This window comes from Paenibacillus pectinilyticus, assembly GCF_001700435.1.
GTDB classification, from domain to species: Bacteria; Bacillota; Bacilli; order Paenibacillales; family NBRC-103111; genus Paenibacillus_E; species Paenibacillus_E pectinilyticus.
In genome coordinates this window covers 114,725-172,395 of record NZ_LYPC01000010.1, presented here as the reverse complement: position 1 = coordinate 172,395, position 57,671 = coordinate 114,725, and the positions used below count along the sequence as shown (strand labels likewise).

Below are 57,671 nucleotides of genomic sequence, written 5' to 3'. Positions count from 1 at the left end.
TTGCGATTCGCTAACACGAATTATTACACAGGTGGAAGAACGCCGATTGGCAAAGTCGGTATCGGGCAAGATCCAAGCGATCAAAATTTGGGTACCTTCAATAGTTTGAAAAGTGACAACACATTATCCTACAGCCTAACAGGTGGCACAACGCCAACACCAACACCAACACCAACACCAACACCGACACCGACACCAACACCGACACCGACACCGACACCGACACCGACACCAACACCATCATCGCAATCGTATGAAGCGGAGGCCAGTGGTAACACGTTGGCTGGAGCAGCTGCCGTGAGTTCTTGTCCTACATGCTCTGGAGCGAGTAAAGTAGGGTATCTCGGCAATAACAGCGGCACCTTACAATTCAATGGTGTAAATGTGGCAAGTGCTGGCACGTATACTCTGAAAATTGATTATTTGAACGGAGATGCTAGTAGATTAGCAAGTATGAGCGTCAACGGAGGTACAGCCACATCCTTAAATTTCCCGAGCAGCGGCGGATGGACAACGGTTGGAACCCTGCAAACGACAGTAAACTTGCAAGCTGGCAATAATACAATTAAGTTTTCCAATGCGACGGCGTATGCGCCAGACATTGACCGTATTACTGTAGTAGGAGGCGGCACACCAACACCGACACCGACACCGACACCGACACCGACACCGACACCGACACCAACGCCAACGCCAACACCAGGCACTCTGTTAGTTGATAATTATGATAATGCACCATCCTGGCCGAGCAACAATGATCTGGGTAAATGGACGGGTGCGAATAGTTTTGTTAATGGAGCAGGTGTCATCAGTGGCAAAGGACTCACGTTACAGTACAATAACAACGGGTGGTTGGGTACCGATGTTACGCAAGATATTTCCGCCTATACCACAATGATTATTCGTGTTAAAGGAAGTGCTGGCGGCGAACAAAACCATTTCCACCTGACGCTTGGAGGCGTTGAGAAAACGCTTGGCGCGTTTAGTGGAGATACCATTACGACATCCTATAAAGATATTGCGATCAATTTAGTTAGTAATGGCGTTAATCGTGCAGCTCCAGGGCAGTTACAGATGTCGTTCTGGTGGGGCAACAGTGGAACCATCACAATCGATGAGATCAGATTTCAATAAGCATAAGTGAATCCATAACGGCCCATTCGCGATTTTGTCGCAAAATGGGCCGTTACTAACATCTTTGGTTGACACCAAGTTATAAAGAGGAATACAATTAAAACAACAGCAAGAAATTGCGCACTTTTTTTCAAATAAATAATCTTTTCCTACGGGAAGGAAAAAGGAAGATAGACATGCTGAAATTAAAAGATATTGCAGAGATTGCTAATGTTTCCGTAACTACGGTTTCCAGAGTGTTGAACAATAAAGGTAATTTCAGTGAGGAAACCAAACAAAGAGTATTGGATGTTGTGAAGGAATACCTTTACACACCTGGCACGACACTGCAAAAGATGAGCAATATTTCTTACACAATCGGGGTATTCATTCCGAATCAAAACGATTTTATCGATGATGATCCATCCTCCTCAGTTGATTTGAACAACCTAAAAGAAGAGTTAGAGAATCTAGGTCATAAGCTTGTACTAACGACAAATACAGGTGAAATTGATCGATCTTCGATGTCTTATAAAATGATTCAAGATAAATTGATTGATGCCGCCATTATTTTTGCACCGTTTACGAATGATGAGCTGGTCGATGAGTTAATCAATCATCAAATCCCGTACTTTGTTACGAATGGTCGCAACATGGAGAAGGACTGGAACTATATTGATTACAACAATTATAGTGGAGCTAACAACGCCATTCAGTATCTTTATGGACTGGGCCATCGCAACATTGGCATTATTGCCGGTCCGGCAGATCACTTGGTCAATATGAATCGGATGCAAGGCTGTATAGATGCATTTAATAAACTGAATCTGCAGATTCAGGATGAACGGATCAGTTATGGTTCTTTTAGTCTGACGCACGGATACGAGGCAGCGAAAGCTATGCTGAAGGGGAATTCGAAGATAACAGCGTTTTTTTGCTTTGACGATATCATTGCTTTTGGAGCCATGAAGGCCATTTTTGAGTCTAATTTGAAAATACCTGATGACATTTCCATTGTTGGGTTTGACGATCTGAAATTATCGGAGTTTATGATTCCGCCTTTAACGACAGTCAGACGGTTTAAATACGATATTAACCAGCTCATTGTCAAACTGCTGATTGATTTGATAGGGAACAAGTATATTGAAAATATTCATATCAGCTTAAAAACAGAATTGATCGAAAGAAGCTCTTGCAAGAAGATTACGTCTTAGTTTAGTTAGCTGTACAAGGTTTGTGTAAATGGGCAACAGTTCCACAGTCAGAGGAGGGGATCCTCAGAGGCTGTGGATTTTCGTTGTTTGTATGCAAAGCGCAAGGGGGATGAAATACAAATAGGGGGGGCGTTTGTCCCCCAATCGAAGTGAAGCGCTTACCGAGGATGAAGTTGTTGAAGCGGGATGGGAGACTTATTTTAACCCGGTGAAAGCAACACCCTCGATAAAGCGTTTTTGGAATAAGATAAATACGATAAGCATTGGAATGATGGCCATGATTGCGCCTGCCATTAACGTAGGATAATCTGTTTGGAATTGTCCCACTAGACTTCGCAAGCCGGTAGCTAAAGTCAATTTATCAGGAGAGCTGTTGACGATGAATGGCCAGGTGAATTCGTTCCAAGTCCAAAGGGTATGGATGATGGCCACGGCTGCCAGAGCTGGTGTTACCAAAGGAAGTAAGACTAATCGAAGTGTCTGATAATGATTGCATCCATCAAGAATGGCTGCTTCCTCGAGTTCTTTCGGCAATCCTAGAAAAAACTGACGCAATAGGAACACGGCGAATGGACTAACCAAACCTGTAATGAATAGGGCTGGAATCGTGTTGATTAAATGCAATTTGTTGAGAATAAAATATTGAGGCGTATAGAAAACGGGATTGGGCACGAGCATGACCGATAGAATGAGAAAGAATAGAACGTTCTTGCCAGGAAAAACGATTTTGGCAAAGGCGTATGCAGCCATTGAACTGAAGATAAGCGGTCCAACCGTTCTGAAAAAAGCCGCAATAAGGGTATTCATATAGAGATGGGTAAAAGGTAAAGCATGCCATGCATTTGGAAAACTCTTTAGATTAAGATGGGAAGGCAAATATTTAAACGGAATCTGGGTCGTCTCCGTCACGGTTTTGAAGGCGGTTAGAATCATCCAAGCGAATGGCACTAACATGATCAGGGAACCAATAATTAAGATGATCTGAGCGATGTAATTGGTTTTGTACGTGTTATATTGTGAATTCATGCAGCGACCTCCTATTCATAAAACACCCATTTTTTAGATAATCGGAATTGAATGGCCGTCAAAATGAGATTAATAACTAATAAAACATCGATAATCGTTGATCCGTAATTGGGATCGTCCATTGTATATGTATTGATATAATAGGAAAAGACAAGTGAGCGAACATCGCTTAGAACGATGCTGTTTTTACCGACCAAGAACAAAATGCCATCAAAAACTTGCGTTCCTTCAATGACAGAAATGATGGCTACGAAAAATAAGGTAGGGGTCAGCAAGGGAAGTGTAATATTCCAAAACCGTTGGAAAGCATTTGCCCCTTCAAGTGAACCAGCTTCATATAATGAGGTCGGTATTCCTTGTAAACCAGCGAGAATAATGATCATTTTGAGTCCGATGCTGCCCCATACCGAGGTCGTCACGAAGGCGAGCATGACCGTTCTTGAATCAGATAACCAGCCAATATCAGTCCCGAGCAAATGATTAATAAGTCCGTAATCTTTGTTAAATAAAACTACCCAAACCAATGCCGTTGCAGCTGGGAGTGTAATTTGCGGTAGAAAATAAACCGTTCGGAAGAAGGCGATTCCTTTTATTTTTTGATTGAGCAACAAGGCAAGAATCGTTGATATGACTAATACGGCTGGAACGAATAAAATGACGTAATGGAACGTGTTCCACAAATCTCCCCAGAACTGATCGTCTGCCACCAATCTTCTATAATTCTCCAAACCAACCCACTTGTTCGCCATACCAAAGTTTTCGGACTTCACGAAACTGAGCAGCACTGAAATAATAACGGGTATGACGTAAAAAATAGTGACTAATAGGACTGTAGGGGCAACCAAGATATAAGCAGGCAAGTAATGGTTCCTGAATCTTGATGTTTTTTTCTTCTTGTGCTCAAGCTGCTGCAAGTGACTTGGCCAAGGCTCTGCCGAGCTTTTCGAGATATCCAAACACAACACTCCTTACAATAGTTTAAAAAGTAATTGGCTCCATGATAACTCAGAGCCAATTACTTTTAGGTCTGGTCTAATACGTTAGAAAACCTTATTTTTCAGCAGCGATCGCGTCGTTCATTGCTTTCGCAACCGCTTTTGCAGCGTCTTCGATGCTTTGTTTACCACCAAATGCTGGAGCCATGATTTGAGATTCTTTGGTAAACCAAACTGGATAGGATTTGGAGCCTGCTGGATATGGTGTAGCTTCTTTGGCTTGCTGTGGGAAAATTTTGAGATTCAAATCTGGTTTTGATTTAAGCCATGCATCTTGTGTATCTTTAAATGCTGGAATCGCAGCACCTTTTTCAGCGAAAATTTGCGCAGCTTGCTTGGAACCGAGGAATTTCGTTAGCAACCAAGCTTCATCTTGATGCTTGCCAGCAGCAGACATGGAATAACCTAAGCCGTTAATAATGTTACCGCGCGTTTTTGGTCCTTTTGGAAGCACTGCCCAATCCCATTTCCCTTTAATGATATCACTGGAATAAATATCGTTGATTTGCCACGAACCTTCGAACATCATCGCTAGTTTCCCGGATTTGAACATTTCGCGAGGATCTGTATCCGTCATTTGTTGCGCTGTAGGGGACGATTTGTCCACGATCATTTGATATCTTTGTTTCAAAGCGGCTATGGATTCAGGAGAATCGTAACCGGATTTTTTCATGTCTGGGGAAAGAATGGATCCGCCAAATGCCAACATATCATTCCAATAGCCGATTTGTGTATCTGCTTTTGCAGCAAATCCATAAATGCCTTTGCTTGCATCTGTCAGTTTTTTCGCAACTTCAGCTAATTTGTTGTAATCCCACGTGTCATCAGGAAATGGAATATTCGCTTTTTGGAATAGATCTTTGTTATATGCTAAACCGATTGTGTCGAAATCTTTAGGCACTGCGTAAGGGACACCATCTAATGTATATACGTTTCCTAGGTTGGATACATAGTTATTCAGATCGAGATCGCCAGATTTTACTTTGTCTGTGAGTGGTGCGATGAATTTCCCTGTTGCGTATTTCAGGAATTGACCGCTGTGCATCCAGAATACATCAGGTAATGTTCCGGATGTGGCTTCTGCCGATCGTTTGACCCAGTAGTCGTCCCAAGGTGTAACTTCTACTTTTACTGTAATATTAGGGTTCGCTTTTGTGAATTCTGCTGTTATTGCCTCCGTTGCTGCCTGTTGACCTTTATCCCAAATGGCTAAAGTTAATGAAACCGGATCTTTTTTTGCTTTTGGTGCTTCGGTTGCCGTGTTTGCTTTTGCCGGTTCGGATGGTGCGGAGGTTGCGGTACTTGATGTGCTAGAACTACAGCCTGATAAAACAACCGAAGAAACAAAGAAAGCGCTTAACAAAGTGGTAACAATTTTCTTATTACTCATACTTTTTCCCCCTTGAGCATTAATTTTTTGGTTACAGAATGTTTGGTTTATCGAAGGATAAATATTTGCGCAAAATATTTTCCTGTACACACATTGTAATTTAGGCACTGATCTTGTGTCAATAGTTTTTGCTCGCTTTTAAGAGGTGAGGTCTATTTTTACGAATTATTCCTATAGTTGAAAGGAGTTATAGCCCCTGAATTGATGGTATTGAAGTGCGCCGCGCAACGATTTCTCTGTTATTTGAGAGTTTGGAAAGAGTGCGCAAATTTTTGCGCACTCTGGTGGATTTGTTTTTGCGTAGCCATCTCATTGTCTAAAAAAGCCAAGTTGAGAACCACCGCAAACATGTATCGACGTAATGCCTGCTTACCTCCATGCCAGACAAGGCAGGATAGAACATGACAAACAGTAGGAAGACGACGGCGAAATAAGCATAAACGAGCTGTTTATTCCACTTTCGGTATTCAATCCCATATTGGATGACGTAAACGAGACACAGGATCAAGAAAGGGACCATCGCAAAAAAGTGATAGATGAATGTTAATCGTTTTACGAATATCCATGGCAGATATTGCGAGGCAAATGCGACCAGCACGACAAACATGCCACGGTCCTTGCGCTTGAATGCTAGGAAGGCTGAGGTAATGACCGCTGCGATCCCTGTCCACCAAATAGCTGGGTTGCCCATGGCGACGATGGTAGATGTTAAGCCGGTTGGCAGAAATTGTCCAGCGTAATACCATAAGGGCCTGGTTATAAACGGCCATTGATACCATTCAGAAGAGAATGGATGCGTTGCTTTTAACTGAGTTTGATAATCATACATCGACGTTTGATATTGGATTAACCTTTTGAAACTAAGCGTTTCGCCATGTGCCATCAAGGCAGGTAGGAACGAAGCGGCATAAAGGATAACGGGAATGATGACGAAGAATAGCGTGCACCATGCAATTGTTTTCAAGCTAAGCTGTGGAAACGTTGTGACAATTTTGCGCTGGGCATCTGTGTTTACTGCCTGTTTGTGTTTGGATTTAGGTATCCCGTTTTTCAGCCAAATGGCAGCCTTATGATATTCGCGGTAGCGCTCAAATAAAGAGAGGAAGAATAGCAAGGCAAGCCCCGCACCGCCGTAAATGGCGATCCATTTGCTGGCAGCGCCGAGGCCAAAAAATAAGCCGGACCAGAAAAGTGGAACGAGTGTCTGTTTTAGCGGAACCAAATAAAAATTCAGCATATAGTAGCGGTACATAAAGTAATACATGAGGATAATGAAAAACACGCCGTACACATCGATCGTCGCGATCCTTGTCTGAGTGAAATGCATGAAGTCGAATGTCATCAGGAAAGCGGCCGCAAATGCGTATTCCTGCTTGCCAAATAAACGACGGGCAAACACATATAGGATTGGGATCATGGCAATGCCAAGAAGTGTTCCGATAATCCGCCAACCAAAGGGGTCCATCCCGAACAAGAGAATACCGACGGATATCAATAATTTGCCTAGAGGGGGGTGTGTCGTTTCATAGGGTTTGATCCCGTGCACATATTCATAAGCGGTACGAGCATGGTAAATCTCATCGAAATATGTTCCGTTCATAAATCCAGGCGTATATACGGCCTTGTCCTGCTCGTCGAATGCCCTTATGGGGTTCTGTATACCCTCCGTTGCTCCTTTATTACTGATGACCGATTGAATCGGTACAGGCTTATCGCTGCCTGTTGGGTAGAAAGCCATCTCCTGCAGCATCAGACCGGCATTTTCCGTTGTAAGTCTTGCAAACTTTGCTGTGACATCAAGGTTGGTAACGTTCCAGGTGAAATTTTTGACATAGTTTTGGTCAATGGTGATTGGGTTCGACCAGTGGGTGTTATCGGTAGAAAACTCAACTCGGAATTTGTTTTCGCCGACGCCACCGTAACTATTCATTCGTTCGAGCTTTAGCGTGTCATTGAATTCAACGGTGAAGCCATCACCTGCTGATGCAGGCTGCCAATACGATTGAGGAGCTGAGGACGAGCCAAGGTGGTACAGAGCGATCATCGCATACGCCAGTGTTAGACCTCCAAGAAGCAGCCATTCCTTGCGGCGTATGACGACGAGTAAACCGAGAAAAAATTTGCGAAACATGCAGCATCCCTACCTTTGCCGTTACTACTTTCGTCCCCATACTAATCCAAATTTTAGGTGCTGACAATAGTGGGAATTAGGAGGAGTAAGGATTAAAAAATGATTGACACACTGTAAGCAAAAGCATATATTGAAAATGAAATTATTTGCGCAAAAAATTTACCTGTTAGTTTTACTATTATTTTCAAACGATTTTGCAAGTGGAGTGAATTTCACGCCTTAACTTTCAAGACAGATTGGAGTGATAGCTATTCGAGCAAGAGTAGAGATTATCGACTATGTATCGAAATGAATACGCTTTCATAACTTACAGTGCCATTAATAAGGAGGGATCTAATTGGAGAAATTTGCTTTTCGTTTCGTGAGGAATAAGACGATTCAAATCCTTACAATTATTAGCTTAATCGCCGGTCTTCATATGAATCTCATATCGGTTGCATCGGCAGCAGCCGTAGGTGTACCATCATTACCATCTACTAGCCCAGCAATCAATGAGTCGTTGAATGTACATGCATTGACTCATGCGCCAAGTCCTTTAGACAATCCACTGAAGGGTTTTGTTCCCTTCTATCCGTGGCCAACGCAAGGTTCTTTTCCCCATAGTATGGAATGGGTCTATGTACCGCTTAAAGCCGTCATGAACGGCGCCAACTCATTTACTTTTGATACAGGCTTAGAAACGCAATTAAATGAAATCGCAGCGAGAGGGAAACAAGCAGCAGTGAGAATATACCTGGAATACCCGGGAAGGGAAAGTGCAATTCCAGATTTTATGGCTACAAATGGCGTAGCAATGCGCAATAATGCTGTTTATAATCAACTCGAACCCAATTATGACGATCCGAAGATGGTGACTTATCTCAAAAATTTCATAGCTGCTTTTGGCGCGAAATATGACGGGGATCCAAGAATCGGCTTCATTCATATGGGACTCGTTGGATTATGGGGAGAATGGCATACATACCCATATGATGAGGACACGAGTGATGGGCTGCCGAATTATATGCCAAGCGATGCAACGGTTGATCAAATTATCAGCGCTTATGATGCAGCGTTCAACCAAACAAAGTTGGAGGTTCGTTATCCCAAATTAAACAACGTTGTGAATCATAACATTGGTTTTCATGACGATTCGTTCGGTTATAAAGAAGGGAGTCCGCTCCAAAGTGTCACTCAGCCAGAAAGCATGGGCGGGACGTATTATTCATTCATGACCCAAATGTTAGATGCGGGTGCAGAAAATAAATGGATAACAGAAACGGTTGGCGGAGAAGTACGACCTGAAATTCAAAGTAATTTTTTTAGCGGCGGGAGCAATGTAGATAATGCCATGGATGATATTGAACTAAGTCATGCGACTTGGATGATCAACCAAGGTGGAATCAGTAATTATAGTGCCACGAATGCGACTGTTGCCGAGGGTGTTAGAAAAATGGGCTATGACCTCTATGTGGACAGTGCTCACTATAACGATGTTCCTGCTGGAGCCCCGCTTAAGGTTGGTGTTAGCATCCAGAACCAAGGGGTTGCACCTTTCTCCTATCCATGGAAAGTGGAGTTGGGTGTAAAGGATGCCATGGGGAATATTGTGAAAAAGTGGGACACGGCATGGGATATTACGAAGGTTCAGCCTTTGCAAATCAGAACGTATCCCGAATGGCATGTGCCTGGGAATCCAAAGTATGTCCCTTTTGGTGAGCCTTATTATTTTGAAACGACAATCGACTCGCCTGGTTTAACGGATGGTTATTATTCTTTGGTCATGAAAGTAGTTAACCCATTAGAAGCAATCTCAAGTGCTGCTAAGAAGCTAAGATTTGCAAATGCCGAGCAAAATGCAGACGGCTGGCTGAATTTAGGGAATGTCCTTGTTGGTGATTGTACTTCTCCCTGCACACCGCCGACGGCACCTCCAACAACACCGACAACGCCAGCAGGTATGTTAGTAGATGATTTCGATAATAATCCTCCTTATCCAGGCGGAAATGACCTAGGTCACTGGAGTGGAGCAAACTCGTTTGTGAATGGAGGCGGCGTCGGCGAAATTAAGAATGGTGCTGTCGTCTTGCAATATAACAACACAGGCTGGTTTGGCAGTGACATCAACCAAGATATATCTGACCAGACAACGATGATTTTTCGCATGAAGGGAGAAGCCGGCGGAGAGGAGAACGACATCAATGTCACTATTGGCGGGGTAACAAAAACCTTAGCTGCTTTTAGTGGAGATACGCTTACAACAAGCTATAAGGATATTGCCTTTGATTTAGTCAGTAATGGCGTGAATCGCGCAAACCCGGGAAATGTAGCACTGACGTTTAATAATGGTCATAGTGGTACGATATATATAGATGAAATACGTTTTATAAATCCAAATGCGACACCTACCCCGACACCAACGCCAACACCGACACCAACGCCAACACCGACACCAACGCCAACACCAACACCAACACCAACACCAACGCCAACACCAACACCAGGATCGTCTGTACCAGCTGTCATAGATGATTTCGAATCGTATGCGGATGATGCTGCCTTGCAAGGAGCATGGACAGAAGCTTGGTCAGATGTACCAGGTTCTGTTTCGAGAAGTTTGGATACAGTGAACAAGTCCAATGGCAGTAAGGCTCTGAAGCTGTCAGTAGCGAATGCCAGTGCGACTTGGTCGAATATTCAACATCCGATTGCATCAGAGAATCGCAATTGGTCCGGGTACGACGGTGTAACCTTCTGGGTGGATAACTCCACGACGAACAATACCGCAATGAATTTAAACATAGCTCTTGAAACCCCTGTGCAAAATGGAGAGTTTGCTTTAAAAACAGGCGGATCAGCGATGATATCAAGTGCTGTCGGCGGTTGGGAAGCTGTAGAGTTTGATGGCGGATCGCTTCATCTCGCTCCGAATTTCAAAGGCACGGTCAGAATTCCTTGGGATCAGTTTGTGCAATCCGCTTGGCAATGTGGCGGTGATCAAGCTGTGTGTAGTGCTGAACTGGATCCAAGCAATGTGACTGCTTTCCAATTCGGCTATAATCCATCGCAGTTTGCAAACAATATCATAAGCGTTGATGAGCTTGGACTTTGGAGAGCGGAGAAGTCATTGGATGATTTCGAGTCTTATGCGGATGATTCGGCTTTGAATGCTTCATGGACGGAAGCTTGGTCGGATATTTCTGGTTCGGTTTCTAGAACACTGGATACGGCCAACTACTCGAATGGAAGCAAGGCGCTGAAGCTTTCAGTAGCCAATGCCAGTGCAACATGGTCGAACATTCAACATCCGATTGCTTCGGACGATCGCAATTGGTCTAGCTATGATGGTGTTACCTTCTGGGTAGACAACACCACGACGAATAATACCGCAATGAATTTAAATATTGCCATTGAAACACCGATACAAAATGGAGAGTTTGCTTTAAAAACAGGCGGTTCAGCTATGATTAGAAATGAGATTGGTGCTTGGCAAACCGCTGCATTTGATGGCGGATCGTTTCACATTGCGGCCAACTACAAAGGCATGGTCAGGATTCCCTGGGATCAGTTTGTCCAATCGGCTTGGCAGTGTAATGGTGATCAAGCGGTATGCCATGCTGATTTCGATCCGAGCGAAGTAGTTGCCGTCCAATTCGGCTATAATCCTTCCCAGTTTGCAGGCAATGTAATAAGTGTTGACGAGCTGGGTTTATTTGCTACAACGGGTAGAGGGTATGAAGAAGAGCCGCCGGCTACAGGATCTTCGGTACCAGCCCTCATCGATGATTTCGAATCCTACGCGGATGATGCTGCCTTGAAAGGATCATGGACGGAAGCTTGGTCAGATGTAGCGGGTTCGGTTTCGAGAACTTTGGATACGGTGAACTATTCAAATGGAAGCAAGGCATTGAAGCTTTCGGTAGTTGATCCTAGCGCGACGTGGTCGAACATTCAACATCCAATTGCATCGGAGAATCGCAATTGGTCTGGCTATGATGGGGTAACGTTCTGGGTGGATAACTCTACGACGAGCAATTCCGCAATGAATGTAAACATAGCCCTTGAAACTCCTGTGCAAAATGGAGAGTTTGCTCTAAAAACAGGCGGTTCAGCCTTGATATCAACTGCTGTAGGCGGTTGGGAAGCTGCAGCGTTTGATGGCGGATCGCTTCATCTCGCTCCCAACTTCAAAGGCACGGTCAGAATTCCTTGGGATCAGTTTGTACAATCCGCTTGGCAATGTGGCGGTGATCAAGCTGTGTGTAGTGCTGAACTGGATCCAAGCCAGGTGACTGCTTTCCAATTCGGCTATAATCCATCGCAGTTTGCAAACAATATCCTGAGCATTGATGAGCTTGGACTTTGGAGAGCGGAGAAATCATTAGATGATTTCGAGTCTTACGCCGATAATGCCGCTTTGCAGTCAGCCTGGAAAGAATCCTACGGGGTGCCATCCACAGGTCTCGTACTGAGAGCATTGGATACGGCGAACAATTTGAATGGAAGCAAAGGGCTGAAGCTTTCGATCACTAATCCCAATGCGACCTGGACGAATATTGGGCATACTATCCCAGAAGGAAATCGCGATTGGTCTGCCTATGATGGTGTAACCTTCTGGCTGGACAATACAACGACTGATGATACGAGTTTGAATCTAAGTGTGACACTTCTAACTGATAGAGCAAATGGAGAGTTTAGTTTAAAAGCGGACGGATCGGCTATGTTTTCAACTGCTGCAGGCGGTTGGCAGACAGCAGCATTTAATGGAGGCTCACTAGTCGTAGCTGCTAACTATAAAGGCACGGTCAGAATCCCTTGGGATCAGTTTGTGCAAGCGGCTTGGCAATGTAATGGTGATCAAACAGCCTGTACGGCGGCATTAGATCCGAGCAAAGGTCTTGGTTTCCAAATCGGTTATAATCCATCCCAATTTGTTAACAATGTCATTCACATGGATGAGCTTGGTTTATTTGCAACAGCAGGCAGAAAAACCGGAGGCGGAACGACAACCCCGCCAACGCCACCTGCCCCTCATCCTCAAGCGCCAACTTGGGCTACAGTGAATGGAACGCACACGCTTCATTATCAACAAGCACCTATCGATAATCCGTTAAAAGGATTCATTCCCTTCTATGATGCGACAGAGGAAGCCTATTATACGGTTGGCGATAACTGGCGGGATAATCTATCACAAATGCCGTATAGTATGGAATTCTTCTATATGCCGCTTAAGCAAATCATGAGTGGGCTCGACCAATTTAATTGGGATGCCATGGATAAAAGAATTGCCGATATCGCCTCCAGAGGTCATCAGGCCGTGTTCCGCATTTATTTGGATTATCCAAATAAAGCATCAGGCATTCCACAATTTTTACTGGATGAAGGTTTGAAAACGTATAGCTATGATGCTTACTTAAACGGGACGGATCCGAATGCTACTAGCGTAGCGCCAGATTACAATGATCCTCATTTGATGTCAGCATTGGAAAACTTCATTCAAGCGATGGGACAGCGATATGACGGTGATCCACGCGTTGGCTATATCATGGCGGGATTGATTGGATTCTGGGGAGAGTGGCACACCTATCCGTATGACGGACAGTTTGTTCCAGCAGGGGCTAGCCAACCTAATCCGAATAGGATGCCTTCGAATGACAACCTAAAACGTGTTCTCACTGCAATGGATGCCGCTTTCAACAAAACCAAGCTGGTATTGAGGTATCCGATGGCAAATGCATCGTTTGAGACGAAAAATTTCGATATCGGCTATCACGATGATTCCTTTGCTTTTGAGACACTTCCTTTAAGCATGGGCGGTCAAAATTGGGAATTCTGGGGTCGGACAATCGATGCCGGCGACACGAACTTTTGGCAAACCAAAAGTATGGGCGGAGAGGTAAGACCGGAAACGCAAGTGAAGATGTGGAATCATAATCCACCCATTTATAATGAGCCTGATCAGCCGATAGATGGCAAACAGGGAGAAGATTTCAATACGAGCGTAAATCTGACGCATGCTTCGTGGATGATTGACCAAGGGGTATTTCAGGTTCCTTTGGAAAGCGAAGCGTTGGAAAGAGCGCAAGCGGGATCACGCAGCTTGGGGTACGAATACACGGTACCAACCGCTTATTTGGATGCGGCAGGTGGAAGCTTGAAGGTTGGAATGGAAATCCAGAACAATGGGGTTGCACCATTTTACTACAACTGGAAAGTCGAGCTAGCAGCGAAATTAGGAGACAGTATCGTGAAAATTTGGGAACCCGGGTGGGATTTGCACGGCGTGCTTCCTAATGATAACGGGTTTAATCATAATAAGTTATTTGAATCAATCGCCAATCCTGATTTAAGTAATGGGAATTATCAGATTTTGCTTCGTTTTGTGAATCCATTAACAGACGTTAATGCGGATGCTAATCCATTTTATTTTGCAAATAAAGAAGTAGAAGGAAAAGGATGGCTAAATCTAGGCAGCGTAGATGTCACGGGTAGTTCTGCCCCTGCGCCGATCAGAGTTGCAGATTTAACGGCAAATACATCGAACCCAATCAGTGTGAAGCTAGGTTCAAGTTTTGCAATCAGTACGGCTGTAGCACCTCAGAATGCGACCAATAAAGAGGTGGTATGGACTTCGGCAGATCATAAAGTCGCCTACGTTTCTTCAAGCGGGATGGTCCATGCAGTTGGTTTAGGTCAGACGATCGTTAAGGCGAAGACTTCGGATGGCCAAATTGAAAAGTCAATCTATGTAACGGTAGTATCAACGAATGATACAACGTTTACACCACCAACTGACAATTCCCATGGAGTCAAATTAAGTGATGACGCAATGACAATTGTCCATGGAACGAATGCCAATGGTAAACCGGAAACGACCGTTACGATTGATGCGAACAAACTTAAAGATGCCTTCTATGTAATCAAGGGTAATGATGTTGAGGCACAAACGATTCTCATCGATGTAAAAAATGATGGAAGTCATGCGATGATTAATCTTCCTGCTTCCGCATGGATCGATGCTTTGCTGGCTACACCTGATGCGAAAGTCATTGTGCAAACGGATTTGGGTACGTATGAAATGCCAATCAAGGTATTAGAGATGAATGCCTTAGCGCAGAGTCTAGGTGTAAATGCACAGGATATCACGATCTGTGTCGCTATTGAAAAAGTAACAGGAGCTGTGGCAGATCAAATGTCGACTACCCTGCAAAGTGAGGGCCTTACATTCCTTTCACCTGCCATCGACTTCAGTATCACTGCCCAAGCAAATGGGAAAACGGTTATTGTCAATCATTTCGGTAGTACGTATGTGAAAAGATCAATGATCATTCCTGGGTCCATTGATCCTACTAAAGCAACTGCTGTGCTGTATGATCCTGAGAAGGGGACTTTCAGCTTTGTTCCAGCTACATTCAAAGTGGTCGATGGCACGACGGAAGTTGATATGAAACGTAACGGAAACAGTATTTACGCGGTAGTTTCCAGCAGTAAGTCATTCTCTGATGTAAGCAGCCATTGGGCAAAGAATGAGATTGATTTGTTGGCTGCTAAGACCATTGTCAATGGGAAATCGGGAACTCATTTCGCTCCAGATGATTCGATTACAAGCGCAGAGTTCGCAGCCATTCTTGTACGCTCTCTAGGCTTAACTACGGTTAACACATCGACTGCCTTCAATGATATCGGGGATGCGGACTGGTATGCTAGCACGATCGCAACCGCGGTTGATGCTAAGCTAGTTGAAGGCTACTTGGATGGTACATTTAAGCCCAATGATCCCATTACTCGTGAACAAATGGCAGTTATGTTGTCCCGCGCATTGCAGTATGTTAATAAACCTGTTGATGTAACGGATAAACAGGATGAAATTCTCAGCAGTTATACAGATAAAGCATCCGTTAGCTCATGGGCGCAACATGCCTTAGCCCAATTAATTAAAACAAGCATTATTCAAGGAAAAGCAGATGGATCTGTGGCACCCTCGGACTTGGCAAGTCGTGCGGAGACTGCTGTCATGATCAAAAGATTTTTACAATATGTGCAATTTATCAATTAGAGCGAACAATACACACCCTCAGTGGTCTTATTGCACGAAAATTCGCTGGATCTGAAGCAATAAGCACGCTATGATTGCTTATTAACCAAGTATGCGCTCAAAATGGCACTTCATGCGACCAATACGCACTCGCTATGGGCTTATCGCACGAAAAATCGCGATTTCTGAGGCAATAAGCACACTGGGATTTCCTATTCGGCAAGTACTCTCTCAAACGAGGCTGTCTCTAAAGGTCTAATAAGACCTAAGAGATGGCTTTGTTTTTTGGGACACCCTCTTTTTTCTTGCAAGGTTATTATTTCCAATATTTTGTAAGGATGATAAAATTAGGGGCAGAACATGGAGAATCAATACCAAAATGATGGGAAGAAACCAGTGTAGGATCATCTAAAGGGATGCACAGAGAATGATCGTTGTAAAATTGTGTAAAATTAAACCGATTTACGTATTTACCCAAACCACATTCGTTAGAAGGTGATACTCTGAAGTTTTCCTGGAAATACGTCCTTCTACTAGTTTTAGTGATAATCGTCGTCTTTGTAGGCACTTCATACCTACCTCACAGACTAATACATAAAGCTGCCGAAGTCTCCAAGATCATCATATTTAATGGTGGAACAGGGGTAGAACTGGAACTTACAAACAAAGATGACATTGAACATATCATAAATAACCTGAGAGGAATCACCTTTCAGAAAGGGAAATCATCATTTGGATACATGGGCTTCAGTTTCAAAACTACGGTATATGATAAGAAGGGTAAGCCAGTTAAACAACTAATCATAAACTCAGAGGACACCGTTAGATACAAAGGTTATTTCTATAAAGCTAAGGGGAGTTTGATTGATTATACTTATATTAAAAAGAAATTTGAAAAGTTGAATTGATTCCTAGAATTAATTTCTAAAGGAGTGACCATGCGTAGTATAAAAGCAATCCTAATATGTCTGTCGCTTCTATGCTTAATGACATCTTGCAAATCAAGTAATCAAACAATAACATTTAAAGATTTGATCGGATTAGCTGAGAGAGATATAACCAAAATCGAATTTAGAGATGGCGGGACTGGGGCACTATTTCGAACCACGGATGAAAGGAAAATAAATGAATTCTGGGATTTTTTGAATGAACACACGTATAAAAAAGCGAAACAGCCTGAGCCATTTACAGGGTATACTTATGCTGGTCAACTAACAAGTTTAAATAAAGAAACGAAAATTGGATTTGCAAAGAATATGTTGTCATTAGATATGTACTACAATATTATCCCTGAAAATGAAACAGACTTTGATAATTATCTTAGAAAAATTGTTGAGTCATTTGGAAAAGTGTCAACATTAGATGGCAATATACCGTAACTATTCCCCTTAATCCAACCCATAATACCAAATCCCAATGCGCCCCGAAGCCTTCCTGCGACGGGCTTTTTTGCATTTTCGTCACCGCGATCATCCGTCTCGATTTTCTTTCCCGATGTTGTAACGCTGAAATGCCTATGCTAAGTTTAAGGCGATCAAGCGTTTAAACCATTGAACAAGGGGACCGACACAATGATGAACGATAGCAAGAAATTAGATGCTGTGAAATCCGATCTAAAGGCATGTACACACGTATTGGCTGCTATCGGGGATGAAACAAGACAATTAATCATGATGGCACTTATTGATGCGGGGTGTGACGGCTTGCGCGTGGGGGAGATTACGGCTCAAACCCATCTGTCCAGACCTGCGGTGTCCCATCATCTCAAAATATTGAAAGATGCTGGCATCGTCCAAATGTACAAGGTGGCGACCATGAATTACTACTACTTGGACATGTCGAGTAAACTGATGGGGCTCAAAAAGCTGTTTACGCACATTGAGGAGCTCCTTATAGTCGAAACCCCAAATGAAAATAACCAGGAGGCGATCTCTGATGAAAATAGAGTCACACATTAATAGTATGATTCAGTCCCCCATCCAATCGGGATTCAGCTACCGGACAACGGCCAAGCAAGCATTAGGAAATCGTAACCTACATGGAAAAGTGGCGATTGTGACTGGCGGTTATTCAGGTATTGGTATTGAAACGACGCGGGTACTTGCTGAAGCGGGAGCTACTGTCATTGTACCAGCGCGAACGCGGGAAAAAGCACGAGCTGCTGTTGGCCATCTCCCACGCGTAGAATTGGAGATTTTGAATCTGATGGATCCCCAATCGATAGACGCTTTTGCAGCGCGTTTTTTATCTTCGGGCAGACCCTTGGATATCTTAATTAACAGTGCCGGGATCATGGCATCGCCACTCATGCGTGACGCACGCGGTTATGAAGCTCAATTCGCGACCAATCATCTCGGGCATTTTCAACTAACAGCGCGGCTTATGCCTGCGTTAAAGAAAGCTGGAAACGCAAGGGTCGTTGCAGTCTCCTCCAGGGCTCAGCGCTTGGGCGGAGTTATTTTTGAAGATCCTAACTTTGAGACGATTGCCTATGACAAATGGAAGGCTTACGCGCAATCCAAGTCTGCCAACGTGCTTTTTGCTGTTGAGCTGGACAGATTAGCGAAATCTCACGGTGTCCGCGCATTTGCCGTTCACCCCGGCTTAATTCCAACAACGGGGATCAGCAGATTTAGCTTAGATGAGAATACTTCGAAGCTTGTGAAGAAGCTGCAAAGCGGCTTAATAAACCTAGCGAATAAGTTGGATATCGTTAAACTTACGAATTTTAAGAAGAAAGAGAAAGGGGATCATTTTAAAACGATCAAGCAAGGTGCAGCTACTTCGGTGTGGTGTGCAACCAGTGATGCGTTAGCCGGTATGGGCGGCGTTTATTGTGAGGATTGTGACATTGCTGAAGCTGTGCCCGCTGATAGTGGGAAGGGCTATGGCGTGCGCCCGTGGGCCATCGAGCCAGAGGATGCTCAGCGTTTGTGGGAGCTGAGTGAAAAGCTAACGGGTGTTAAGTTTGTGATCTAGCTTAAAAAAAGGTTGCCAGTTAAACTATAACCTGATAATATACAGTTTAATCGAATATGAACCTTCGGGGCAGGGTGAAATCCCCTACCGGCGGTGAGGATACGTACGTATGTATCTAAGCCCGCGACTCCTAAGCTGTAATGGCTTGGGACTGACTTGGTGGAATTCCAAGGCCGACGGTTATAGTCCGGATGGGAGAAGGTCAAGAACAACTTGTTAAATTTTCAATCATTTAGCAGGTCTGTTTGTCAATGCCCCCGTTGAAAGTGAACGGGGGTTTTTGGTCTCTTGAGAAGGTTCAATTCAAAACAATCCGCAGGAGGTTTTTGAATTGGAAAATACATTTAAGATGGGCAGTACGAGCACCGTTTCACAAGCATCGCGATCACGCGGCTTAAGTGGGATTTGGTACGTAGCACTTGGCGCAACACTCTGGGGATTGGATCCTCTATTCCGCATTCTTCTTCTGAAAAGTTTTACTTCAGCACAAATCGTATTCATGGAGCATGTGCTACTAGCGCTTTATGCGGTCCCTGTGTTGTTAAAGTACCGTAAGACATTAACTGGCAAACTAACCGCCGCGGTTATTGGCGCGCTGCTCTTCATCTCGTGGGGAGGCTCAGCCATTGCCACTATTCTATTTACAGCAGCTTTCGCACATGGCAGCGCAAATGCCATTTTACTCCTGCAAAAATTACAACCCTTATTTGCTATCATCTTGGCACGGGTTCTACTAAAAGAAACGTTGCCATCGAAATTTTTTGCCTACATCGGAGTGGCATTGCTAGGTACCTATTTGTTGACGTTTGGTCTAGGTTCACCTGGCATGGGCATGAAGGATTTAGGCACATTAAGCTGTTTATTTTCCATTTTAGCAGCGGTATTATGGGGTGGTTCCACCGTGATGGGGAAATTTCTACTCCAAAAAAACTTGGATTTTCCTGTTGTCACTTCGCTTCGGTTCCTAATGGCACTTCCTCTTTTATTGGTTGTTCTATTGGTAAGCGGGGATCATTGGCAGTTGAATGGTTCGAGTGGTGGACTCATGATTATTGCGGTAAACCTGCTGTTTCAGGCCTTTTTCCCGGGATTATTGAGCATGCTGCTTTATTATAAAGGCTTGTCATCTACCAAAGCGTTCTTTGCGACATTTGCGGAACTTGCGTTTCCAGCAGTTGGCGTATGTATGAATTGGCTTGTCTTCGGTCAAAAGTTGACGATTGGTCAACTAATAGGATTTGTCCTGATTTGGTCAACGTTATGGTTTATGAGCCGTAATAAAGGGAATGTTACTGCGTAAGTACATGCATATGATTTACTAGGATGAGGCTGCCGCGCGCAGCCTTTTGGTGTTGTAGTTAGTAGGTAAATTTGAAACAAAGATTAGCATGCCTTCGTCTAACCTGCCATCTTCCCAAACCACGTATAACATGATATATTAATATCACTATATGATATAACATTCGTGCAATTGTAGGGAGTGGGGAGCATTGTCAACAGATTCGAGACCCATTTATGAGCGGATATTTGAAACGTTACGAGAAGAGATATTACAGCGCAAATATAACATTGGCGATCGTGTTCCTTCCGAGAAGGAACTGGCAGATGATTATAACGTGAGTCGAATTACAAGCAAGAAGGCTTTGGAGATGCTGGCCGAAGTAGGACTCATTGTCCGCAAGCCAGGTAAAGGCTCCTTCGTTGCGGAAGAAGGGGAACCAGCTTCGGAAACCGCATCGTCCGAGGACCGCGGCAAACATACGCTGATTGGCCTTGTTATAACGGATTTCGGCAACACGTTTGGCACAGAAATGATCTATGGAATGGAGCAAGCTTCCGCGGAAAATGATAGTTTCCTTGTCTTGCGCCGCTCTTTCGGCATTCCTGAAAATGAAGAGAAAGCGATCCGGTCGTTTCTCGAATTAGGTGTAGATGGTATCATTGTTTTTCCTGCACAAGGGGAGTTCTACAATGCTGAGATTCTAAAGCTGGTCATCGGCCAGTTTCCGTTAGTGTTGGTGGATCGCCATCTCAAAGGCGTTGCTGCGGCGTCAATCAGCACGGATAACATCAGCGCGGCCCGCACAGGTACAGACTATTTGCTTGATCTGGGGCATAAGCAGATTTGCTTACTGACACCGCCGCCTATGGATACAACGGCAGTCGAAGACCGCATTGAAGGATTCGTCCGTGCTCACGCGGAACGCGGTGTTCTTGTTGATCGATCCCTGTGGCTGGATGAAATCACCTCCACGCTTCCAAATTCGTTCCATCAACCGAATATTGATCAAGATATCCATATGATCAAGGAGCATCTGCGGAACAATCCTGACATTACTGCTTTATTCGCTATTGAGTATAACATTGCGTTATTAGCCAAAGCGGCCGTGGAGCAGATGGGGCTTCAGATTCCTGAGGATATATCGATCCTTTGTTTTGACAGTCCGCCTACGACGCTGGGCAGCGGCTACCGCTTTACACATATGATTCAGAATGAAGATGAAATCGGCAGGCTTGCTGTTGAGAATGTGCTGAAGCTGAAGCGCGGCGAGAAGGTATTGAATAAAACGAGCTTGGATGCCAAGCTAATCATCGGGGAGTCAACGGGCCCGGCTTAATGATCGGAAAGAACAAATAAGCTAATGTAGAACGAGACAGAGGAGATTGCTAATCTAGCAATCTCCCTTTTTATTAATTGATATATTATTTAAATTAAATGGTATGTAAATAATATAATAAATACATATTGACATAATGTTTAATCGTCGCCTATAATCATAAATGTAAGCGTTTCATTTAGGAGCTAAGGGAGATGATTCACCCGATGATGAATGCCTCAGTGCTGCCGCAATCTATGCAAAACCTTATTGATCACGTCAGTCTTGAACTGCTTAAGGCTGAGCGGCCGAAGTTAGCAGCAATGTTTCGCGAATGCTTTGCTAATACATACCTAACCACGATTCAACCAGCGGAGGACGGTTCTACGTTCGTGATCACAGGTGATATACCAGCTATGTGGCTGCGCGATTCATCTGCACAAGTCCGAACGTATCTGCTGCTTGCGAAAGAAGATCCACACATTGCGGATATGATCGAAGGGGTGGTGATCAGACAAAGTCAATATATTGGTCTTGATCCGTATGCCAATGCCTTTAACAAAGATCCCCATGGTGCAGGACATCAGCAAGATATCACTCCAATGAGTCCATGGATTTGGGAGCGTAAATATGAAATTGACTCACTCTGTTATCCGATTCAGCTAGGTTACTTCCTATGGAAGGTGACCGGCCGAACTTCGCACTTCAATAGTGCTTTTCATGCAGCAGCTTCTTCTATCCTTCGGCTTTGGCGAGTGGAGCAAGCGCATGAGGAGCAGTCCCCCTATCGCTTCCAGCGGCTGAACTGTCCCCCTACGGATACGTTAACCCGTGACGGATTAGGGAGCCCAGTTGGTTATACCGGGATGACCTGGTCAGGCTTTCGGCCAAGTGATGATGCTTGTACATATGGGTATCTGATTCCAAGTAATATGTTCGCAGTTGTTGTGCTAGGGTATTTGGCTGAGATTGCAGATCAGATTTGGAACGATACCGCCATAAGCAGCGAAGCGCTGCAAGTAGCAGCTGAAATCAAGAGTGGGATTGAAGCCTATGGCACCATCCAGCATCCGGAGTTCGGTGAGATGTACGTTTATGAGACAGATGGGCTCGGCGGCTATCATCTTATGGATGATGCCAATGTCCCAAGCTTGCTCGCCATTCCTTACCTAGGTTACGCAGAGGCGTCGGATCCTATCTATCAGCGAACTCGAAGCTTTATTCTGAGCAGGGAGAATCCTTATTTTTATACGGGGAAAATGGCTCAAGGAATTGGCAGCCCACACACGCCTGAGCGTTACATTTGGCCCATTGCATTAGCAGTCCAGGGGCTTACGGCTTCAAGCCGTGAGGAGAAGCTTCGCTTGCTGGATCTCCTCGCGGATACGGATGGCGGAACTGGCTTTATGCATGAAGGTTTCCACGTTGATGATCCAACAAAGTATACACGTCCTTGGTTCTCATGGGCGAACTCCATGTTTAGTGAATTAGTGTTAGATGTGTGTGGTCATTCGATCATGCAGCTTGTTAGGCAATGATTCTTGGTTATGCGGGGTCGCCCCCTTAACATGGGTACGGGAAAGTAACTGGTTTCATATAAAAGGGAGGAAAAATCATGAAAAAATGGATAACCGCCTTAACTGCCGTTACACTAACGCTAAGCTTGGCAGCTTGCACGTCGAAAACCAGCACGGATCAAACGACAGCAAGTGGGAACCCAACGAGTACACCCGCACCAGCAGCCTCTGCAACTGCAGCACCAGCCACGAAAGCACCTGTCGAAATCACGTTTTGGGGTGACTGGGGTGGGGAAGGTGAGAAGCAATTTGTCATGATGGCAGACGCCTTCAATAAATCACAGGATAAAATCAAAGTGAAATACGTACTGCAGGAAGACATGATTACGAAGTTTCTAACTGCAGCAAGCTCAGGCGGATCGCCGGATGTGATGTTCTGGGATAGATGGCGGACATCGTTATATGCATCTAAGAATGTGCTCCAACCGATCGATGATTATATGAAACGGGATAACATTAATCGTAGCGATTACTATGATGAAGCGTTGAAAGAACTTTCTTCCGGCGACAAACTCTACGGCCTTCCATTAACAGTTGATGCAAGAGCACTCTTTTATAATAAGAAATTATTTGCTGAAAAAGGTCTTCAACCGCCGAAAACGTGGGATGAGCTGGAAAATGCCGCAAAGCAGCTGACCGTTTGGGATGGCGATAAATTAGTTCGCTCCGGCATGTCGATGAACGACAATGGCCTCTTCAATATGTGGCTGCAGCAAGCTGGCGGTTCCATGATGACAAGTGATTTGAAGAAAACGAACTTCAATAATGATCAAGGTAAGCAGGTTTTGGATTTCTGGGATAAATTGATCAACAAGGATAAGGTCTATAAAGTTGGCTTTGAAAAAGGTCTCGGAGAAGGCACAGACGCCTTCGTAACAGGTAAAGTAGCGATGACCTACACAGGGCCTTGGATGTTGTCTACGTATATGAAATATGGCAAAGATTTGGATTTCGGTGTTGTTCCACCGCCAACAGGACCCAACGGAGCTAAAGGGAGTGTTATGGGCGGTTTTGGCCTCGTTATACCAACAGGCTCTAAGCATAAAGATGAGGCCTGGGAGTTCGAGAAATGGTGGTTAGCGAATAAAGACAACGCGCTCTTATGGGCCAAGACGAGTATGAACCTTCCAGGCTTCAAGCCCGCTATGCAGGATCCGTTCTTCAAGGATGATCCGAACTGGAAACCGTTCATGGATACACTGGAATTTGCGAAAATCCGTCCACAGCACCCTGGATATTCCGTCATGGAAGTGGATGGTCTGATGCCGAATTTGGATCTCTTCGTTCAAGGGAAGCAAGATGCGGCAACGACGCTGAAAAAGGGGCAGGAACAAGGCGATAAGCTGTTGGATCAGAACGCGGCAGGTAAGTAAAGGGACAATCGCGGGGGAGGTGCTCCTTCCCCTTTCTTGTTAGGAGGAAATCTATGGCATCGGCCAGTAAGCTTAGCAAACATCAAGCTAGGATGGGGTATGCATTTATTACACCGACAATCGTCTTATTTGTCATTTTTACAGTCATTCCCGTGTTCATGGCGCTGTACCTAAGCTTCACGAATTATGACATTGTGAGCAAAAATGATTGGGTAGGCCTTGTTAACTACAAGCGTCTCGTGGATGATCCTACTTTCTGGACGACGTTGAAAAATGTCTTGTTCTATTCTGTGCTTTATATTCCTTTGAATATCGCCATTTCGTTAGCCATGGCTGTGCTTTTTATGCGTAAACGGTTTGGTGTGAAACTCTTTCGTACTGCTGGTTATTTGCCAACCTTAACATCAGGTGTTGCCGCTGCAACCGTGTGGATATGGCTATTAAATCCAGAGTTTGGATTGGTCAATGAAATCCTGAGCAAATTTGGGATAACCGGACCTTCCTGGCTAGCAGAAATGCCTTATGCCATGATCTCAATTGTATTCGTGACCTTATGGCAATCGGTTGGTGCCAATATGATTATCTATTTAGCAGGTTTGAATGGCGTACCCGAACATCTATATGAGTCTGCCAAATTGGATGGAGCGAATGCTTGGCAATCTTTCCGTTATATTACATGGCCGGTGCTGCGGCCAACGACTTTCTTCGTAAGTACGATGGCCATTATCGGTGCGTTGCAGCTCTTTGATCAGGCTTATGTATTGACGAAAGGCGGCCCGGCTAACTCCACCAAGACAACCGTGTATTACATCTACCAACAGGGCTTTGGGCAATTACAAATGGGGTATGCAGATGCGATGGCTTTCGCCTTATCTCTGCTGATTCTAGTCTTTTCGCTCATCAATATGAAATTAAATAAAGAAGAAGATGCCATGATATAGGAGGGCTGGAAAATGAAACAAAGCTATTGGTATACGACGATTTTGTATCTCATTTCCATTGCAGTCTGCCTCGTCATGGTCATCCCTTTTGTATGGAGTCTCATCACATCGATCAGACCCGACGAAGAAATATTCATGCTGCCGATTCGCTGGATACCATCAAGCCTGACAGTCACGCATTATGTGAAGGCATTTGACCTTGTCCCGTTTGGGCTGTATTTCTCGAACTCCTTTTATTTAGCTTTTATGGGTGTGTTATTTAACCTGCTGCTAGGTTCATTAAGTGGGTACGCGTTCGCAAAGCTTCATTTCCGAGGCCGAGATACGATGTTTAAAATCCTGCTCGCCGCCATGATGATTCCTGGTGTTGTCACACTGATTCCACAGTTTTTTGTATTGAAGCATATGCCGTTCATCGGTGGGAATGACTGGCTGGGTACAGGTGGGAATGGACTCCTAAATACGTTCTGGGCGGTTATTTTACCAGGAGCATCTGGCTCATTTGCGGTATTTTTTATGAGGCAATTTTTTGTCAACTTACCTAGTGATTTGCAAGAAGTGTCGCGCATTGAAGGAAGCGGTGAGCTGCGTATTTATTGGAACATTTATATGCCACTGGCAAAACCAGCCTTAGCTACACTCGGCATTTTCACCTTCCAAGCAGGTTGGAATAGCTTTCTTGGACCGCTCATTATGCTCAACGATCCAGCCAAGAAAACCATTCAGCTAGGATTAGCGGCATTTACGTATAACAAACAAGTTGATTTCGGCCCGTTAATGGCAGGCGCCTTAATCGCGGTGGTTCCGATACTGATTCTGTTCTTATTATTACAGAAGTATTTCGTGCAGGGCATTGCTTTTACGGGGACCAAGGGGTAGGGGTTCTCACGTACGTCGGATATCAAGGTGAAGCGAAGTGAACAAACGATTTAGCATGAGAAGTGCCGTTGTGACTGTTGGGATCGGAATAATCATAGTGGCTGCCTGGGGAGTGATGAACATGGGAAATGACAAACCTAACATGACGGATACACAGGTGAGTGAATCACCTAAGACGGACTCTTGGGAGAAGAGAGCAGATCTCGCATTTGCGGGGTTAATGCAGCAATATTGGAATAGGAAGTTGAACTTATTTGATAATTTATCGCCATGTCATGACCTATGTAATGAGAAATTTCACTATTGGTGGCAGGCCCATGGCGTTGATACGTTAGTGGATGCTTATGAGAGAACGGGAGATAGTGAAACGAAGAACTATTTGGCGAAAATGTTTCAGGGCATCTTGGATCGTAACGGCGGTGTCTGGCCGAATGATTTCTACGATGATATGGAATGGCTAGCACTGGCGTGGCTCCGAGCCTATGATGCAACCGGTGAAGAGAGCTATAAGCAAGCTGCGGTTCTGCTATGGGAAGATATTAAGACAGGCTGGAACGAGGAACAAGGCGGAGGCATTGCTTGGCGCAAGCCACAGCTAGATTATAAGAACACACCGGCGAATGCCCCGGCAGTCATTTTGGCAGCCAGATTGTATCAGCAGTTTGGCGATGCGGATGACCTAGCTTGGGCGAAGAAGATCTATGATTGGCAGAAGGCGAACCTCGTAGATCCAGATACCGGTTTCGTATGGGATGGGAAGAACCGAGAAGGTGATGGAAAGATTGATAAGAGCTGGGAATTCACCTATTGCCAAGGTGTTTACATTGGGGCTGGGGTTGAGTTGTACCGAGCAACGGGAGATAAAAGCTATCTGGCAGATGCTGAGCGGACGGCTCATGCCTCGAAGCTTAGGCTAACCAGCCCAATCACAGGGATGCTGCCCAGCGAAAGCAACGGAGATGGCGGGCTGTTTAAAGGTATTTTCGTCCGTTATTTGGCCGAACTCGTGAGAGTGGATCCGAGCCAGAGGGAGTCACTCGACGTATTACTGACCAATGCGAGCAGTCTCTGGACGTATGGAAGAGACGAACAGCGTCAGATGTTCAGTAAATCATGGGCATCTACGCCTGAACCAGCAGAGGATTTGAGCGTTGATTTGAGCGGTGTCATGTTATTGGAACGAATGGCTGTGCTGGAGAAGCAAGGCATTCTCAAAGTGAACTAAGAGAGGGGGCAGGAGATTCTGCCCCTGTTTGTATGAAAAGGGAGGCATGCAGTTATTCCATTTATGGGAGAGAAAGAGAGGCGGAAAGGAGGTGAATGGCGTAATTGTAAGCGCATTCGTATGGTCGGATCAGATTAACTCTATGATGAGAAAAGAGAAAAAGGAGTTGTAGTGTATGGTTAATGTGAAAAGAGCGGTCTCCAAATGGGTAAGCATAAGCTTGGTCATGGTGCTATTTCTTACGGTTTGGGGAGGAGCGAGCCGTGTATCTGCCTTCACGCGTCAAATGCAGATGCGGCGATGACTTCGTTCGTAAATACATTCTACGATTCTACAGCTAAGTACTTCTATACGAACAGCGACCACACGATTCAATCCGCGCACGCCTATGGTCCCAATGCAGGTCTGTACACCGATTTCTGGTGGGAGGCTCAGCTGTGGGAGACGGTTATGGATGCTTATCAACGTACAGGCAGCAGCACTTATCGTACAATGATCGATGACATCTACACGGGTTTCAATGCGAAATATACGAATATGACGGATAACCAGTATAATGATGATCTGGGTTGGTGGGCGCTGGCTTGTTTACGTGCTTATGAGCTTACGGGGACAGTCGAGTATTTGAACCGAGGTTCCTTTCTCTTCGATCACGTCTATGCTAGTTGGGATACGTCTTCCTATGGCGGCGGCATTTGGTGGCGAGCGGATGCGCAGAATCCAGCGACAAGCGCCAATGCACAGAAAAATATGGCGACGAATGCTCCCATGGTTATGACAGCGATCAAGCTGAAGAATGCTTATAATAATGCGAGTTATTTAACGAAGGCGCAGCAAATCTACAGCTGGCTCCAAACGAAGCTGGTGAGCGGCAGCAAGGTGAACGATCATATGGAAGGTACAGGAGCCGGCATCGTGAAGGATTGGGATTTCACCTATAATTATGGTACTTATTTAGGGGCAGCAACAGCCTTATATATGGCTACGGGTACTGCTAGTTATTTAACAGATGCGAATAATGCCGCGACATATGTAATTAATAAGATGACCTCTGCCACTTCCCTCATGTATGAAGGGGAGAATGATGCTCCCGGTTTTAAAATGATTTTCGCACGTAATCTGAATCAACTCCGCATCCAGGCAAGTCAGTCGCAGTACCTTAACTTCCTACAGCAAAATGCCACACAAGCCTGGAATCATAGACGAACATCCGATGGCATTATTGGCAGTGATTGGACTGCACCTACAGGATCGGGCTATGTTCAAAGCTTAGCTGCCGCTGCGGGAGCGTCGATCCTTCAGTTTGTACCTGCGGATAGTTATACGGGAAATATCGCGGGTAATGGTGTTTATGAGGCTGAAAATGCCAGGAGCACCTTAGTCAGCGGAAGCGGGATGATCAATGAAAGCACACAGACCGGCTTTAATGGTCGAGGCTATGTAGCTGGATGGAACACGAGTGGTACGTCGATCGATTTCTATGTAAATCAGAACACAGCGGGCACCAAGACGATTACGTTCCGCTATGCAGCGGGAGCAGGTAATGCGAGCCGGTATGTGAACGTCAATGGCGTAGATGTTGCCACTAATTTGACATTCACTGGAACGTCAAATTGGAGCACGTGGAATACGGTTTCCGTGACCGTTTCGTTAGCTGCTGGTTCTAACACGATCCGTCTTGGGTTTGCCAGTTCGAAGGGGAATGCGAACTATTTAAATGTGGATCAGCTATATGGCTTATAAATCAAAACGATGCCTTTAGAAGAGTTTCAACCTTACCTCCGCAGCAAGGAAGCTGCGGGGGTATTCATGTATCTCCCATTTTTAAATTTACTGTAGTCAAATAATGGCAGATGATTTAAGCTTGACTCATTGAACAAATGAGGAGGGCATGACAGGATGGAAATTAAATTAATCAAAGCTTTATGGGGTATGGATGGAACATTAGAAAGCCAATTCGAACGCATTGCAGCTGCTGGATATGAGGGGATTGAAGCGCCGCTCCCGACACCTGCCGATGAGGACCTATTCCGCAAGTTGTTGGAAACGTTTCAAATGGACTACGTTGCGATGGTATTCACCAACGGACCTGATCACCTTGCTTCATTTCGAGAGCAAGTGGAGCGTGCAGTTACTTTCCGGCCTATTAGCATTACATCGCATAGTGGCAAAGATTCGATGCCCTTCGAGCAGCAAGTGGCCTTTTATCGTGAAGCTGTCGCGATTGAGAAGCAATGGGGCATTGCAATTGGTCATGAGACACATCGGGGCAGAACGTTGTTTAACCCTTGGGATGCTGCCAAAGTGCTAGATGCGGTGCCAGAGTTCAACCTGACGGTTGACTATAGTCATTGGTGCTGCGTCTGCGAGTCTACATTGGAAGATCAAGAAGAGAACCTTACCAAAACTTTTTCACGCGTTCAACATATTCATGGCCGTGTCGGCTACGCAGAAGGTCCACAGGTGCCTGACCCGAGAGCGCCAGAGTATGCGCATGAATTACAGCGGCACATGGGTTGGTGGGATAGCATCATCGAAGAGCAGAAGCGTTCAGGCCGAACGATGATCACCTTCACACCGGAATTCGGTCCTCCAGGTTATTTACATACCTTACCATATACGAATCAGCCGGTAGCAGACTTATGGGATATTTGTCTTTGGATGGGAAAACATTTCAAAGGGCACTATAATGCTGTCTGAAAATCTAACCATTTAACGTCCTACTATCCTAAATAAAGGTAATCATGATGCTGAAAAAATTGTTGAAAATGCCGGCCTCGCGGCTTATTATTGTCTCGTATACAATAGGCATTCTATTGATTGCCGTTCTTCTTAAATTACCCATCTCGCTGAAACCGGGCGCCACGATTTCCTATGTGGACGCCCTCTTCACGTCAGCAAGTGCCGTCAGCGTGACAGGATTGACGACCGTCAGCATCAAAGATACGTTGAGTGGTTTCGGCATTGGTGTACTTATCGTAGCATTTCAATTCGGCGGTATCGGTGTAATGACGCTAGGCAGCTTTTATTGGCTCTTGTTCAGACAGGAGATCGGTCTATTGCAGCGTAAGCTGATCATGATTGATCAGAATCGAAATAATTTATCTGGATTGGTACAATTAATGCAGCTCGTCCTTGGCTTTACCTTGATCATCGAGGCGATCAGTATGGTGGCGTTCGGTTCTTATTTTTATTTTACAGGTGAGTATGGTTCAATAGGTTCCGCTCTGTATTATGGTATGTTTCACGCCATTTCATCGTTTACGAATGCCGGCTTCGATTTGTTCGGTAATTCGATGCTTGGTTATACGGATGATTATTTCGTCCAAGCGCTAACGATGTTTTTGATTGTGCTTGGCGGAATCGGATTTCCCGTGCTTGCCGAGGTTCGTGAGTATCTGTGGGGAGGGCATGCGAACTACCGCTTCTCTTTGTTTACGAAGCTGACCGTGTTAATGACCGGCGTGTTGTTGCTCGTGGGTGCCTTGGGCATCTGGTTGACGGAGCGATCTCATGCAATGACAGGAATGAGTTGGCATGGGAAAATACTGAGTGCCCTGTTTACATCCGTCACATCCCGAAGCGCAGGTTTGACGACGCTTGATGTCTCCACGCTAACAGAGGCTAGCTTGCTGCTCATTTCCGTCCTTATGTTTATTGGAGCAAGCCCATCGAGTATGGGGGGCGGTGTTCGGACAACGACCGTAATCGTTATCCTGTTGACGCTTATTTCATATGCACGTGGCGAGAAGGAGCCGAGGATTTTCAGAAAGACGATCTCTCAGGAGGATTCGCTCAAAAGCTTTGTATTTTTTCTCACAGGCATTGGCCTTGTGCTAGCAGGAATTTTCACATTGTTGAGTGCGGAGTCGGATCATTGGGGAATTTCGGCTATTTTATTCGAGGTGGCCTCAGCGTTTGGGACATGCGGGTTATCTACGGGCATCACCAGCGAGCTAGGCGTGACCAGCAAAATTACGCTTATTCTCCTTATGTTCATTGGTCGTATTGGGTTATTTCTATTCTATACGTTAATGACAAATGGGAAAAAGAAGCCCCTTATTCGATACCCTGAGGAGAAGTTAATCATTGGTTAGACGCTGGTCATTATATTAGAAATCTTTTGAATACCAAATGTTGTAAAATGATATAATAGTAAAGACACTCAGCCTAGGGTATCCCTATGGCTTTTTTGTTTGAAAACGGAGGAAATTGACTGGAAAAGTCGAATTTACAAATATTTTACCCAGGAAAGTGAAACGTGTTGGCATTTCTTCCGTATCAAATAAGGGAGTTCACTAAAACAGGTTTGTGAAGGGAGGTGACCTCGTTGACAATCAGTTTAGTCAAAGGTCAGAAGATCGATTTAACGAAAGGCAATGCAGGTCTTTCTAAAGTTGTGGTTGGGTTAGGTTGGGATCCAGCGGTTGTAGAGAAGAAGGGATTCTTCGGCAGCAAGAAAACCACAGTCGAAATTGATTGTGACGCTTCCGTTATCTTATTGGATGAAAAGGGAAGAATCACGAACCAGAAAAATGTCGTTTATTTTGCTAACTTACAAAGTCCTGATGGCTCTGTTGTTCACTCCGGTGATAACCGTACAGGGGATGGCGATGGCGATGATGAGTCGATTTCCATTAATTTAGGACAAGTCCCGGCTGATGTAAGTAAAATTGTGTTTGTCGTGAATATCTATGATTGTGTAAATAGAAAGCAAGATTTCGGGCTTATTCAATCGGCTTATATCCGTGTATTGAATGGTTCGAATCAACAAGAATTGGTTAAATTCAATTTATCCGAAGATTACTCAGGGAAATCATCCCTGATTGTAGGTGAAATTTACCGCCACAGCGGCGAATGGAAATTTAGCGCAATTGGTGAAGGCAGCACAGATACATCCATTGGACAATTAGTCAAAAGATATCAATAATGGCTTAGCCAAATCCTATATAAGAGAGAGGTTTCTCATATGTCAATTTCTTTATCCAAAGGTCAGAAAGTCGATTTAACGAAATCCAATCCAGGTTTAACGAAAGTTATCGTTGGCTTAGGCTGGGATACAAACAAATATGATGGCGGCAAGGATTTTGATTTGGATGCGTCCATTTTTGCAGCGAATGCTTCTGGGAAAGTAGCCCATGAATCTGATTTTATTTTCTACAACAATCCGAAGAACGCGAACGGTTCCATTGTACACCAAGGTGATAATCGTACTGGCGCTGGAGACGGCGACGACGAAGTGATCAATATTGATCTTAGCGCAATTCCAGCTGAAACGGAGAAAATTGCTTTCTGTATCACGATTCATGATGCGGAAGCTAGAGCGCAAAATTTTGGACAAGTTTCCAATGCCTACGTTCGTGTGCTTAACGAGGGCTCTGGCGCGGAACTAATTCGTTTCGACCTTGGTGAGGACTTCTCCATTGAAACGGGCGTTGTCATCGGTGAGCTTTACCGTCATAGCGGCGAATGGAAATTTAGCGCAATCGGCAGCGGATATAAAGATGGACTTGCTGGGTTGGCACGCGATTACGGATTGCAAACGTCTTAAGCGTTAGTTCTTAACAGAGAGGGTGGTGCCATTGTGCATCGCAAGCATCACCTCTTCGCTTTTTTACATCAAGTCGATTTGGGAAATGAGGTTTCACACTGGCAGATTTGTTGCGTTATAAATTGGAAATCAATGTTCCGAGGAGACGATAGTTGTTTTCGGACAATGAGATAGATTGGCATGTAGAAGTACGAAATGAATAGGCAAACAATACAGGGGGTCCACCAGCATGACAGATTTTTTCCAAAGTTTTGTTGATAATTTTCTTAATTTTTTTAGCTGGGATGTTCTATCCACTACACTGACTGATCCTGTAAGCTGGGGAATTATCGGTACACTAGTACTTCTAGAAGGATTACTTTCTGCAGATAATGCCTTAGTGCTTGCCGTCATGGTGCGGCATTTACCGAAGGATCAGCAGAAGAAGGCATTATTCTATGGTCTACTGGGTGCCTACATATTTAGGTTTATTGCGATCGGTGTAGGTACGTTCCTAGTACAGATCACGTGGATTAAAGTTCTTGGCGGTGTGTATCTTCTCTGGATTGCGTATAGCAACCTGTTTATGAAGAAGCATGGCGAAGACGGAGAAGTGAAGAACAAAGGTCTTTCCTTCTGGCGTACCGTTATTGCGGTAGAAATTATGGATATCGCATTCAGTGTCGATAGCGTACTTGCTGCTTTCGGTGTTAGTGATAAGGTTTGGGTATTGTTCATGGGAGGTATCTTAGGCGTTCTAATGATGAGAGGCGTGGCGCAAGTCTTCTTGAAGCTCATTGACAAGATACCGGAATTGGAGAAAACAGCTTTTATCCTGATCATCGTTATTGGTCTGAAAATGATAGCTGGCGCTTTCGGTTTCCACATCTCACACGTGATCTTCTTCTCCGTCATTATTGCTTTGTTCGGAGGAACCATTGTTCTGAGTCTGCTTCGTAAGAAAGATAAATCTGAGTCCGCAAACGAATCATAAGGTTAGTCCAAGAGCAATCCCTCCGCTTAGGAGGGATTGTTCTTTCAACTCATAAGGGAGGAATCGGCATGCGATATTTCAATTATTTAACTGCGGATGAAGAAAAAGCTTTATTTTACCTACCGCCGAATTCCTTCCATAATCATTCGCACAAAGACATTTTAGCTCACTCGATAGGTGCCGCTCTCTATATGCCAGCGACCCGTCGCACGTTTGCAGCAGACATTGCTTTTGGGAAAATCGAAGGACTTGTCTCTGTTGTTCTAGATCTGGAAGATGCCGTTGGTGATAATGAAGTCGTAGCTGCGGAAGAATCGCTTCTTGAACAATTGAGTCAGATTGCCCATTGGATCGATGTAGGCATCCTCGACACCGATAATTTGCCGCTGATGTTCGTTCGCGTGAGAAGCGTGAATCAGCTGAACTACTTGCTGGAGAGGCTGGAGGATAACGCTGCACTGCTGACTGGGATTGTATTTCCGAAGTTCACATCGGACAATGGCGAGGCGTATTTTCAACTGTTAGAAAATTATAACGATGATAAATCAGAATCTGCCCCCACCTTATACGGTTTGCCTATTCTAGAGTCAGGTTCCATTATTTATAAGGAAAGCCGCACTTCTACCTTACTTGAAATTAACGAAATTATTACGAAGTACAAGTCTTTGGTTTTGAATGTCCGAATTGGCGCGACGGATTTCTCCAGCTTATTTGGTTTGAGAAGAAGTTCTGACCGAACGATTTATGACATTGCGCCTATTCGGGACTGCCTCGCGGATATTATTAATATGTTCGGACGTGTCGAGTCTGCTCACGTCATTTCAGGACCTGTGTGGGAATATTTCCCGACGAAGGGACTTATTCACGAAGTGAGATTGGATAAGGAAAACGGGTTGATCGGCAAAACCATTATTCATCCTAGCCATATCAAACCGGTTCAATCACTCTACGCCGTCACGCATGAAGAATATACCGATACCATGAGTATTCTGAGCAACAATCATGGTGATCTAGGGGTAATGAAGAGCGCCTATGGCAATAAAATGAATGAAATCAAACCCCATTTCAATTGGGCGAAGCGTATTCTTTTGCGATCACAAATTTATGGGGTGCTGCATGAACAACAAACATTTGATGGATTATTCCGTGAGCCAGACCGAGCGTACGTATAAAATAGCAGGAGATCTAGAACTTCACGTTACGATGACCTCTAACCCGCATCACCTTCCACTGGATGCACTGTTCATCATGGCGGCGAGAATTAATAAGAAACGGTCCTTCTTGTTCGTAAGCAAGGTGCTTGGCAAACATATTCCAGTCAATCCGTATACGTCACTACTGAGTGGAACGGTCCTAGCGTTATTGTTACACAAGGCATTGCAAGGGACGCAGTTAGATCATAAGGTAGCAAGCGCAATAGAGGGACTTATTGATCCCGAGAAGGCAGAGGGTGCCTACTTAGCGATCATGTCCGAACGGCTCGAGCTGAAGCAACCCGTTGCATTTATTGGCTTTGCTGAAACGGCAACGGCGATAGGGCATGCCGTTTATGAAGCTTTTGGGCAGGGCAGCCGCTATTTGCACACGACGCGCGAAGTGATTGAAGAATCGCCGACGATTCTTCAATTCGAAGAAGAGCATTCGCATGCCGTGGCGCACTATGGCTATTCCGACGATCCAGCCTTGCTGGCGGAGCCGGAAATTCTTGTCCTCGTGGACGATGAGATTACGACAGGTCAAACCTCGATCAATATTATTCGTGACCTGCAGGGGAAATATCCGAAGAAGATCTATTATGTCCTGGCTTTGCTTGACTGGCGCACAGCCGACAATCGTGCGCAGTTCGCGTTGCTGGAACAGGAGCTGAACGTGGAAATCCACGTCATTTCCCTTATTCAAGGAGCGACGAAGGTAGTAGGCTCTAGTGAAAGCTTGTCCACAAGAGAGCATAGCTCGACCCCAGAGGTAACCCCTTCTGGTCGCGTACAGATCTCTTATGTGGATGGACTCTTTGACCACGCGCCATACGCAGGTGAGCGGCCTTATTTGCTTCACAGCGGCAGATTCGGGCTTACCTCAACTAGCAGCAAGGAACTCGATTACTCGATCTCGCAAGCGGCAACAGGGCTGAAGCGCATGCGCAAGGGCACGAGTACGCTATGCGTCGGCAGTGGCGAGTTCATGTACATTCCGATGCGTATCGCAGCGGAAATGGGGGCAGGGGTGTCGTACCAATCGACGACGCGAAGCCCGATCCATGTCATCGACCGTGAGGACTATGCGGTCCGATCTGGCGATTCCTTTCCCTCGCCAGAGGATGAGCAAGTGACGCACTTCTTTTACAATATCCCGTACGGTGAATATCAGGAGATTTTTCTTTTCATAGAGCGTGAAGCCTCTCCAGCAGCGATGGCGCCTATCCTGCGAATTCTCCAAAGGCGAGGTTTAGAATCTCTTCATCTCGTGTTCTTCTCACCACAAACGGTGGACTGGAAGGAGGCGGAGGTATGGAAGCTTGGCGAACGAAACCAGTAACTGCACCGAAGCCCCTCGGGAGTTACCCGCCTGAGGATGTGACGTTTTTACTGAAAGATATCAGCGAGGTTCAGCTGGAAATCGCTCTGGATGCGAGAGAGAAGGCGATTCAGTCCGGCACGCACTATTCGGAAATGCTGCCGCAAGAGCACCTTCCATCCGCAGATTATTTTAATTTATATCAAGCATCTCTGGAGCAGTCTGCCGAGAAAGTCGCGTTATCGGTTGGAACAGTTGCTGAACTAATCAGAACGAAGAAAGGTGCTGACACCGTCCTCGTCTCTTTAGCTAGAGCAGGTACGCCTGTCGGCATTTTGATCAAACGATATCTGCAAGATATGTACGACATGACCCTGCCGCATTATAGCATCTCCATTATTCGAGGGAAGGGAATTGATGAGAACGCCCTGCTGTATATGCTGCAGAAGCATCCTGGGGCAAAGCTGCAATTTATCGATGGGTGGACAGGCAAGGGGGCCATTCGGAAGGTTCTTACCCAAGCTTGTGACAAAATGGCCAGAGATTACGGGATCATCCTAGACGATGATCTAGCCGTGCTCGCCGATCCCGGTCACTGTACGGATATGTTCGGGACGCGGGAAGACTTCCTCATTCCAAGCGCATGCTTGAATTCGACGGTATCCGGCTTAATGAGCCGGACGGTGCTGCGGGACGATCTGATAGGGCCTCATGATTTTCATGGTTCGAAATATTACCGAGAGTGGCTGGATCATGATGTATCGAATCATTTCATCGCTGCGATCTCACCATATTTCAGCGGCGTTGCTGAGGAGGCGCGGGCGATGGCCGAGAGCATGATAGCGCATCCGCCTGAAATTTCCTGGCATGGGCTGCGGGATATTCAGGCTATACAGACCACTTACGAGATGGCTGATATCAATCTGATAAAACCTGGTGTCGGTGAAACGACCCGCGTACTTCTCCGCCGAGTGCCATGGCGGATACTCGTAAATCGCATGGATAATCCGCATATTCGGCATATTTTGCTATTAGCAGAGGCACGCGGTGTGCACGTAGAAGTATATCCCGGGCTCACGTATTCGTGCTGTGGCCTCATCCAATCCGTGAAAGGGGATGCCGAATGATTTACGCCAGTGATTTAGACCAGACCTTAATTTATTCCCAGCCACCGGAGCGTGCCGAGCTGCTGGGAGAGCGCATTATGATTGCTGAGCTGATCGATGGCAAGGTACGTTCCTATATGTCCGCAAGCACGTATGAACGATTGCAAGCGTTGATGAATGAGCTTATTTTTATTCCTGTTACAACGCGAACGATTGAACAATATAGGCGGATTCATCTGATTAGTCAGATGCTGAAGCCGAAATATGCTGTGACTAGTAATGGCGGCAATGTGTTAGTCGATGGCCAGGTTGATGTGGAATGGCGGGATTTCGTCAGGTCTCGAGTTCGTGAGACAAGTACACCTGTAGAGGACATTCTCCCAGTTATGCAGGACGTGCTACACCAGGATTGGGTGATTAGCTCGAGTTGGTGCGATGAGCTATTCTTCTCTCATATCGTAGAGCGTGATCGCATGCCGCTAAAGGAGATGAACGATCTTAGTGCGCAGCTGCAAGGCAGGGGTTGGCGCACATCCATTCAAGGCCGCAAGGTGTACATCGTCCCTGAAGCCGTTAGTAAAGGCGGAGCGGTCTCCCACCTCCAGAAGGTTCTCGGAGGGCGTAAGATCGTCGCTTCGGGAGACTCCCTGCTGGATCAAAGCTTGCTAGACGTTGCAGACTTTGCCATTGCACCAGGTCACGGGGAACTATTCCGCCAGGAGCAGATGGGACAATCCGGTAACTACAGATTCACGGAGGAATCTGGCATTTTCGCAGCGGATCACATCACGATGTTTGTTCAGTCCACTCACACAGAGCACAAGAAGCTGCTCGCAAAGGAGTCCTCATGAAAAAAGTATGGTTTAACCGCTGGTTTTCTGTTGCTTATCATTACATGAACAGCATTCGCAACAATGAGGATGGTGTGCAGTTTAAGATGTATGCCACGCATCCGGATCGCACCCATATGGCGCTGCAAGCGGCGGATTATGCGGATACGGAGCCCGTACTCGGCGATGACGATTACGTGGAGTTCGCGTTAAACTTTTGCAAGCAGCATGGCATCGATGTGTTTATCCCTAGATTGCATATGTATGCGATCGCTAAGCATCTAGATGAATTTGAGAAAATAGGCACAAAAGTGACGGTTTGCCGCGATCTAGAGCTTCTGGAGAACCTGATGGAGAAACAGAAATTCTATGAATCCATCCGTCCCAAAGGCATCGTAGCAATTCCGGACTACCACGTCGTCAATACGGCGGAGCAGTTCCTTCAAGCGCACGAAGCCCTGATTGCAGCGGGACATGGGGTCTGCATGAAGCCAACGAACGGTGAAGGTGGGAATGGCTTCCGAATTATCAGCGATAAGCGAAATGTGCTGAATGATATGTTCGGACCCGTGATGCCGTATTTGACCAAAGAGCAGGTCTATCAGAACTTATCGACGGTCGAGCGATTCGAAGATCTCATGGTCATGGAACTGTTAAATGGCTTTGAATACAGCATTGATTGTTTGGCCTCAGCATCCGGTGAACTGCTAGCTGCTGTTCCGCGACGTAAAGCGGATGGTCGTTTGAGACTGCTCGAGGAAGTGCCTGAACTAATCGAGCTTGCCCAGCAAGTGGCTGCAAATTACCGCATTCCTTTTAATTATAATATTCAAGTGAAATACAATCAGGGCGTTCCGAAGCTGCTGGAGATTAATCCTAGAATGTCAGGCGGTCTACACGTGACGTGCTTATCCGGCATCAACTTCCCTTATCTAGCTGTAAAATCGCTGCTTGGTGAGAACGTTGAGGTTCAGAAGCCTACATTTGGCCTGCTGGCCAGCCATATTGAGCAATACATGGTTATGAACATTGCTGAATAAGTGAATATTCAATGCTGCGCATCATATCTTGGATAGTAGATGATCATTCGTATCAATCAGTCAAAGAGGGTGCGCAGTATGATCGTAGGCGGCATTATTTTGTTCGCAATCATCGTGACGCTCATTGTGCTCGCGAGTGCAGAGAAAGCGGAATATGTGTCCAATTTTATCGATAAATAGTCATCTTTGAAGCCTGAAAAGGTTTCTTTTTTTTGTTCTGATTTGGTAGAATAGGAGATAGGTAGTTTCATAGAGTGAAGGAGAATTGACATGCTGCAATTAAGCGATAGTCAACTTGCAACAATGTGGAGTCAAGGAGATGCGAAAGCGTTTAATCGACTTCTGGAGCTGTATAAGGACAAAATTTACCGATTAGCGTATCGGATGCTGCGTAATAAATCAGACTCTGAAGACGTTGTTCAGGAGACTTTTCTGCGGGCACATTTGAATTCACATCGATTTGATGCTACCAAAAACTTCTCAAGCTGGATCTTTAGCATTGGTAAGAATGTCACCATTGATTTGATGCGAAAGAAGAAGAAAGAGCTCTCGATGGATACGAGTTCGTGTCCTTCCCAGGATGAACGCCCCTTGTATGAGAAGTTGGTTAGTCGGGAGAAAACCCCGGAGCTGCAACTCATCGAACAAGAAACGTTTAGCCAAGTGGAGCAGATGATTCAGGAATTACCAGACAAATATAAAGACCTTATTGTGTACAAATATTTTCTGGATATGTCCTTGGAAGACATTAGCAAAGAAGTGAATTTGCCTGTTTCTACCGTGAAAACGAGGCTTTTCCGTGGTCGGAATTTTATCAAAAGAAAATGGGGATCCTTATTCTTCATGCTACATAGCTTGACATCGATTATTATTTTTTGAAAATAGGCCGATAAGGCTTATTTTTTTGCCTGTGATTTGATTATGTTGATTATAAAGGAGATTCAAATGAGCAATCCTAAATTAGATGCACCCAAAATGCCCAAAGAATTGCCGATTATTTCCGTTCAAGAGAAGGAGTTCGAGCCGGAAGATAGCTTTCATACAGGCCTCATCAGCGACTGCACCATTGATAATCAATCGGCCTATAAGGTCGCTTTTGATAAAATCATCTTCCGCAATGTGACGTTTACACGTATATCAATGAAAGAAATTGAGTTGACCGATGTTATTTTTGATCGATGCGATCTGTCGAATGTAGACTTCACAGAAGCAACGATTCATCGAACCGAATTTCGAAATTGTAAAATCATAGGGATGGATTTAACCGGCGCAACGCTGCGCAATATTTTATTTCAGGATTGCCTTGGAGACTTTGCAACGTTCCGAATGGCTAATTTCAAAGGGATTACATTCCATTCCTGCTCGATAATCAGTTCGGACTTCTACGAAGCGACCTTGCAGAAGGTGCAATTTGAAGAATGTCAGCTGGATCAAGCGCAATTTACAGGTGCTAAGTTAGAGGGCATCGACCTAAGTACTTGTGATTTTACAACTTTAGGTGTTAGTATTGATGACCTGCGTGGATGTATCATTTCGAGAGGCCAGGCCTCGGTGTTTGTTAGTCTGTTTGGATTGAAATTGAAGGAATAGTCGATCGAAGGATGGAGGGGTTGACCTTGAAGCTTGGATTTGATATTGATGATACCCTCATTAATCTGAGAGAGCATGCGTTCCACATCTATAATCAGAAGCTGAAACAGAATATTGGGCTTGAGGTGTTTCAGGCCCTGCCGACGATGGAGATCCATAGTGCGTTTGGATTATCCAAAGAGGAGGGGGGAGAGCTTTGGCACAGCCTCCGCGATGAGATTTACTACTCGAACTGTGCAACCTTCCCGCACGCACGTGAAGCTTTGCTCCAATTGGTGGAGCAAGGACATGAAGTCTTTTACATCACGGCTAGAGCGAAGGAACATACAGAGCGCACTCGGCAATGGTTGCTCGATCACGGATTTCCGGTGGCAGAGGGGCATTTCTTTTGCGGGATGAGCGACTCTGAGAAGGTGCATATTATTGAAGCTTTGAAGCTGGATTATTATTTCGATGATAAGCCGAAGGTTCTGGAAACGCTAGCACATCTACCCGTGCAGACTTATGTCAAAGATCGATCGTATAATCGCCACCTGGATTTGCCGCGGATAACATCGTGGGATGAATTGAGTGAGTTGTTGAAGGGGCAAGGCGGGAAGGGCTTAAAGGCTTAAAGCGTTGAAAAACTGATTGGATAGAAGGCAGAAATGCAGAAAGCTTGAAAAAGGAAAAGGCGCATGGATTGTTCTAAAGAACAATCCGTGCACCTGGTTGGACGGAGAGAAGTCCTTGCTCTCCCTCGGCTTCAAGCTGTTGAAGTAAGAGATCCGTGTCGCGTTTGGGCGCATGGACGAGCAGCTTGAAGGTACTTCGTATCGATTGCGACATCCTGCGTACATCGGGGAGTCCTTGATGAATTTTGTAGCGGATGGCGCGCAGGCGGCATCCGCTTATTTCGTCCGGCAGCGATAGCAGCCGCTGCGCGATGGTCCCTTTGGCAACGTGTCCCGTGATCAGGATGCCATTGTTGGGGTTGTGCCGAAGCATGGAGTAGTACCATTGTGCTTTCGTCGATTGCATCATGCCATCGGTTGTAAACCAGATGGCCGCGCGTCTGCTTGCAATGTCCTCCTGCAGGAGACATTGACGTTCTTCATCGCTGCGTATACTGACATAGCGATGGCTAGACAAGGCCTCTGCTAAAGTGGCGGCCATGCCATTTTGGAGCCAGCTTGGATGCTGTAGCATTAGCTTCATCGCTTCCAGAAGCTCTTGTTCCACGCGGATAGGCACTTCCGGGAAATGCTGCGCCATAAGCAGCAGCAGCTCTTGCCCCCGGCCGCAAACCGGTACAGGTAGAAGCAGCAGACCATTGGCAGACAACGTATGTTTTGCTTCTGCATACAGGTGCTCTAGCTTGGTGTTTTGCTCTTCGGTATCCGTGCTGTACGCAGCATCGACGATAGCTCCGTCCCACGAAGATTCAAGTTCAACCAGCAGGGGAGAATCCGTCTCTAGTAGAAATGAATCCTCGCTGTAATCCCCCGAGTAGAACACCCGCTTTCCTTCCAGCTCTAGCATGATCCAAATCGATCCAAGCATATGTCCGCTTCGCCCCCAGCAGGCTTTCAAGGTAGGCGTAATTTCGAACCATTCCAGAGGAGCTGCGGCTTCTTCTATAAATGCATACCTAACAGAGGCAAGTTGTTCATGCGTATAAGGCAGCTCTCCGCCTTGTTGATGGATATAGTTACCCCAGCTCGTATAATAGCCAGGAAGTTGTTCCGCGGTGATTCGCGTAGTCCAGACAACACCTGTGTAACCTAACGAATATAGCCAAGGAATCGCAATTGAATGATCTTCATGGGCGTGCGAGAGGAATACAGCATCCAACGCTGCTACACGCGATGCATCGATAAGTGGATATTCCCCGAGCCCTTCACGTTTTACACCGCAATCCAGCACAACGCTGCAACGCTCATTACCTAGCCAATAACAGGAGCGTCCGTGTTCACCGGCCCCGCCCCATACTTCTACATGCATCATTCCACATTCCACTTTCTGTTTGAATTCATGTTGTTGACGACCAAGAGCAGGATCGTTGTCAGACCGACCGAGACGACGGCCATGGCCATGCCAAGCGAAATTTGACCTTGTTCAAATTGAGCAAAAATATACGTCGCCGATGTCTGCATCGACGGCGGCAGCACCATCATCGAGGCGACAAGTTCTCGGAGCGAGATGGTGAAGGTCATCATCCAGCCGGCGATAATGCCCGGCAAGAGAAGGGGTAAAACGATACGTCGGAACACGTACAACGGCTGCCCGCCGAATACATGCCCGGCTTGCCGCAAGGATTCGTCTAGCTGGCCGTTACGTGCCTTGACGTATTGCACGGTGTACGGCAGGAAGAAGACCACGTAAGTGAGGACCACCATGCCGTAGGTGTTGTAGAGATGGAGCGGCATCCATGGCGCGTTCCATAGCATGATGAGTCCGACCACGAGGACCATATCGGGAACCGTGTTCGGCAGCAGGCTGAACATGTCCGTGATCCGTTCCGGCAGGCGTTTGCCGCGCCCGATCGTGAGGGCGAACCATGTGCCTAGCGCGGCCGCTAAACATGCGGCGAGCAGGGCGAGTCCCATGCTGTTTGTTAGAGCTTTCATACTTGGCGAGCCCCAAGTGAGGAGCTCACCGTAGTGTTTGAAGGTAAGGTTAGTCCAGGCGAGTCCGTTGCCCCTAAGCTTCATGAGTGAAGCAGAGATGATGGAGAAATAAGGGATACCAATCGCCGTGGCAAGCACAAGAATCACGTATAGCCAAGCAACGGCGCGCTGCCAGCCGCGGTAGCCCATGACTCTACCTTGCGAGCTTTTGCCGCTAACGAGGTTATACGAATGGCGACGAACAATGACCGACTGCACGTACCAAAGGAGTAGACAAGCCATCAGCAATAGGGAAGCTAATGAAGTAGCTTTCCCGAAATCCACCGGCCAGCTCGAGATCGACGATTGAATCTCTGTTGTCAGAACGAAATAGCCAATACGTCGACCAAACGTCGCAGGTGTACCGAACTCAGCCAACGTTTTCACGAAAATAAGTAAGGCGCCCATCACATAGCTTGAGAATACGAGCGGCAGCAGAATGCGACGCAAGGTATATGAATAGCGAGCTCCGTGCACAGCTGCGGCTTCTTCCTTATTTCCACCGATCTGGGCAATCGCATTTCGTAGAATAAGATACAGAAAAGGAAATAAGTGCAGACTCATAATCGTAATCATACCGAATAGGGTAAAGAAATGGCTGCTAATCCAGTGAGCACTTGGGAAAAACTGCTCTAAATATCCGCGAGGCTGCATGAAAAGGATCCAACCCATCGAACCAATGTAAGGTGGTGTCATAAAAGGAATCAACAACACAATATCTAACCAGCGATGTTTACGAAGTGGGGTTTTGGCCATAATCCAAGCCAGCGGGAGTGCGAGAAGCGTAGAGCCCAACACCACCCAGATCCCCAACATGAAAGAGTTACTGAATACGCCAGTTAGATTTTTCTCAAGTACAGTACGAATCGGCGCTAGAAGATCCAAAGTACCCTTGATCCATATACTTTTCCAACCCACGAATAGAAGAGGAAGGACGACTAGCATAGCTAGAAGCAGCAATGCTAAGAACGTCCCTGTGCGTTTTGCTATCATCTTGTCGTCATCCCCAACTTAAGCTTACTTTTTAAATAATTGTGTGAATTTAGTTGTAACGTCAGCTTGATTGTCGTTCATCCAGTTCCAATCTACTTTGAGAACAGGGATGTCTTTCGCACTTACACGACCTTGTACTTGAACATCACTACGACCAGATAGCAAGTAGTTATCAGTAACCATTTTTTGAGCTTCATCCGAGAGAAGATAATCGATAAATGCTTTTGCAGCATCTGCATTTTTGGAAGTCTTCATAATCATAGCTGGTCTAGGTGAGATGACAGTTCCACTAGCTGGATAAATCAAGTCAATCGGCTCACCTTTAGCCTTGGATGCGTAAGTCATATAGTCCACGCTAGCCATAACGATTTTTTTAGCTCCTGAGATAACCGGATCCATCGCTTCCTGATTGGCACCAGCAATAATCGCGCCATTTGCTCTCACTTTACCGAACAAATCCCATGCGGAATCTCCATTTTTATTTGTGTAACCAGACATGAAATCTAGGGCAGAACCGGATTGTGCAGGATCTGGAATGTTAATTTGATCTTTCCACTCTGGCTTTGTCAGATCGCTCCACTCTTTTGGCGGGTTCGTAACAAGCTTCGTATTGTAAGCAATCCCTAGTGCGGAAAGGCTGTAGCTGAAATAGTTTCCATCTTTATCCGAATAATCAGTGATTAATTTATCGCCATTTTTAGCTTCTTTATAAGGCATTGTCAATCCACTTTTCGTCATCCCAATGGCAGAAGGAAGTGAAGCCAAAATCACAACATCAACTACGGGATTTGCTTTTTCAGCTTCCATACGAGCCATAATTTTACCAGTCGTACCTTGGAACATTTCAACTTCTACGCCCGTTTTGGCTTGAAAACCTTTTTGGATGCTAACTGCAAGCGGGTTAGGTCCAGCGCTGTAAACAACTAGCTTACCGCTAAGTTTTTTCGCCTCAGGCGTAGCTGTCGGTGCTGCCGAAGCTGAAGCAACAGCAGGTGACGGAGTTGCTGTCGCGGAACTTGTCGTCGTTTTACTAGCCGTTCCACACCCCGTTAATCCGACTCCAACCAGAACAGACATCAAAGCTAAAGTGCTCATGTTTAATGTTTTTTTCATTTTCGTTTTCATTGTTTAAAAACTCCCTCTCCTATGTATGGTAACTGCTTATTAAAGCACATGAATCTGTTGCTGAGAAACATAAAGCTGTACAGTTTCTCCTACGTTTAACCGCGTGGGGTGATAAGCCATCCAGACTTCCCCTGTACTTAGCTGCACGGTAACCTCATAGCGTTCGCCCATATAACTGACGGTTTGTACAATACCCGAATACGTGAGGTCAGAGTCAGTTAGCGGTGCCCATTTCACATGCTCAGGGCGAATCATTCGCTTGTCCACTTCCAACCAGTTTGTTTTACCGATAAAACGAGCAGTGAAGGGATGGGTTGGTTTGTTATAAATGGCTTCTGGTGTATCTTTCTGTAAAATACGGCCATCTTTCATCACGATAATTTCGTCTGACATCGACATAGCTTCTGTTTGATCGTGCGTGACGTATACGGTCGTGAAGCCAATGCTGCGTACTAAATTCATCAGCTCTAAGCGCATTTCTTCTCGAAGAAGAGCATCCAAAGCGCTCATGGGCTCATCAAAAAGGACAAGCTGTGGCCGAATCACGATCGCACGAGCGAGTGCAACACGCTGTTGCTGACCGCCCGATAGCTGATGCGGGTATCGCTTTTCTTTCCCTTGCAGCTGAACAAGTTCGATCGCTTCCATCGTTCGTTGACGCCAGTTCGTCTTATCACCCGTAGCTTTAAGTCCAAAGGCGACATTCTCCAAAACAGTTAAATGTGGCCAAAGGGCAAAGTCTTGGAAGACCATTCCGAAATTTCGTTTGTGAACAGGACGGTTAATCTTGCGTGTTGTGGAAAATAAACAGACATCCCCCAAATGAAGTTCGCCTTCATCCGGTGTCTCCAGACCAGCGATGATCCGAAGAAGGGTTGTTTTCCCACAGCCAGAGGGACCCAATAACGTCGTGAAGCGTCCTTTGGCAACAGAGAGCTGAATAGCTTCCAATGCAGTGGAGGAACCAAAAGATTTGTTTATACCGCTAAGTTGTAAAGACATCGCATGCTTCCTTCCGTGCTTTTGATCTCACCTTTAGTTTAGGGGGCGATCATCAACTTAGTGTTAGTGAGACGTAAATAGAATGTTAAGTTTTTGTTGTCTATCTATTCATCTCCATAGATTTTTTCTATAATGAAACCCACATAGGCTGAACACGGAAGAGGGATGAGTAATGAATTGGAATTTGTTAAAGCTTCAAGTCATTGAACTTTTGGATAAGCACAAACGAATCACAGCTGTAGCTGAGCAATTAGGTCTCAAACAGCCCACAGTATCCTTTCATATGAAATCGATGGAGCAAGAGCTAGGGGTACAATTGTTCTACTCGCGGGGCGGAAAAGTCCATCTAACCGAAGCGGGGCAATCTTTGAATCATTACGCTAAGAAGATCAACGCCTTAGTTCAGGAGGCAGAACGGGTGGTCAAGGAGTTCGATGAGCGAGGCAGTGGTCATTTAAAAATAGGAGCAAGTTCGGTGCCGGGCACCTATATACTTCCGGAAATGCTCAGTGCATTCTCAGAGCGGTTTCCGCATATTTCCGTTTCACTTACCGTGAGACCAACCCCTTTTATTAAAGAAATGCTGCTCAATCATGAAATTGATATTGGCATCATGTCGGCCGAGCCTTTTCAATGGTCACCGTTGGTCGGTGAAACGCTTTGCGAGGATGAGCTCGTTTTCTTCTTTAATCCGAAACATCGCTTTGCTAGACAAGAAATACTTCATCCTGAATTTTTAAACGATGTGCCTTTCATTCTGCACGGGCAAGAATCGAGCACACGAACCATGACGCTAAATTGGGCTAAAACATTAGGAGTCAAACTCAAGCCAGTAATGGAGATGGACTCCTTAGAAGCGATAAAGCAAGCGGTTATGACAGGGGAGAGTGTTTCGATTATTTCAAAAATTGCGATCGCCAAAGAATTGCAAAGAGGCGAAGTAAGCTATAGAAGTATTCCGCAAAATCCTCTGCGACGCTATATTTATTTCACCTACAATGCGGATCGTATTCGCTCATCAGTCTTTGACAGCTTCTTATCCAGTTTGCAAGATGCAGTTAGAGGGATTTAATTCCATTTACAAAAAGCACAAATCTAGATGACAATCTGCAAACAAAACTCCTTTATGCTCAGGACGTCAAGAAAACTTTCTAAAAGTGTAGAGGAGATGAAGTGATGTTGAAGAAAAATGTGATGACTGTCATGATGGTCGCTGTAGTGGGAACTAGCTTATTAACAGGTACTTTCGGCGCACCGAAGTCAGCGAGCGCAGCCAGCAACATGGTTCCGAATTACGAGGTTAAGCTTCTCCTAAATCCAAGTGTCGTACTTGGATCCGATTTCAAGCTGACTAGCAGCGTGAAAGCAGCATTTGGCATGCCGGACACAGTCACGAAGATGAATGTACAATTTCTAGACACGAACGCAGAAGACATTTACAACAATGGATGGAGCCCAAGAATTCGTAAAACCGAAGGTGAGAGTGACTTTGAACTTAGCTATAAAAAAAGATATGCCATTACGGGTAATGACATTAATGGAGCTCTTACTTTAGCTAATACACAGGGCTTCAACTCAGGAGACACAAGTTACGAAGCGCAAATTGAGTGGGGTTATCAAAAGAAAACACTAAGTATCACACGTACTAAATCAGGCAGTAAATCGGGTTATAGTGGTATGGATCTTCCGAATCAAGCGGATTCTCGCAGTTTACTTATTAATAACGCACCGGATAAATTTAATAACTGGGTATCCAGTGGGTGGGGAACAAGTAAGCTTTCTTCTTCACGCATCTATGGGCCAGTTCTGGCAAAGCGTTCCGTCGGTACTTGGAGTGGACAGCAGCTCTATATCGAGGTGTGGCCGATTCTTAATGCAGCGGGAACGGGGACAGAATACATAGTAGAAGCTTCTTTCAAAACAGATAGTCAATCAACAGCATCGTCCAAACATGATGAATTAGTTACGTATCTACAAGGTAAAGGTTGGTTTTTGGCGCAAGATTCATTAAAGACTCAACTAATTATGGATCGTTATTAATATCAAAAAATAGTGAGGAGATGTTATTTCTATGTTTCAAATGAACAAAATGTCCAAAGTTATCCTCGCTTCAACAGCAGCGGCTATACTGCTAACAGGTGGAGTTCTCTCTCCTAAGCAAGCATTTGCAGCCAACGGTACACCTAACTATGAAGTGAAATTTAATTTAGATCCAAGTATCGTTGTGGACGGTAGCCACAATTTAATTAGTAGCGTTCGTAGTCAATTTGGCACGGGGTCCTCATATAAAAGCTATCGCGTTCAATACATGGATACAGCATCTAAAACGATGGATGCTCAAGGTTGGAGCGATCGTATTCGTAAAAAAAGTACGGACAGTACGCATCAATTACAATTCAAAAAGCGATACCCAATCACAAACGGGGATATCAATGGTGCGTTGACAACCGCAGCGAACGATGGCTTGAACAGCTCAGCATCAGGATTTGAGTTCCAAGTTGACTGGACCATCAGTAAACAAACATTAAGCGTTCAGTATGAAAAAGATGTAACCGTCTCTGGTTTCAGTGGCAGTGGACTCAATGCCCCTAACCTGGCAAGTTCCCAGTCCGTCTCCGTTTCTAATGCGCCTAGCCAGTTCAAAAACTGGACCAGCTCAGGCTGGGGAACAACCCAATTGAACAATTCAGTGATCTATGGACCTATCGATTTCAAAAGATATGAAGGTACGATCGATGGCTTGGAATTAGATATCGAAGTGTGGACCATTCTAAATGCAGCTAAAACAGGAACGGAAGACATCGTTGAAGCTTCGTTTAAAGCAGATACGCTAAGTGAAGCAACAAGTGCGCGCACAGATCTGATCAATACACTCTCGACGAAGGGCTGGTTAGTCCAGACTGATGTGCTAAAAACAAGTTTAATCATGGAACGTTATGCACCAACAGCTCCAACGCCAGATACGACAGCACCTTCTGTACCAGCTGGGTTAACAGCAACGGCGACATCAAGCACACAAGTACAGCTTGGATGGACAGCAGCGACGGATAATGTGGCTGTAACTAGCTATGACGTGTATCGTAATGGTTCCAAAATCGGTACCTCCACGACAACTGCTTATAGCGATTCCGGACTTACGGCCTCTACAGCGTATAGTTACACCGTCATTGCCAAAGATGCAGCTGGGAACGCGTCATCTGCAAGTACTGTCGCTTCCGTTACAACACCTGCAAGTGGCGGTACGGGTACAGGATCACTATACTACAATATTAATGGAAGTTCGGTCTCCTATTTGGAAGCCGAAACGTATACGGCCAAAACAGGAACATTCACACAAACAACTTGTTCCGCCTGTTCGGGAACTGCTAACATGCAAACAGCAAATGGTTCCGGAGATAGTGATGCCAACTACCTCAAATATGACCTGGAAGTAACCAACGGCGGCTCTTTCTACATTTACTTGCTTTCAACTGGCCCAGATGGCAGCTCAGACAGCTTCAATGTAGCTGTTGATTCAGGCAGCAACTACCAAGTAACAACAGGCAGCAGTGGTACTTGGGCTTGGAAAAAGCCGAGCAGCTCACTTTCATTGTCAACAGGTACACATACGTTGTATATCAAAGTCAGAGAAGACGGCGCAATGGTAGACAAAATCGCTATTACCAAAACAAGCAGCACACCAAGCGGTCTTGGTGGTACGGCACTCGTTCCATCCACACATTAGCAGCAACTGAATGCCGGATGTAAAAAGCTTTAAGAACCATCACAGTGGTAAGATCCCCGTTAAGTAAACAGGGGGATGTCCACCAATGATGGGGGCGAAAGCTTTTTACATTTTGAACGATTACCCCTCCAAGTATCGTAAACCCCAGCTTCCTCACGAAGCTCACCTCGTTTCCGATAATCCGAAGCAATACGCTTCATACGTTCGCACCAACGTTGAGCTCTCCACCTTACACGCAACGCATATTTAGCCGCAAGTGACTTATTCTACGAACATTTTTCTATTAGCACTATCCCCTTAGCTCAGAAGAAAGCGTAACTGTGTATATGTAAACTAAAACAGAGTTATAGAACATGTATTGAAATTGTATGAAATTTTTATGGGGATTTCTAAAGTAGAGTGAAATGGAAATGAAAAAGGATAAGGATAAGGATAAGGATAAGGATAAGGATAAGGATAAGGATAAGGATAAGGATAAGGATAAGGATAAGGATAAGGATATGGAGCTGCACTCTAAAGTACTTTGGAGTAAAAATGGGTGTACTAAGATAGACCTAAGTGTTTAGTTAGGCTGCTTGGCATAAAGGTTTGGGAATTGCTTTAGGAATATTCATACAGAGTTGGACTAGGTGATCAAAGATAGGCACGCTCGAAGCAGTAAGATTTATTCGATAACAAAATTCGTCCAAATAGGATTGAAGATGCTTCGATCCGATGCCATGGAAGGTCGAATTGATCCAAGTGCTTGCTTGTTTTGCGATTTCGAGTAGGGGGCGTTGACGTTTAGACGTGAAGAATCCAGTAACGATTTCAATTTTATCTGCGTTTGGGTTGATATGTTGTTGTTGGAAGTTAATTGTGTCGAAACGAGTGATGTGTTTGTTAGTAGGACTTGAGGGAGTGACTTGTTTGATTTTGACTGTTGTCGTGGGCGTAACACCTGAATGATCGAGTGAGGAGCCTACAAGTAGGAGGTGTTCTTGGGGATGCTTATGAACAGAAGGGTTAAAGGGTCTGCCATAAATAGCAGAGTTAATTTGAACTGATCCTGTCAACGGGCGTTGGTTATCAGCTAGGTGTATGGAAGTACGGATTTTATGTAGGATTAACCAGGCAGTTTTATACGTAACCTGAATTAGCTGTGAAAGTTTCATTGCCGTCGTGCCTGAGGGCGTGCTCGATATCAGAAAAATCGCTAATAACCATTTAGAAAGTCGAGTTCTAGACCCCTCCATGATCGTACCTGAGAGCAAGGACACCTGATGACAACAGTGAGAACATTCATACAAAGGTAGACGTCGAGTAGATGTTATATAAGCATGGCGATGGTCACAACGTGGGCAACGAAAGCCTTTTGGCCATTTGAGTTGAATTAGAAAATCGATACATGCATCCTCAGAGGAAAACTTCGTATGAAACTGTTCATAGGTTAATTTTGACCAATCCATAAATATTCTCCTCCGACAGATATTAATGATATGAAAACAAGTGTTCCTGTTTGTTTATTATATCAAACATACGATCTTATTTCAATATTTTGGAATAAATTTGTAAATTTATTAAATTGTTTTCATCTGAGTCAACGGGATAGTGCCGATAGGTTGGGGCTGGAGATAATAAGGGGGCGTGTGGATGTTGTGCAAGTAGATAGTTGGTTGGCGAGATAGTGGATGAGCGCGATGGATGGAAGGGAGATTATCTTAAAAGATGAGGGATAACGAGTAATTGAGTGGTTGGGAAGATAGTGGAGGAGTGAAAGGATCTAGGGGAAAATTAGCTAAAGGATGGAGGATAACGAGAAAGTTCGATAGATGTAAAGGGTGATCAGATAGAGGTTCGAGGATAACTAGTAATTATGTGATTGGCGGGATAGTGGAGGAGGGAGAAGGATGAAAGGGAAATTAGCTTAGAGGACGGGGATAATGAGGAAGTATGTGGTTGGATTGCATCGTCTTTTTCATACCATGTCCGCATAAGGTAGTACTAATGAAATGTAGCGCTTGAGTTGATCTGTGGGGATGAAGAAGGAGGGAACAGGATGCTGCAGAGGCGACGATGGAGGAGCAGGCCAACTGTGAAGACGAGCCGTAAAAAGGTGCTTTGGATCGGTCTGCTTATCTTTGTCTTGTTTTGCATACAATTTTTTATTTTTATTGAACGGAATCTGAGACCGCCTTTGATGAGTTTGGCGAAGGTGCGGATTAAGCAAATTGCTACGCAAGCGATCAATAGTGCAATCTCTGAACATGTTGCTGGAGGAACGAACGCAGAGCAATTAATTGATTGGAAATTGGATAATAACAATAAAATTACGGGTTTTATGTTGAATTATAATGAACATATGAGAATTACTTCGGAGGCAAGTAGAACTGTACAGGGGGAGTTAAATAACCTACAAAGTATTTCAGAGCATATACCACTTGGTCAAGCCATGAATAGTGCCATTCTTGCTTCTTTTGGGCCGGATATCCCTATCAAATTGTTGCCAGTTGGCAGTGTTAAGGTTGATTTAAATACACGTACGCAAAATGCTGGGATTAATATGGTTATGTTTGAAGTGTATGTTCACATTGTTGCGGAGGTCTCGGTCATTATTCCTTTCGATTCGGATACGGAAATTGTGGAAACGGAGATTCCTATTTCTTACTCACTGGTGGTCGGGGATGTCCCAACGTATTATTACGATAATAAAGGCAACCCTGTTGGCAGTACGAAGGATGCAAGTCCGCCAAGTATCACTCTTCCTACGTTACCGAGTACGGGGAGCTCGACTACGACTCCCAAACAGGGTGTAACTAAGCATTAAAATACCTCATAAATGAAACCCATCCTGGGTAGGACGGGTTTATTTCTTCTTATTTTGATCTTCACGTTCCCATCTGCGCAAGGAAGGATAAGGATCATAACTCCATTCCGTTGTACCATTATCACGATAAAGGCCAAAATGTAAATGGGGTGGAAATTTGCCTGAGGTACCTGGTTTTCCATAGCCAGAGCTCCCCACCCATCCAATGGTTTGGCCTGGTTTAACAATGTCGTTGACTTTGATGTTTTTTTGGTAACCCGACAAGTGCGCGTAGTAGTGATAGATGTTGTTGAGATCTCGAATACCGATCCTCCAGCCTCCATAGGGATTCCATCCTTTAATTTCAACGATCCCAAAGCAGGTACTCCGTACTGGCACCCCGTATCCTGCAAATAGATCTGTTCCTTCATGGCTACGATGCCCCCCCCAGCCGCGAGAATCCCCCCAAGTGCTTCGATAGGAGTAATCCGCAGTAACAGGGAGCGGGAAGGCATGGGCATTTGCTTCTAAGGTGCCTAAAGTTTCATAGATCGCAGCGAATTGTTTAATGCGTTCCACACTTCGCGGATTCTGATAGTAATTCAAAAGATTTATTTGTAGGTTTTCTACTTTGGTCCCGTTCTTTCCTAGAATGGCAGTCATGGCTGCAAGCACGTCCAAATCGTTGGCACGATCTGCAATACGATCACCGGACCCATCTTTACCAAATCCATGGAAAAAAGCTATGCTTTTTAGATTCGTATCCTGTTGATCCGGATTTAACTTACCGGCCCAGTTCGCGTCTGAGAAATAGAAGTTCGTGATAGGTTGTTGAATGGTTCTTTTTTTGGAAGCATTCATGGTTTTCTCATATTGATCAACTGCAGCTAGGTATTGCCAAGGAATGCCTGAGAGTAAGCTTATTTTTTCAAAAAGTTCTTTCCGCTCCGCTTGTGTATGCTTTGGGGCGATGGAGCTTGGTGTAGGCGCTATTTGGTCATTTGCCATAGCTTTTGAGTGCGTACGATGTGAAAAAGATGTAGGTGTCACTGTAGATAGCAGGAGGCTCAGGGCTAGAACCTTTGACCAAAATGCTCTGCTTTGCATCTCTATCATCCTTCCTGAAATGTTAGTTCTTAGGATGTACGTATCGCCGCTTGTTTATCCTTCCATCTTTCGTTGTGTGGTGATATTTGCTATGATGCCAATAAGAGGTGGGAATAGTGGCTTTTAACCATAGGGATGAGCATGTGGACGATCACATGTTGTTAGTGCAAGCCAATTTGGATGATATGAATCCAGAGTGGGTTACGTATATCATGGATAGGCTTTTTGATGTGGGGGCGAACGATGTATATGTTGTGCCCATTATTATGAAGCGGGGCCGCCCTGGTATCATGCTGAATGTGCTGGTGGATGAGGAACGGCTTTCACAGATCGAGGAGATTATATTTAGTGAGTCAACGACGCTGGGGGTTCGATATCTCCATGCCTCTTGTCATCGATTAGCAAGGGAATTTGAACTTCTGGAGACACCTTGGGGGCCTTTGACGGTAAAAGTGGGCTATCACGCAGGAAAATTAGTGCAATATGCGCCTGAATTTAAGGAATGTGAAGAAGTTGCAAGGAAATATGGGATTCCATTGAAGCAAGTTTATGAGGAAGTTAGGATGTTATTTCACGAGCAGAATAGACAAAAAAACGCTCTTCCAGATTGATGGAAGGGCGTTTTTTGTCTATTCCTATTGGTGAGTGCCAGTGTTAGCAACTCCATGATGTGTGTGACTATGGGTGTGATCATGATCGCCGTGATCGTGATGATGATCATGAGAGTGATCATGATGGTGGTGATGATCGTCATGCGTGTGTGTATGCTCATGCGAATGCTCGTGAGCTAGATGTTCATGGCTGATTTGCCATTTCCCGATAAAGGGATCGATTTTACCGACTACGACGCGAAGTACATTCGGTTGTTTGGGTAAATCTCTTGTGCCTGCACCATATCCAATGCTGTCAACAACCATCGGTGGGAAGCTTTTGGAGAATTCGTCGACAATCCCAGAAATGATACCGGCGCCTGTAGGCGTCGTCATTTCTAAGCTATAATGCGTTGATGCGATGGGCAAGCCTAGCATCATTTCAAGTGTAGCGGGAGCGGGTACTGGATATATCCCATGGTCGATATGGATCGTACCAGAGCCTAGTGGCACAGGTGATGAGAAAATACGCTCGATCTGTAAGGAGTCGATCGCTAAGGCGACGCCTACGATGTCAACGATTGAGTCGATTGCACCGACTTCATGAAAGTGTACTTTTTCGATAGGAGTTCCATGAATTTTGGCTTCTGCAATCGCTATTTTTTCAAAAATAGCTAGGCTTAGGGCCGTTACTCGTTCATTGAATTCGGCTTTTTGGATGACCTGAACAATTTCTGAGTAATGTCTATGTTTTTTAGGTGGATGTTCTGGATCGAGAATAACATCTAGTTTTAGGGCGGAAATCCCGCGTTTGATAACACGTTTCCATTCTAAGGTGTAGGGCTCTAGTTTGATTTTGGAAAGCTCATCTTCGATATAAGCTCGATCTGCTCCCGCGTCAACTAAAGCGCCTAGTGTCATATCGCCGCTTATTCCAGAGAAACAGTCCAAATATAAAATACGCATGGTCGGATGTCACGCTCGTTTCGACATATTTTTGTTGATGAGTCCTGCATAGTAGCCAGCTCCAAAGCCGTTGTCAATGTTGACTACGGAAATGCCTGGTGAGCAGCTATTTAACATAGACAACAGGGGAGCGACACCAGCAAGGTTCGCCCCGTAGCCGATACTCGTCGGCACAGCGACGATCGGTTTGGAGACGAGCCCGCCAACTACGCTGGCGAGGGCTCCCTCCATGCCGGCCACGACGACAATCGCGTTCGCACCGCGAATGAGTTCTAGCCGGCGGAACAGTCGGTGAATGCCGGCGACACCCACGTCGAAAATACGTTCGACGTGGCTGCCCAGGCATTCCGCTGTAAGGGCAGCCTCCTCCGCCACAGGGAGGTCGGAGGTGCCTGCGCACACGACGGCGATGTAGCCTTCGTGGACTTTGAGCAGCGGACGCTTAAACCAAGTAAGCGCCCGTGCTGTTTCGTGGTAGGTGACACCTGCCACGTTGGCCACAACATAAGCGGCCTTGGCCGCGTCGACGCGTGTGGCAAGCACGCGGTCGGTGTGCTCCATGAGCCGCTTGAAAATAACCTCGATCTGCTCGGGCGTCTTGCCTTCCCCGAAAATGACCTCGGGGAAGCCTGTACGCTTCTCGCGATCGATGTCGAGCTGCGCAAATCCTAGATCAAGGTTGGCGGGACCTGAGCCGCCATCCTTGATGATTTGCTTCTTGGCTTCTTCTACGTCCAGATCGCCTGTCTGAACGAGTTTTAAGATCTTCTCTAAGTCCATCATAAGGATGCTTCTTTCACCTTGTCTTTCGTCTCTTGTGACAGTACTTCATTCATGCTGCCAGTTCGGTATCCTTGCAGGTCTAACGTGACATATGTAAAGCCAAGCTTGCTGAATTTTTCGTAAATCGCATCACGGTGCTCTACGACCTTGTGAATTTCATCCGGCATGACTTCGATCCGGGCAATCTTCTCGTGATGACGCACGCGAACTTGATAAAGACCCAGTTGGGACAGGAAGTATTCCCCTTCATCCAATTGGTCAATCTTCCACTTCTCAATTTGTGTCCCATACGGGATACGGGAGGACAAACAGGCGAAAGAAGGTTTATTCCACGTGCTCAGACCCAATTCTTTGGAAAGCGCTCGGATCTCGTCTTTGGTTAAGCCAGCTTCCTGCAGTGTGCTGCGGACACCTTGCTCATTTTTTGCTTGAAGCCCAGGTCTGTAGTCTCCAAGATCGTCCACATTGGAACCATCTAAGATATACGGATAACCAAGCTCTTTGGCGATATCCTGTAAATGTGAATAAAGCCCCGTCTTGCAGTGATAACAACGGTCGGGATTATTGGCAACGAAGTTTGCGTTCTCCAATTCCTTAACCTCTGTTTTGTGCAAACGGACGCCGAATTGTTGGGCTAGTTGTGCTGCGGCATCGAACTCCCTCGTGGGAAACGTTTCTGATGCTGCGGTTACGGCAAGCACTTGGTCACCAAGCTCTTGCTGTGCACGTTTGAGGACGAATGTACTGTCAACACCGCCGGAGAAGGCGACGATTACACGGCCCATATTTCTTAAAATTTCACCAAGCTTGCGATCTTTCTCGCGGGTCACTTCAGTTATGCTCATGTTTCTTTCCTCCCATACAGCCTTTATGTAGTAAGCTGAGCTGTT

General features: G+C 45.4%; 47 protein-coding genes and 1 riboswitch (1 of these 48 cut by a window edge). Of the genes, 34 read left to right on the top strand and 13 right to left on the bottom strand.

What is annotated here, in order from left to right; translation table 11 throughout:
• Positions 1 to 1,134 carry the end of a DUF4832 domain-containing protein gene (locus tag A8709_RS03355; RefSeq protein WP_065850782.1) on the top strand. It extends 1,326 nt beyond the left edge of the window, so only the last 1,134 of its 2,460 coding nucleotides appear in the window; its start codon lies beyond the left edge, outside the window; the stop codon is at positions 1,132 to 1,134.
• 116 nt (positions 1,135 to 1,250) lie between these two features.
• Complete coding sequence (locus A8709_RS03350) at positions 1,251 to 2,327, top strand: LacI family DNA-binding transcriptional regulator (protein ID WP_141692405.1); 1,077 nt, start codon at positions 1,251 to 1,253, stop codon at positions 2,325 to 2,327.
• Between the two features lie 195 nt (positions 2,328 to 2,522).
• On the opposite strand, the gene A8709_RS03345 is transcribed toward A8709_RS03350, so the two are convergent.
• The 4 genes from A8709_RS03345 to A8709_RS03330 form a co-directional block, all read right to left on the bottom strand.
• Positions 2,523 to 3,353: a carbohydrate ABC transporter permease gene (locus A8709_RS03345; protein ID WP_065850780.1), complete on the bottom strand. Its 831-nt coding sequence runs from the start codon at positions 3,351 to 3,353 to the stop codon at positions 2,523 to 2,525.
• 11 nt (positions 3,354 to 3,364) lie between these two features.
• Positions 3,365 to 4,309, bottom strand: a complete 945-nt coding sequence (locus A8709_RS03340) for a carbohydrate ABC transporter permease (protein WP_065850779.1) — start codon at positions 4,307 to 4,309, stop codon at positions 3,365 to 3,367.
• A 94-nt stretch (positions 4,310 to 4,403) separates the two neighbouring features.
• A complete protein-coding gene (locus A8709_RS03335) occupies positions 4,404 to 5,846 on the bottom strand; it encodes an ABC transporter substrate-binding protein (RefSeq protein WP_141692404.1) in 1,443 nt (480 codons plus the stop codon).
• A gap of 208 nt (positions 5,847 to 6,054) precedes the next feature.
• Entirely contained in the window at positions 6,055 to 7,869 is a 1,815-nt protein-coding gene (locus tag A8709_RS03330) for a glycosyltransferase family 39 protein (protein WP_084224628.1), read from the bottom strand.
• A gap of 337 nt (positions 7,870 to 8,206) precedes the next feature.
• Here A8709_RS03330 and A8709_RS03325 point away from each other — a divergent pair, with 337 nt between their 5' ends.
• The 26 genes from A8709_RS03325 (at position 8,207) to A8709_RS03200 (ending at position 41,672) form a co-directional block, all read left to right on the top strand.
• Positions 8,207 to 15,904: an S-layer homology domain-containing protein gene (locus A8709_RS03325; RefSeq protein WP_065850777.1), complete on the top strand. Its 7,698-nt coding sequence runs from the start codon at positions 8,207 to 8,209 to the stop codon at positions 15,902 to 15,904.
• Positions 15,905 to 16,869: 965 nt separating this feature from the next.
• Positions 16,870 to 17,262 carry a hypothetical protein gene (locus A8709_RS03315; RefSeq protein ID WP_141692403.1) on the top strand — a complete coding sequence of 131 codons (393 nt, stop codon included), beginning with the start codon at positions 16,870 to 16,872 and terminating at the stop codon, positions 17,260 to 17,262.
• Between the two features lie 195 nt (positions 17,263 to 17,457).
• On the top strand, positions 17,458 to 17,841 hold the full coding sequence (locus A8709_RS03310; RefSeq protein WP_065850873.1) for an ArsR/SmtB family transcription factor: 384 nt from the start codon (positions 17,458 to 17,460) through the stop codon (positions 17,839 to 17,841).
• Positions 17,819 to 18,862: an SDR family NAD(P)-dependent oxidoreductase gene (locus A8709_RS03305; protein WP_065850774.1), complete on the top strand. Its 1,044-nt coding sequence runs from the start codon at positions 17,819 to 17,821 to the stop codon at positions 18,860 to 18,862. Before A8709_RS03310 ends, A8709_RS03305 begins: the two co-directional genes overlap by 23 nt.
• A gap of 56 nt (positions 18,863 to 18,918) precedes the next feature.
• A riboswitch (FMN riboswitch) is annotated at positions 18,919 to 19,069 on the top strand.
• A gap of 142 nt (positions 19,070 to 19,211) precedes the next feature.
• Positions 19,212 to 20,162 carry a DMT family transporter gene (locus A8709_RS03300; protein WP_065850872.1) on the top strand — a complete coding sequence of 317 codons (951 nt, stop codon included), beginning with the start codon at positions 19,212 to 19,214 and terminating at the stop codon, positions 20,160 to 20,162.
• Between the two features lie 190 nt (positions 20,163 to 20,352).
• Positions 20,353 to 21,480 (top strand): GntR family transcriptional regulator, encoded by a 1,128-nt coding sequence (locus tag A8709_RS03295; protein ID WP_065850773.1) that lies wholly within the window; start codon positions 20,353 to 20,355, stop codon positions 21,478 to 21,480.
• Between the two features lie 194 nt (positions 21,481 to 21,674).
• Positions 21,675 to 22,997 carry a glycoside hydrolase family 125 protein gene (locus A8709_RS03290; RefSeq protein ID WP_425262304.1) on the top strand — a complete coding sequence of 441 codons (1,323 nt, stop codon included), beginning with the start codon at positions 21,675 to 21,677 and terminating at the stop codon, positions 22,995 to 22,997.
• Between the two features lie 77 nt (positions 22,998 to 23,074).
• The gene (locus A8709_RS03285; RefSeq protein ID WP_065850772.1) at positions 23,075 to 24,409 is read left to right on the top strand and encodes an ABC transporter substrate-binding protein; all 1,335 of its coding nucleotides are present in this window, start codon (positions 23,075 to 23,077) and stop codon (positions 24,407 to 24,409) included.
• 53 nt (positions 24,410 to 24,462) lie between these two features.
• Positions 24,463 to 25,350 carry a carbohydrate ABC transporter permease gene (locus A8709_RS03280; protein ID WP_065850771.1) on the top strand — a complete coding sequence of 296 codons (888 nt, stop codon included), beginning with the start codon at positions 24,463 to 24,465 and terminating at the stop codon, positions 25,348 to 25,350.
• 12 nt (positions 25,351 to 25,362) lie between these two features.
• The gene (locus A8709_RS03275; protein WP_065850770.1) at positions 25,363 to 26,229 is read left to right on the top strand and encodes a carbohydrate ABC transporter permease; all 867 of its coding nucleotides are present in this window, start codon (positions 25,363 to 25,365) and stop codon (positions 26,227 to 26,229) included.
• Positions 26,230 to 26,350: 121 nt separating this feature from the next.
• On the top strand, positions 26,351 to 27,454 hold the full coding sequence (locus tag A8709_RS03270) for a glycoside hydrolase family 76 protein (RefSeq protein WP_244163082.1): 1,104 nt from the start codon (positions 26,351 to 26,353) through the stop codon (positions 27,452 to 27,454).
• Positions 27,455 to 27,629: 175 nt separating this feature from the next.
• Positions 27,630 to 27,758, top strand: a complete 129-nt coding sequence (locus tag A8709_RS35380; RefSeq protein ID WP_279615840.1) for a hypothetical protein — start codon at positions 27,630 to 27,632, stop codon at positions 27,756 to 27,758.
• Positions 27,755 to 29,197 carry a glycoside hydrolase family 76 protein gene (locus A8709_RS03265; protein WP_167356988.1) on the top strand — a complete coding sequence of 481 codons (1,443 nt, stop codon included), beginning with the start codon at positions 27,755 to 27,757 and terminating at the stop codon, positions 29,195 to 29,197. The genes A8709_RS35380 and A8709_RS03265 overlap by 4 nt, the downstream gene beginning before the upstream one ends.
• Before the next feature lie 156 nt (positions 29,198 to 29,353).
• Positions 29,354 to 30,154, top strand: a complete 801-nt coding sequence (locus tag A8709_RS03260) for a sugar phosphate isomerase/epimerase family protein (RefSeq protein ID WP_065850768.1) — start codon at positions 29,354 to 29,356, stop codon at positions 30,152 to 30,154.
• A gap of 44 nt (positions 30,155 to 30,198) precedes the next feature.
• Entirely contained in the window at positions 30,199 to 31,551 is a 1,353-nt protein-coding gene (locus tag A8709_RS03255; RefSeq protein ID WP_065850767.1) for a TrkH family potassium uptake protein, read from the top strand.
• 233 nt (positions 31,552 to 31,784) lie between these two features.
• Positions 31,785 to 32,384, top strand: a complete 600-nt coding sequence (locus tag A8709_RS03250) for a TerD family protein (RefSeq protein ID WP_065850766.1) — start codon at positions 31,785 to 31,787, stop codon at positions 32,382 to 32,384.
• Between the two features lie 39 nt (positions 32,385 to 32,423).
• Entirely contained in the window at positions 32,424 to 33,005 is a 582-nt protein-coding gene (locus tag A8709_RS03245; protein ID WP_065850765.1) for a TerD family protein, read from the top strand.
• 229 nt (positions 33,006 to 33,234) lie between these two features.
• A complete protein-coding gene (locus A8709_RS03240) occupies positions 33,235 to 33,978 on the top strand; it encodes a TerC family protein (protein WP_065850764.1) in 744 nt (247 codons plus the stop codon).
• 68 nt (positions 33,979 to 34,046) lie between these two features.
• The gene (locus A8709_RS03235) at positions 34,047 to 35,150 is read left to right on the top strand and encodes an HpcH/HpaI aldolase/citrate lyase family protein (protein WP_065850763.1); all 1,104 of its coding nucleotides are present in this window, start codon (positions 34,047 to 34,049) and stop codon (positions 35,148 to 35,150) included.
• Complete coding sequence (locus A8709_RS03230; RefSeq protein ID WP_244163081.1) at positions 35,095 to 36,513, top strand: phosphoribosyltransferase family protein; 1,419 nt, start codon at positions 35,095 to 35,097, stop codon at positions 36,511 to 36,513. Before A8709_RS03235 ends, A8709_RS03230 begins: the two co-directional genes overlap by 56 nt.
• Positions 36,486 to 37,619 (top strand): cysteine protease StiP family protein, encoded by a 1,134-nt coding sequence (locus A8709_RS03225; protein WP_065850762.1) that lies wholly within the window; start codon positions 36,486 to 36,488, stop codon positions 37,617 to 37,619. Before A8709_RS03230 ends, A8709_RS03225 begins: the two co-directional genes overlap by 28 nt.
• Positions 37,616 to 38,449, top strand: a complete 834-nt coding sequence (locus A8709_RS03220; RefSeq protein WP_065850761.1) for an HAD family hydrolase — start codon at positions 37,616 to 37,618, stop codon at positions 38,447 to 38,449. Before A8709_RS03225 ends, A8709_RS03220 begins: the two co-directional genes overlap by 4 nt.
• Positions 38,446 to 39,468 (top strand): ATP-grasp domain-containing protein, encoded by a 1,023-nt coding sequence (locus tag A8709_RS03215; RefSeq protein ID WP_065850760.1) that lies wholly within the window; start codon positions 38,446 to 38,448, stop codon positions 39,466 to 39,468. The genes A8709_RS03220 and A8709_RS03215 overlap by 4 nt, the downstream gene beginning before the upstream one ends.
• Before the next feature lie 270 nt (positions 39,469 to 39,738).
• Positions 39,739 to 40,347 (top strand): sigma-70 family RNA polymerase sigma factor, encoded by a 609-nt coding sequence (locus tag A8709_RS03210; RefSeq protein WP_065850759.1) that lies wholly within the window; start codon positions 39,739 to 39,741, stop codon positions 40,345 to 40,347.
• A 66-nt stretch (positions 40,348 to 40,413) separates the two neighbouring features.
• The gene (locus A8709_RS03205; protein ID WP_065850758.1) at positions 40,414 to 41,058 is read left to right on the top strand and encodes a pentapeptide repeat-containing protein; all 645 of its coding nucleotides are present in this window, start codon (positions 40,414 to 40,416) and stop codon (positions 41,056 to 41,058) included.
• A gap of 26 nt (positions 41,059 to 41,084) precedes the next feature.
• Positions 41,085 to 41,672 carry a 5' nucleotidase, NT5C type gene (locus A8709_RS03200; RefSeq protein WP_065850757.1) on the top strand — a complete coding sequence of 196 codons (588 nt, stop codon included), beginning with the start codon at positions 41,085 to 41,087 and terminating at the stop codon, positions 41,670 to 41,672.
• A 73-nt stretch (positions 41,673 to 41,745) separates the two neighbouring features.
• Here A8709_RS03200 and A8709_RS03195 read toward each other — a convergent pair whose 3' ends face one another.
• Genes A8709_RS03195 through A8709_RS03180 form a run of 4 tightly spaced genes read right to left on the bottom strand, consistent with a single transcriptional unit; the run spans position 41,746 to position 46,826 of the window.
• Positions 41,746 to 43,044, bottom strand: a complete 1,299-nt coding sequence (locus tag A8709_RS03195; protein ID WP_065850756.1) for an MBL fold metallo-hydrolase — start codon at positions 43,042 to 43,044, stop codon at positions 41,746 to 41,748.
• Positions 43,041 to 44,699: an ABC transporter permease gene (locus tag A8709_RS03190; RefSeq protein WP_065850755.1), complete on the bottom strand. Its 1,659-nt coding sequence runs from the start codon at positions 44,697 to 44,699 to the stop codon at positions 43,041 to 43,043. Before A8709_RS03190 ends, A8709_RS03195 begins: the two co-directional genes overlap by 4 nt.
• A 24-nt stretch (positions 44,700 to 44,723) precedes the next feature.
• A complete protein-coding gene (locus tag A8709_RS03185; RefSeq protein ID WP_244163080.1) occupies positions 44,724 to 45,812 on the bottom strand; it encodes an ABC transporter substrate-binding protein in 1,089 nt (362 codons plus the stop codon).
• A 51-nt stretch (positions 45,813 to 45,863) separates the two neighbouring features.
• A complete protein-coding gene (locus tag A8709_RS03180) occupies positions 45,864 to 46,826 on the bottom strand; it encodes an ABC transporter ATP-binding protein (protein WP_065850753.1) in 963 nt (320 codons plus the stop codon).
• 172 nt (positions 46,827 to 46,998) lie between these two features.
• Between A8709_RS03180 and A8709_RS03175 the strand changes: the two genes are divergently transcribed.
• The 4 genes from A8709_RS03175 to A8709_RS34385 all read left to right on the top strand — a co-directional run bounded on the left by A8709_RS03175 (position 46,999) and on the right by A8709_RS34385 (position 51,116).
• Positions 46,999 to 47,898, top strand: coding sequence for a LysR family transcriptional regulator (locus A8709_RS03175; protein ID WP_065850752.1), 900 nt, complete (start codon positions 46,999 to 47,001; stop codon positions 47,896 to 47,898).
• 104 nt (positions 47,899 to 48,002) lie between these two features.
• A complete protein-coding gene (locus tag A8709_RS03170; protein ID WP_065850751.1) occupies positions 48,003 to 48,866 on the top strand; it encodes a hypothetical protein in 864 nt (287 codons plus the stop codon).
• 31 nt (positions 48,867 to 48,897) lie between these two features.
• On the top strand, positions 48,898 to 50,550 hold the full coding sequence (locus A8709_RS03165) for a fibronectin type III domain-containing protein (protein WP_065850750.1): 1,653 nt from the start codon (positions 48,898 to 48,900) through the stop codon (positions 50,548 to 50,550).
• A gap of 410 nt (positions 50,551 to 50,960) precedes the next feature.
• Positions 50,961 to 51,116 (top strand): hypothetical protein, encoded by a 156-nt coding sequence (locus A8709_RS34385; RefSeq protein WP_208607629.1) that lies wholly within the window; start codon positions 50,961 to 50,963, stop codon positions 51,114 to 51,116.
• Here A8709_RS34385 and A8709_RS03160 read toward each other — a convergent pair whose 3' ends face one another.
• Positions 51,117 to 51,998 (bottom strand): transposase, encoded by an 882-nt coding sequence (locus tag A8709_RS03160; protein ID WP_065850749.1) that lies wholly within the window; start codon positions 51,996 to 51,998, stop codon positions 51,117 to 51,119.
• A 590-nt stretch (positions 51,999 to 52,588) separates the two neighbouring features.
• Between A8709_RS03160 and yunB the strand changes: the two genes are divergently transcribed.
• Positions 52,589 to 53,356 (top strand): sporulation protein YunB, encoded by a 768-nt coding sequence (gene yunB / locus A8709_RS03155; protein WP_244163079.1) that lies wholly within the window; start codon positions 52,589 to 52,591, stop codon positions 53,354 to 53,356.
• Between the two features lie 39 nt (positions 53,357 to 53,395).
• Here yunB and A8709_RS03150 read toward each other — a convergent pair whose 3' ends face one another.
• A complete protein-coding gene (locus tag A8709_RS03150) occupies positions 53,396 to 54,343 on the bottom strand; it encodes a M23 family metallopeptidase (protein ID WP_244163078.1) in 948 nt (315 codons plus the stop codon).
• A gap of 215 nt (positions 54,344 to 54,558) precedes the next feature.
• Here A8709_RS03150 and larC2 point away from each other — a divergent pair, with 215 nt between their 5' ends.
• Positions 54,559 to 55,053, top strand: coding sequence for a nickel pincer cofactor biosynthesis protein LarC2 (gene larC2 / locus A8709_RS03145; RefSeq protein WP_065850747.1), 495 nt, complete (start codon positions 54,559 to 54,561; stop codon positions 55,051 to 55,053).
• Positions 55,054 to 55,077: 24 nt separating this feature from the next.
• Here larC2 and larC read toward each other — a convergent pair whose 3' ends face one another.
• The 3 genes from larC to larE are packed head-to-tail and all read right to left on the bottom strand — an operon-like array spanning position 55,078 to position 57,626.
• Positions 55,078 to 55,998, bottom strand: a complete 921-nt coding sequence (gene larC, locus A8709_RS03140) for a nickel pincer cofactor biosynthesis protein LarC (RefSeq protein WP_065850746.1) — start codon at positions 55,996 to 55,998, stop codon at positions 55,078 to 55,080.
• A 9-nt stretch (positions 55,999 to 56,007) separates the two neighbouring features.
• The gene (gene larB, locus A8709_RS03135; RefSeq protein ID WP_065850745.1) at positions 56,008 to 56,781 is read right to left on the bottom strand and encodes a nickel pincer cofactor biosynthesis protein LarB; all 774 of its coding nucleotides are present in this window, start codon (positions 56,779 to 56,781) and stop codon (positions 56,008 to 56,010) included.
• A complete protein-coding gene (larE, locus tag A8709_RS03130; RefSeq protein ID WP_065850744.1) occupies positions 56,778 to 57,626 on the bottom strand; it encodes an ATP-dependent sacrificial sulfur transferase LarE in 849 nt (282 codons plus the stop codon). Before larE ends, larB begins: the two co-directional genes overlap by 4 nt.
• Positions 57,627 to 57,671 lie beyond the last annotated feature (45 nt).

Excerpts from the sequence above, each read along its gene's own strand:
- A8709_RS03230 (WP_244163081.1), top strand. The coding sequence starts at position 35,095 with ATGAACAACAAACATTTGATGGATTATTCCGTGAGCCAGACCGAGCGT.
- A8709_RS03280 (WP_065850771.1), top strand. The coding sequence starts at position 24,463 with ATGGCATCGGCCAGTAAGCTTAGCAAACATCAAGCTAGGATGGGGTAT.
- A8709_RS03210 (WP_065850759.1), top strand. The coding sequence starts at position 39,739 with ATGCTGCAATTAAGCGATAGTCAACTTGCAACAATGTGGAGTCAAGGA.
- larC (WP_065850746.1), bottom strand. The coding sequence starts at position 55,998 with ATGCGTATTTTATATTTGGACTGTTTCTCTGGAATAAGCGGCGATATG.
- A8709_RS03255 (WP_065850767.1), top strand. The coding sequence starts at position 30,199 with ATGATGCTGAAAAAATTGTTGAAAATGCCGGCCTCGCGGCTTATTATT.
- A8709_RS03185 (WP_244163080.1), bottom strand. The coding sequence starts at position 45,812 with ATGAAAAAAACATTAAACATGAGCACTTTAGCTTTGATGTCTGTTCTG.
- A8709_RS03240 (WP_065850764.1), top strand. The coding sequence starts at position 33,235 with ATGACAGATTTTTTCCAAAGTTTTGTTGATAATTTTCTTAATTTTTTT.
- A8709_RS03205 (WP_065850758.1), top strand. The coding sequence starts at position 40,414 with ATGAGCAATCCTAAATTAGATGCACCCAAAATGCCCAAAGAATTGCCG.
- A8709_RS03180 (WP_065850753.1), bottom strand. The coding sequence starts at position 46,826 with ATGTCTTTACAACTTAGCGGTATAAACAAATCTTTTGGTTCCTCCACT.
- A8709_RS03330 (WP_084224628.1), bottom strand. The coding sequence starts at position 7,869 with ATGTTTCGCAAATTTTTTCTCGGTTTACTCGTCGTCATACGCCGCAAG.
- A8709_RS03165 (WP_065850750.1), top strand. The coding sequence starts at position 48,898 with ATGTTTCAAATGAACAAAATGTCCAAAGTTATCCTCGCTTCAACAGCA.
- A8709_RS34385 (WP_208607629.1), top strand. The coding sequence starts at position 50,961 with ATGAAAAAGGATAAGGATAAGGATAAGGATAAGGATAAGGATAAGGAT.
- A8709_RS03220 (WP_065850761.1), top strand. The coding sequence starts at position 37,616 with ATGATTTACGCCAGTGATTTAGACCAGACCTTAATTTATTCCCAGCCA.
- A8709_RS03270 (WP_244163082.1), top strand. The coding sequence starts at position 26,351 with ATGGGAAATGACAAACCTAACATGACGGATACACAGGTGAGTGAATCA.
- A8709_RS03310 (WP_065850873.1), top strand. The coding sequence starts at position 17,458 with ATGAACGATAGCAAGAAATTAGATGCTGTGAAATCCGATCTAAAGGCA.
- A8709_RS03160 (WP_065850749.1), bottom strand. The coding sequence starts at position 51,998 with ATGGATTGGTCAAAATTAACCTATGAACAGTTTCATACGAAGTTTTCC.
- A8709_RS03190 (WP_065850755.1), bottom strand. The coding sequence starts at position 44,699 with ATGATAGCAAAACGCACAGGGACGTTCTTAGCATTGCTGCTTCTAGCT.
- A8709_RS03170 (WP_065850751.1), top strand. The coding sequence starts at position 48,003 with ATGTTGAAGAAAAATGTGATGACTGTCATGATGGTCGCTGTAGTGGGA.
- A8709_RS03315 (WP_141692403.1), top strand. The coding sequence starts at position 16,870 with ATGACATCTTGCAAATCAAGTAATCAAACAATAACATTTAAAGATTTG.
- A8709_RS03260 (WP_065850768.1), top strand. The coding sequence starts at position 29,354 with ATGGAAATTAAATTAATCAAAGCTTTATGGGGTATGGATGGAACATTA.
- A8709_RS03150 (WP_244163078.1), bottom strand. The coding sequence starts at position 54,343 with ATGGCAAATGACCAAATAGCGCCTACACCAAGCTCCATCGCCCCAAAG.
- A8709_RS03300 (WP_065850872.1), top strand. The coding sequence starts at position 19,212 with ATGGGCAGTACGAGCACCGTTTCACAAGCATCGCGATCACGCGGCTTA.
- A8709_RS03225 (WP_065850762.1), top strand. The coding sequence starts at position 36,486 with ATGGAAGCTTGGCGAACGAAACCAGTAACTGCACCGAAGCCCCTCGGG.
- A8709_RS03245 (WP_065850765.1), top strand. The coding sequence starts at position 32,424 with ATGTCAATTTCTTTATCCAAAGGTCAGAAAGTCGATTTAACGAAATCC.
- larE (WP_065850744.1), bottom strand. The coding sequence starts at position 57,626 with ATGAGCATAACTGAAGTGACCCGCGAGAAAGATCGCAAGCTTGGTGAA.
- A8709_RS03215 (WP_065850760.1), top strand. The coding sequence starts at position 38,446 with ATGAAAAAAGTATGGTTTAACCGCTGGTTTTCTGTTGCTTATCATTAC.
- A8709_RS03175 (WP_065850752.1), top strand. The coding sequence starts at position 46,999 with ATGAATTGGAATTTGTTAAAGCTTCAAGTCATTGAACTTTTGGATAAG.
- A8709_RS03285 (WP_065850772.1), top strand. The coding sequence starts at position 23,075 with ATGAAAAAATGGATAACCGCCTTAACTGCCGTTACACTAACGCTAAGC.
- A8709_RS03235 (WP_065850763.1), top strand. The coding sequence starts at position 34,047 with ATGCGATATTTCAATTATTTAACTGCGGATGAAGAAAAAGCTTTATTT.
- A8709_RS03345 (WP_065850780.1), bottom strand. The coding sequence starts at position 3,353 with ATGAATTCACAATATAACACGTACAAAACCAATTACATCGCTCAGATC.
- A8709_RS03290 (WP_425262304.1), top strand. The coding sequence starts at position 21,675 with ATGATTCACCCGATGATGAATGCCTCAGTGCTGCCGCAATCTATGCAA.
- A8709_RS03305 (WP_065850774.1), top strand. The coding sequence starts at position 17,819 with ATGAAAATAGAGTCACACATTAATAGTATGATTCAGTCCCCCATCCAA.
- A8709_RS03265 (WP_167356988.1), top strand. The coding sequence starts at position 27,755 with ATGACTTCGTTCGTAAATACATTCTACGATTCTACAGCTAAGTACTTC.
- A8709_RS03195 (WP_065850756.1), bottom strand. The coding sequence starts at position 43,044 with ATGATGCATGTAGAAGTATGGGGCGGGGCCGGTGAACACGGACGCTCC.
- A8709_RS03275 (WP_065850770.1), top strand. The coding sequence starts at position 25,363 with ATGAAACAAAGCTATTGGTATACGACGATTTTGTATCTCATTTCCATT.
- yunB (WP_244163079.1), top strand. The coding sequence starts at position 52,589 with ATGCTGCAGAGGCGACGATGGAGGAGCAGGCCAACTGTGAAGACGAGC.
- A8709_RS35380 (WP_279615840.1), top strand. The coding sequence starts at position 27,630 with ATGGTTAATGTGAAAAGAGCGGTCTCCAAATGGGTAAGCATAAGCTTG.
- larB (WP_065850745.1), bottom strand. The coding sequence starts at position 56,781 with ATGATGGACTTAGAGAAGATCTTAAAACTCGTTCAGACAGGCGATCTG.